Source organism: Alphaproteobacteria bacterium, assembly GCA_017308135.1.
Lineage (GTDB): Bacteria > Pseudomonadota > Alphaproteobacteria > CACIAM-22H2 > CACIAM-22H2 > Tagaea.
Map to the genome: position 1 here is coordinate 559,240 of JAFKFM010000006.1, position 54,744 is coordinate 613,983.

58 protein-coding genes and 1 tRNA gene (2 of these 59 cut by a window edge) are annotated in these 54,744 nt (G+C 65.5%); 27 read left to right on the top strand and 32 right to left on the bottom strand.

What is annotated here, in order from left to right:
* Window positions 1-182: the end of an FKBP-type peptidyl-prolyl cis-trans isomerase gene (locus J0H39_03035; protein MBN9495707.1), read on the top strand. It extends 271 nt beyond the left edge of the window; only the last 182 of its 453 coding nucleotides appear in the window; the start codon falls outside the window, past its left edge; the stop codon is at window positions 180-182.
* Here the strand turns inward: J0H39_03035 and J0H39_03040 are convergent.
* Genes J0H39_03040 through mutS form a run of 3 tightly spaced genes read right to left on the bottom strand, consistent with a single transcriptional unit; the run spans window position 179 to window position 4,394 of the window.
* A complete protein-coding gene (locus J0H39_03040; protein MBN9495708.1) occupies window positions 179-1,003 on the bottom strand; it encodes a hypothetical protein in 825 nt (274 codons plus the stop codon). The genes J0H39_03035 and J0H39_03040 overlap by 4 nt on opposite strands.
* Window positions 1,003-1,704 (bottom strand): SDR family oxidoreductase, encoded by a 702-nt coding sequence (locus tag J0H39_03045; GenBank protein ID MBN9495709.1) that lies wholly within the window; start codon window positions 1,702-1,704, stop codon window positions 1,003-1,005. Before J0H39_03045 ends, J0H39_03040 begins: the two co-directional genes overlap by 1 nt.
* Window positions 1,701-4,394: a DNA mismatch repair protein MutS gene (mutS, locus tag J0H39_03050; GenBank protein MBN9495710.1), complete on the bottom strand. Its 2,694-nt coding sequence runs from the start codon at window positions 4,392-4,394 to the stop codon at window positions 1,701-1,703. The genes J0H39_03045 and mutS overlap by 4 nt, the downstream gene beginning before the upstream one ends.
* Window positions 4,395-4,566: 172 nt before the next feature.
* Between mutS and J0H39_03055 the strand changes: the two genes are divergently transcribed.
* Together J0H39_03055 and J0H39_03060 are read left to right on the top strand one after the other, a co-directional pair.
* The gene (locus tag J0H39_03055; protein ID MBN9495711.1) at window positions 4,567-6,870 is read left to right on the top strand and encodes an NADP-dependent malic enzyme; all 2,304 of its coding nucleotides are present in this window, start codon (window positions 4,567-4,569) and stop codon (window positions 6,868-6,870) included.
* Between the two features lie 116 nt (window positions 6,871-6,986).
* Entirely contained in the window at window positions 6,987-7,274 is a 288-nt protein-coding gene (locus J0H39_03060; protein MBN9495712.1) for a hypothetical protein, read from the top strand.
* Here J0H39_03060 and J0H39_03065 read toward each other — a convergent pair.
* Genes J0H39_03065 through J0H39_03075 form a run of 3 tightly spaced genes read right to left on the bottom strand, consistent with a single transcriptional unit; the run spans window position 7,271 to window position 10,103 of the window.
* Window positions 7,271-8,155: a prephenate/arogenate dehydrogenase family protein gene (locus tag J0H39_03065; GenBank protein ID MBN9495713.1), complete on the bottom strand. Its 885-nt coding sequence runs from the start codon at window positions 8,153-8,155 to the stop codon at window positions 7,271-7,273. The genes J0H39_03060 and J0H39_03065 overlap by 4 nt on opposite strands.
* 2 nt (window positions 8,156-8,157) lie before the next feature.
* Window positions 8,158-9,246, bottom strand: coding sequence for a histidinol-phosphate transaminase (locus J0H39_03070; protein ID MBN9495714.1), 1,089 nt, complete (start codon window positions 9,244-9,246; stop codon window positions 8,158-8,160).
* Window positions 9,243-10,103 carry a chorismate mutase gene (locus tag J0H39_03075; protein ID MBN9495715.1) on the bottom strand — a complete coding sequence of 287 codons (861 nt, stop codon included), beginning with the start codon at window positions 10,101-10,103 and terminating at the stop codon, window positions 9,243-9,245. The genes J0H39_03070 and J0H39_03075 overlap by 4 nt, the downstream gene beginning before the upstream one ends.
* A 129-nt stretch (window positions 10,104-10,232) precedes the next feature.
* On the opposite strand from J0H39_03075, the gene J0H39_03080 reads away from it, so the two are divergent.
* The 4 genes from J0H39_03080 to J0H39_03095 all read left to right on the top strand — a co-directional run bounded on the left by J0H39_03080 (window position 10,233) and on the right by J0H39_03095 (window position 14,856).
* Window positions 10,233-11,375 carry a homoserine O-acetyltransferase gene (locus tag J0H39_03080; GenBank protein MBN9495716.1) on the top strand — a complete coding sequence of 381 codons (1,143 nt, stop codon included), beginning with the start codon at window positions 10,233-10,235 and terminating at the stop codon, window positions 11,373-11,375.
* Entirely contained in the window at window positions 11,372-12,028 is a 657-nt protein-coding gene (gene metW, locus J0H39_03085) for a methionine biosynthesis protein MetW (GenBank protein ID MBN9495717.1), read from the top strand. Before J0H39_03080 ends, metW begins: the two co-directional genes overlap by 4 nt.
* A 66-nt stretch (window positions 12,029-12,094) precedes the next feature.
* Window positions 12,095-13,063 (top strand): TAXI family TRAP transporter solute-binding subunit, encoded by a 969-nt coding sequence (locus J0H39_03090; GenBank protein ID MBN9495718.1) that lies wholly within the window; start codon window positions 12,095-12,097, stop codon window positions 13,061-13,063.
* The gene (locus J0H39_03095; protein MBN9495719.1) at window positions 13,060-14,856 is read left to right on the top strand and encodes a TRAP transporter fused permease subunit; all 1,797 of its coding nucleotides are present in this window, start codon (window positions 13,060-13,062) and stop codon (window positions 14,854-14,856) included. Before J0H39_03090 ends, J0H39_03095 begins: the two co-directional genes overlap by 4 nt.
* On the opposite strand, the gene J0H39_03100 is transcribed toward J0H39_03095, so the two are convergent.
* A complete protein-coding gene (locus J0H39_03100) occupies window positions 14,853-15,761 on the bottom strand; it encodes an NAD-dependent epimerase/dehydratase family protein (protein ID MBN9495720.1) in 909 nt (302 codons plus the stop codon). The two genes, J0H39_03095 and J0H39_03100, sit on opposite strands and share 4 nt — an antisense overlap.
* Before the next feature lie 48 nt (window positions 15,762-15,809).
* On the opposite strand from J0H39_03100, the gene J0H39_03105 reads away from it, so the two are divergent.
* Complete coding sequence (locus J0H39_03105) at window positions 15,810-16,709, top strand: EamA family transporter (protein ID MBN9495721.1); 900 nt, start codon at window positions 15,810-15,812, stop codon at window positions 16,707-16,709.
* A 1-nt stretch (window position 16,710) separates the two neighbouring features.
* Here the strand turns inward: J0H39_03105 and J0H39_03110 are convergent, their stop codons facing one another.
* Entirely contained in the window at window positions 16,711-18,438 is a 1,728-nt protein-coding gene (locus tag J0H39_03110; protein ID MBN9495722.1) for a tetratricopeptide repeat protein, read from the bottom strand.
* Between the two features lie 256 nt (window positions 18,439-18,694).
* On the opposite strand from J0H39_03110, the gene rimP reads away from it, so the two are divergent.
* The 5 genes from rimP (at window position 18,695) to J0H39_03135 (ending at window position 24,883) form a co-directional block, all read left to right on the top strand.
* Complete coding sequence (gene rimP, locus J0H39_03115) at window positions 18,695-19,204, top strand: ribosome maturation factor RimP (protein MBN9495723.1); 510 nt, start codon at window positions 18,695-18,697, stop codon at window positions 19,202-19,204.
* Between the two features lie 18 nt (window positions 19,205-19,222).
* On the top strand, window positions 19,223-20,740 hold the full coding sequence (nusA, locus tag J0H39_03120; GenBank protein ID MBN9495724.1) for a transcription termination/antitermination protein NusA: 1,518 nt from the start codon (window positions 19,223-19,225) through the stop codon (window positions 20,738-20,740).
* A gap of 6 nt (window positions 20,741-20,746) precedes the next feature.
* Entirely contained in the window at window positions 20,747-21,382 is a 636-nt protein-coding gene (locus J0H39_03125) for an RNA-binding protein (protein ID MBN9495725.1), read from the top strand.
* Window positions 21,382-24,132, top strand: coding sequence for a translation initiation factor IF-2 (gene infB, locus J0H39_03130; GenBank protein MBN9495726.1), 2,751 nt, complete (start codon window positions 21,382-21,384; stop codon window positions 24,130-24,132). The genes J0H39_03125 and infB overlap by 1 nt, the downstream gene beginning before the upstream one ends.
* A 130-nt stretch (window positions 24,133-24,262) precedes the next feature.
* The gene (locus tag J0H39_03135; GenBank protein MBN9495727.1) at window positions 24,263-24,883 is read left to right on the top strand and encodes a hypothetical protein; all 621 of its coding nucleotides are present in this window, start codon (window positions 24,263-24,265) and stop codon (window positions 24,881-24,883) included.
* A 1-nt stretch (window position 24,884) separates the two neighbouring features.
* On the opposite strand, the gene J0H39_03140 is transcribed toward J0H39_03135, so the two are convergent.
* Window positions 24,885-25,550, bottom strand: a complete 666-nt coding sequence (locus J0H39_03140; protein ID MBN9495728.1) for a cupin domain-containing protein — start codon at window positions 25,548-25,550, stop codon at window positions 24,885-24,887.
* Window positions 25,547-26,110, bottom strand: coding sequence for a sigma-70 family RNA polymerase sigma factor (locus tag J0H39_03145; GenBank protein MBN9495729.1), 564 nt, complete (start codon window positions 26,108-26,110; stop codon window positions 25,547-25,549). The genes J0H39_03140 and J0H39_03145 overlap by 4 nt, the downstream gene beginning before the upstream one ends.
* A gap of 149 nt (window positions 26,111-26,259) precedes the next feature.
* Between J0H39_03145 and J0H39_03150 the strand changes: the two genes are divergently transcribed.
* The 6 genes from J0H39_03150 to J0H39_03175 all read left to right on the top strand — a co-directional run bounded on the left by J0H39_03150 (window position 26,260) and on the right by J0H39_03175 (window position 30,190).
* Entirely contained in the window at window positions 26,260-26,787 is a 528-nt protein-coding gene (locus J0H39_03150) for a hypothetical protein (GenBank protein MBN9495730.1), read from the top strand.
* 32 nt (window positions 26,788-26,819) lie between these two features.
* Complete coding sequence (rlmN, locus tag J0H39_03155) at window positions 26,820-27,977, top strand: 23S rRNA (adenine(2503)-C(2))-methyltransferase RlmN (GenBank protein MBN9495731.1); 1,158 nt, start codon at window positions 26,820-26,822, stop codon at window positions 27,975-27,977.
* Window positions 27,978-28,065: 88 nt separating this feature from the next.
* Entirely contained in the window at window positions 28,066-29,277 is a 1,212-nt protein-coding gene (locus tag J0H39_03160) for an argininosuccinate synthase (GenBank protein ID MBN9495732.1), read from the top strand.
* A gap of 14 nt (window positions 29,278-29,291) precedes the next feature.
* A complete protein-coding gene (locus tag J0H39_03165; GenBank protein MBN9495733.1) occupies window positions 29,292-29,543 on the top strand; it encodes a DUF3253 domain-containing protein in 252 nt (83 codons plus the stop codon).
* Window positions 29,544-29,558: 15 nt separating this feature from the next.
* On the top strand, window positions 29,559-29,870 hold the full coding sequence (locus J0H39_03170) for a type II toxin-antitoxin system RelE/ParE family toxin (protein ID MBN9495734.1): 312 nt from the start codon (window positions 29,559-29,561) through the stop codon (window positions 29,868-29,870).
* Window positions 29,867-30,190 (top strand): putative addiction module antidote protein, encoded by a 324-nt coding sequence (locus J0H39_03175; GenBank protein ID MBN9495735.1) that lies wholly within the window; start codon window positions 29,867-29,869, stop codon window positions 30,188-30,190. Before J0H39_03170 ends, J0H39_03175 begins: the two co-directional genes overlap by 4 nt.
* Here the strand turns inward: J0H39_03175 and folD are convergent.
* On the bottom strand, window positions 30,187-31,062 hold the full coding sequence (folD, locus tag J0H39_03180; GenBank protein ID MBN9495736.1) for a bifunctional methylenetetrahydrofolate dehydrogenase/methenyltetrahydrofolate cyclohydrolase FolD: 876 nt from the start codon (window positions 31,060-31,062) through the stop codon (window positions 30,187-30,189). The genes J0H39_03175 and folD overlap by 4 nt on opposite strands.
* Window positions 31,059-31,337 carry a YggT family protein gene (locus tag J0H39_03185; GenBank protein MBN9495737.1) on the bottom strand — a complete coding sequence of 93 codons (279 nt, stop codon included), beginning with the start codon at window positions 31,335-31,337 and terminating at the stop codon, window positions 31,059-31,061. Before J0H39_03185 ends, folD begins: the two co-directional genes overlap by 4 nt.
* A gap of 133 nt (window positions 31,338-31,470) precedes the next feature.
* On the opposite strand from J0H39_03185, the gene J0H39_03190 reads away from it, so the two are divergent.
* The 3 genes from J0H39_03190 to J0H39_03200 all read left to right on the top strand — a co-directional run bounded on the left by J0H39_03190 (window position 31,471) and on the right by J0H39_03200 (window position 33,097).
* Window positions 31,471-31,546 (top strand) — tRNA-Ala (locus J0H39_03190).
* Between the two features lie 94 nt (window positions 31,547-31,640).
* Window positions 31,641-32,105 carry a hypothetical protein gene (locus J0H39_03195; protein MBN9495738.1) on the top strand — a complete coding sequence of 155 codons (465 nt, stop codon included), beginning with the start codon at window positions 31,641-31,643 and terminating at the stop codon, window positions 32,103-32,105.
* Entirely contained in the window at window positions 32,102-33,097 is a 996-nt protein-coding gene (locus J0H39_03200) for an adenylate/guanylate cyclase domain-containing protein (GenBank protein MBN9495739.1), read from the top strand. Before J0H39_03195 ends, J0H39_03200 begins: the two co-directional genes overlap by 4 nt.
* On the opposite strand, the gene ccmI is transcribed toward J0H39_03200, so the two are convergent.
* The 15 genes from ccmI to J0H39_03275 form a co-directional block, all read right to left on the bottom strand.
* Window positions 33,098-34,495: a c-type cytochrome biogenesis protein CcmI gene (gene ccmI / locus J0H39_03205; GenBank protein ID MBN9495740.1), complete on the bottom strand. Its 1,398-nt coding sequence runs from the start codon at window positions 34,493-34,495 to the stop codon at window positions 33,098-33,100.
* Window positions 34,492-34,941 (bottom strand): cytochrome c-type biogenesis protein CcmH, encoded by a 450-nt coding sequence (locus J0H39_03210; protein ID MBN9495741.1) that lies wholly within the window; start codon window positions 34,939-34,941, stop codon window positions 34,492-34,494. Before J0H39_03210 ends, ccmI begins: the two co-directional genes overlap by 4 nt.
* Window positions 34,938-35,477 (bottom strand): DsbE family thiol:disulfide interchange protein, encoded by a 540-nt coding sequence (locus J0H39_03215; protein ID MBN9495742.1) that lies wholly within the window; start codon window positions 35,475-35,477, stop codon window positions 34,938-34,940. The genes J0H39_03210 and J0H39_03215 overlap by 4 nt, the downstream gene beginning before the upstream one ends.
* Complete coding sequence (locus J0H39_03220) at window positions 35,474-37,510, bottom strand: heme lyase CcmF/NrfE family subunit (protein ID MBN9495743.1); 2,037 nt, start codon at window positions 37,508-37,510, stop codon at window positions 35,474-35,476. The genes J0H39_03215 and J0H39_03220 overlap by 4 nt, the downstream gene beginning before the upstream one ends.
* A gap of 1 nt (window position 37,511) precedes the next feature.
* The gene (gene ccmE, locus J0H39_03225; GenBank protein MBN9495744.1) at window positions 37,512-37,949 is read right to left on the bottom strand and encodes a cytochrome c maturation protein CcmE; all 438 of its coding nucleotides are present in this window, start codon (window positions 37,947-37,949) and stop codon (window positions 37,512-37,514) included.
* A 35-nt stretch (window positions 37,950-37,984) separates the two neighbouring features.
* On the bottom strand, window positions 37,985-38,143 hold the full coding sequence (ccmD, locus tag J0H39_03230; GenBank protein MBN9495745.1) for a heme exporter protein CcmD: 159 nt from the start codon (window positions 38,141-38,143) through the stop codon (window positions 37,985-37,987).
* Window positions 38,140-38,883, bottom strand: a complete 744-nt coding sequence (locus J0H39_03235; protein MBN9495746.1) for a heme ABC transporter permease — start codon at window positions 38,881-38,883, stop codon at window positions 38,140-38,142. The genes ccmD and J0H39_03235 overlap by 4 nt, the downstream gene beginning before the upstream one ends.
* 121 nt (window positions 38,884-39,004) lie before the next feature.
* Entirely contained in the window at window positions 39,005-39,670 is a 666-nt protein-coding gene (gene ccmB, locus J0H39_03240; GenBank protein ID MBN9495747.1) for a heme exporter protein CcmB, read from the bottom strand.
* Window positions 39,667-40,299: a heme ABC exporter ATP-binding protein CcmA gene (gene ccmA / locus J0H39_03245; GenBank protein ID MBN9495748.1), complete on the bottom strand. Its 633-nt coding sequence runs from the start codon at window positions 40,297-40,299 to the stop codon at window positions 39,667-39,669. Before ccmA ends, ccmB begins: the two co-directional genes overlap by 4 nt.
* A 578-nt stretch (window positions 40,300-40,877) precedes the next feature.
* On the bottom strand, window positions 40,878-42,107 hold the full coding sequence (locus J0H39_03250; protein MBN9495749.1) for an AMP-binding protein: 1,230 nt from the start codon (window positions 42,105-42,107) through the stop codon (window positions 40,878-40,880).
* On the bottom strand, window positions 42,104-42,898 hold the full coding sequence (locus J0H39_03255; GenBank protein ID MBN9495750.1) for an ABC transporter ATP-binding protein: 795 nt from the start codon (window positions 42,896-42,898) through the stop codon (window positions 42,104-42,106). Before J0H39_03255 ends, J0H39_03250 begins: the two co-directional genes overlap by 4 nt.
* 62 nt (window positions 42,899-42,960) lie before the next feature.
* Window positions 42,961-44,295: an ABC transporter substrate-binding protein gene (locus tag J0H39_03260; GenBank protein MBN9495751.1), complete on the bottom strand. Its 1,335-nt coding sequence runs from the start codon at window positions 44,293-44,295 to the stop codon at window positions 42,961-42,963.
* Between the two features lie 95 nt (window positions 44,296-44,390).
* Entirely contained in the window at window positions 44,391-45,029 is a 639-nt protein-coding gene (locus tag J0H39_03265) for an aquaporin family protein (protein ID MBN9495752.1), read from the bottom strand.
* Complete coding sequence (locus tag J0H39_03270) at window positions 45,026-45,532, bottom strand: arsenate reductase ArsC (protein ID MBN9495753.1); 507 nt, start codon at window positions 45,530-45,532, stop codon at window positions 45,026-45,028. The genes J0H39_03265 and J0H39_03270 overlap by 4 nt, the downstream gene beginning before the upstream one ends.
* Window positions 45,529-45,891: a helix-turn-helix transcriptional regulator gene (locus J0H39_03275; protein ID MBN9495754.1), complete on the bottom strand. Its 363-nt coding sequence runs from the start codon at window positions 45,889-45,891 to the stop codon at window positions 45,529-45,531. Before J0H39_03275 ends, J0H39_03270 begins: the two co-directional genes overlap by 4 nt.
* A gap of 107 nt (window positions 45,892-45,998) precedes the next feature.
* On the opposite strand from J0H39_03275, the gene J0H39_03280 reads away from it, so the two are divergent.
* Entirely contained in the window at window positions 45,999-46,316 is a 318-nt protein-coding gene (locus tag J0H39_03280; GenBank protein ID MBN9495755.1) for a helix-turn-helix transcriptional regulator, read from the top strand.
* A 43-nt stretch (window positions 46,317-46,359) separates the two neighbouring features.
* Window positions 46,360-47,766: an NAD(P)-binding domain-containing protein gene (locus J0H39_03285; protein MBN9495756.1), complete on the top strand. Its 1,407-nt coding sequence runs from the start codon at window positions 46,360-46,362 to the stop codon at window positions 47,764-47,766.
* Here the strand turns inward: J0H39_03285 and J0H39_03290 are convergent.
* From J0H39_03290 to J0H39_03310, 5 genes are all read right to left on the bottom strand, one after another.
* Complete coding sequence (locus J0H39_03290; GenBank protein MBN9495757.1) at window positions 47,738-48,109, bottom strand: cytochrome c family protein; 372 nt, start codon at window positions 48,107-48,109, stop codon at window positions 47,738-47,740. The genes J0H39_03285 and J0H39_03290 overlap by 29 nt on opposite strands.
* 97 nt (window positions 48,110-48,206) lie before the next feature.
* Window positions 48,207-49,283 (bottom strand): branched-chain amino acid ABC transporter permease, encoded by a 1,077-nt coding sequence (locus J0H39_03295; protein MBN9495758.1) that lies wholly within the window; start codon window positions 49,281-49,283, stop codon window positions 48,207-48,209.
* Window positions 49,283-50,209 carry a branched-chain amino acid ABC transporter permease gene (locus J0H39_03300; GenBank protein MBN9495759.1) on the bottom strand — a complete coding sequence of 309 codons (927 nt, stop codon included), beginning with the start codon at window positions 50,207-50,209 and terminating at the stop codon, window positions 49,283-49,285. Before J0H39_03300 ends, J0H39_03295 begins: the two co-directional genes overlap by 1 nt.
* Before the next feature lie 7 nt (window positions 50,210-50,216).
* Complete coding sequence (locus J0H39_03305; protein ID MBN9495760.1) at window positions 50,217-50,990, bottom strand: ABC transporter ATP-binding protein; 774 nt, start codon at window positions 50,988-50,990, stop codon at window positions 50,217-50,219.
* Window positions 50,987-52,915: an AMP-binding protein gene (locus J0H39_03310; protein MBN9495761.1), complete on the bottom strand. Its 1,929-nt coding sequence runs from the start codon at window positions 52,913-52,915 to the stop codon at window positions 50,987-50,989. The genes J0H39_03305 and J0H39_03310 overlap by 4 nt, the downstream gene beginning before the upstream one ends.
* Before the next feature lie 146 nt (window positions 52,916-53,061).
* Here J0H39_03310 and J0H39_03315 point away from each other — a divergent pair, with 146 nt between their 5' ends.
* From J0H39_03315 to J0H39_03325, 3 genes are all read left to right on the top strand, one after another.
* Window positions 53,062-53,844 (top strand): alpha/beta hydrolase, encoded by a 783-nt coding sequence (locus J0H39_03315; protein MBN9495762.1) that lies wholly within the window; start codon window positions 53,062-53,064, stop codon window positions 53,842-53,844.
* 69 nt (window positions 53,845-53,913) lie between these two features.
* Window positions 53,914-54,471 carry a GAF domain-containing protein gene (locus tag J0H39_03320; protein MBN9495763.1) on the top strand — a complete coding sequence of 186 codons (558 nt, stop codon included), beginning with the start codon at window positions 53,914-53,916 and terminating at the stop codon, window positions 54,469-54,471.
* 215 nt (window positions 54,472-54,686) lie between these two features.
* Window positions 54,687-54,744 carry the 5' portion of a hypothetical protein gene (locus tag J0H39_03325; GenBank protein ID MBN9495764.1) on the top strand. Its footprint extends 815 nt past the window's final position, so only the first 58 of its 873 coding nucleotides appear in the window; its start codon is at window positions 54,687-54,689; its stop codon lies beyond the right edge, outside the window.

Below are 54,744 nucleotides of genomic sequence, written 5' to 3' on the forward strand. Positions count from 1 at the left end.
TCCCGCTCGGCATGGGCCGCGTCATTCGCGGCTGGGACGAAGGTGTGGCGTCGATGAAGCCGGGCGGCCAGCGCACGCTGATCATCCCGGCCGATCTGGGCTATGGCGCGCGCGGGGCGGGCAACGTGATCCCGCCGAATGCCGTGCTGGTATTCGACGTCGAATTGCTCGGCGTTCGCTAAAAACGCCCGCCGCCGACGAAGCGCAAAATCCCGGCGGCCATTTCGGATTCCTGATCGAGGAAGCCGTGCGGCTGGCGGCCTTCGCACGCCGCCAGATCGCCCGGCTTCGCGCTCGATCCCGGCCCACCGTCCATGATCGCGGCTTGGCGGCGCGGCGACGCGGTCGCCTTGTCCGCGATGCGCGGCACGTTGGCGGGCGGCGAGCGCAAGCACGTATCCTTCGCGTGGCCGAGGACCAACAGCGGAATCGAAATTCGATCCAGCGCAAACATGAACACGTCATGCGCCACCCAGGGCAGATTGCCGCGCGCACCCGCGCTGACGGGCGAGGTGATGACCACGCCATCGGGTTTCGCGTCGCCGTCCAACCGGCTGGCGGCGTTGGCGGTGGAAATCGCACCCCGGCTCGTGCCCACGAGCCACACGGGTACAGCGAAGCGTTTGCGCATTTCGGCGACGGCCACACCCAACGCCTGCGCATGCGCAGGCTCGACGCGGAATCCCGCCAGCCCATCGCGCCCGCGCCATTCGGCGGGCGCATCGGCCAACGCGGTTGCCATGCCGCCCTTGTTGAATTCCGGAATCGCGCGGATCAGCGAATTGCCGCGCAATTCCTTGGCGCAGCCATTCGCGTCGAGTTCCGGCATGCCGTTGCCGCCCGGCAGCAGGATCAGCACGGCGTTTGGCTTCAACTCGGGTGTGGCGACCGACAGCGCGAATGTGCCGCCCGAAGGCGGATCGATCGTCACGATCTCACCGCAGCGCGTTTGCGCCGCCAGCGGCGACGCGATCAGTATCAGGGCGAGAACGACGAAGCGCATCACACGGACCTTGTAATGCCGCCGTCGACGCGCAAATTTTGGCCGGTGATGTAGCCCGCATCGTCGGACAGCAAAAACGCGGCGGTTTTCGCGATTTCCGCCGTGCTGCCGTATCGGCCCATCGGAATTTTCGGCAGCAGCGCTTCCTTCACGGGCAGCGAGTCGATGAAGCCGGGCAGAAGGTTGTTCATCCGGATGCCCGCCTTGGCGTAGCGATCGGCGTAGAGCTTGGCGAAGGCGCCCAGCCCGGCGCGCAGCGTGCAGGAAATCGGGAACACCAGATCGGGCTCGAACGCCGCGAAGGTCGAGATATTGACCCACGCCCCCTTGCCTTGCTTCTCCATGATCGGCGTGACGATACGCGCCAGGCGCACGACGTCGAGGATGACGAGGTCGAGGCCCTTCTTCCACGCATCGTCGTCGAGCGACAGAAGATCGCCCTTGGGCGGATGGCCGGTCGATGTGACCACGCCGTCGATGCGACCCCATTTGTTCATCGCCGCGTCGGTCAGGCGTTGCAGATCGGCTGTCTCGACGACCGATCCGGTAATGCCGATCCCGCCGAGTTCGGGCCCGAGTTTTTCGGCGTTGCCCGACGGCGAGAGCAGGGCGACCTTCCAGCCGCGTGCGGCGAGTTCGCGCGCACACGCCCCGCCCATGCCTTTGCCCGCACCGGTGAGAAGAGCGACTTTGTCGGTCATGGCGTTTCCTTCGCGCGGAGTTTTTTGATTTCGTAAAGCGCTTCGAGCGCTTGTTTGGGCGTGAGTTCGTCGGGCAGCAACGCGTCGATCGCGGCTTCCAGTTCGGGATTGCCCGCGTGTTTGGGCAAGCCGCCTTTGGGCGACGGGGCGGCGAACAGCGGCAGATCGTCGGCAAGCTTGGCGAGGTTCTGCGCTTCGGCGCCGCCTTCCAGCGCCTTCAAGACTTCCTCGGCGCGCGCGACGGCCGCCGCCGGCAAACCCGCCAGCTTTGCGACATGAATGCCGTAGGAGCGATCCGCCGTGCCCGCCCCGACTTCGTGCAGGAACACGACGTCGCCCTTCCATTCCTTGACGCGCATCGTGCGGCAGGAAAGGCCAGGCAGCTTGGCGGCGAGCGCCGTCAGCTCGTGATAATGCGTGGCGAACAACGCGCGGCATTTATTGGCGGCGTGAAGATGTTCCACGCACGCCCACGCGATCGACAAGCCGTCCCAAGTGGCGGTGCCGCGCCCGATCTCGTCGAGGATGACCAGCGCACGCGGCCCCGCGAGATTGAGGATCGCGGCCGTCTCCACCATTTCGACCATGAAGGTCGAACGCCCGCGCGCGAGATCGTCGGCGGCACCCACACGGCTGAACAGGCGATCGACGGCGCCGATCCGCGCGCGCTTGGCGGGCACGTAAAGCCCGGCTTGGGCGAGGACGGCGATCAACGCGTTCTGGCGCAGGAAGGTCGATTTACCGGCCATGTTCGGCCCGGTGACGAGCCACACGAACTGACCGGTCTCGGCATCGAGCGTGCAATCGTTCGCGACGAAACCCGCATCGCCGCGCGCCTTCAACGCCGCTTCGACGATCGGATGGCGCCCGCCTTCGATTTCGAACACGCGCGACGCATCGACGACGGGGCGCGACCAATCGCCATCGACGGCGAGATCCGCACTCGCGGCGGCGACATCGAGTGCGGCGAGTGCTTGCGCCGCGCGCGCGATCTCGCTGCCCTTGGCGACCACGTCGCGCACCAGCGTGGCGAAGAGTTCGAGCTCGACCGCCAGCGCCTTGTCGCGCGCCCCGGAGATGCGCGATTCGAGTTCGGACAGATCGACGGTGGTGAAGCGCACCGCGCCCGCCATCGTCTGGCGATGGATGAAATCGCCGCCCGGCTTCAAAAGCTTTTCGCCGTGTTGGGCGTTCACTTCGACGTAATAGCCGATGACGTTGTTGTGCTTGATCTTCAACGCCGAGATTTTCGTCTCGTCGGCGTATTTCTGCTGCAACCCCGCGATCAGGCGCCGTCCTTCGTCGCGCGCTTCGATCAGCGTGTCGAGCTCGGGCGCATAGCCCTTGGCGATGAATCCGCCGTCGCGCGCATCGAGCGGCAGATCGGCGGCCAGCGCGCGTGTCAGCGTATCGGCGAGTTCGCCATGCTCGCCCAAATCGTCGAGCGCTTGGACGATGCCGGCGGGCAGCGTCACGTCGCCCGCATGGCCGCGCAGTTCCGCGCGCACTTGCGGCAGCTTGCGCAAGCCCAGGCCGATGCCGGAAAGATCGCGCGGACCGCCGCGCCCCAACGCCAAACGCTGCAACGCGCGTTCGAGATCGGGGAAACCGGCCAGCGTGTTGCGCAGCGCGTCGCGCGCGCGCGACGCGGCAACGAAGAACCCGACCATGTCGAGCCGTGCCGCAATGGCGGCCGCGTCGGTCAAGGGCGCGCCCAAGCGTTGCGCCAGCAAGCGCGCCCCGGCGGGCGTTTTGGTGCGATCGATGGTCGCGAGCAGCGAGCCGCGCTTTTCGCCGCTTTGGGTTTCGGTGAGCTCCAACGATCGCCGCGTCGCGGGATCGATTTCCATCGTGCCGCTTTCGGCGTTGCGTGCGGGCGGCGTCAAACGCGGCAGGCGGCCTTTCTGCGTCAGCTCGACATAATCGACCAGCGATCCGGCGGCGGCGATTTCCGCGCGGCCGAAATTGCCGAAGCCATCGAGCGATTTGACGCCATAGAGCGTTTCAAGGCGCCGGCGCCCGTTTTCGGAATCGAACCGCGCCGATGGCAGCGGTGTCAGCAGCGCCTTGAACGGTTCAATGGCGCCCGCCAGATCGGCGGCGCCGGCCAAGCGTTCCGAGAGCAACAGCTCGCCGGGTGCGACGCGCGCCAACGCGGCCCCCAAGCCGGCGGCGGAAACGCTCTGCACGCGGAAATCGCCGGTCGACATGTCGAGCCACGCAAGGCCCATGGCGCCGGCGGCTTCGGCGAGGCAAGCGAGATAATTGTTGGATCGCGCGTCGAGCAACGTGTCTTCGACCAGCGTGCCGGGTGTCACCAAGCGCACGACATCGCGCTTCACCACGCTTTTAGCGCCGCGCTTCTTGGCTTCCTCGGGCGCTTCCATCTGTTCGCAGATCGCTACGCGGAAGCCTTGGCGGATCAGCCGGGCGAGATACGCCTCGTGCGCATGCCAGGGTACGCCGCACATCGGGATCTCCTGTCCCAGATGCAGGCCGCGCTTGGTCAATGTCAGATCGAGCGCCTTCGCAGCTGCAACAGCGTCGTCGAAGAACATCTCGTAGAAATCGCCCATCCGATAGAACAGCAAGGCGTTCGGATATTGGCGTTTCAATTCCAGGTACTGCGCCATCATCGGGGTGACGGCGGCATCTGTTTCGCGGGGTGGAGCTGTGTTGGTATCGGTCATGTCGGAAGTGAGAATAATTTAGGCAGCGCCGCGTGCAATGCAGCATTTGAATTCTGCGCCGAGTTTTTGACGGCGCGGGCTCGATACACGTACCATAGCGTTATAACGAGGTCGCGCATCTTGCGCCGGCCCGCACCGGAAACGCGTTTTCAGCATAAAGGCGAAGCCGAACATGACCTCCCATTCCGCGCCCGTCACCGAACAGGACGCGCTGCTCTTCCATCAGCAAGGCGGCAAAGCCGGCAAGATCGAAGTCGTCGCGACGAAGCCGCTGACGACCGCGCGCGATCTGTCGCTCGCCTATTCGCCCGGCGTGGCGTGGCCGTGCCTGCATATCGCGAAGAACCCCGACGCGGCCTACGACTACACGTCGAAGGGCAATCTCGTCGCCGTGATCTCCAACGGCACGGCGGTGCTGGGGCTCGGCGATTTGGGCGCTTTGGGCGGCAAGCCGGTGATGGAAGGCAAGGCCGTTCTGTTCAAACGTTTCGCCGACGTCGACTCGATCGACCTCGAAGTCGATACGAAGGACGTCGACCAATTCGTCAATTGCGTGCGCTATCTGGGCGTCACCTTCGGCGGCATCAATCTCGAAGACATCAAAGCACCCGAGTGCTTCGTCATCGAGCAGCGCCTGCGCGAACTGCTCGACATTCCGGTGTTCCACGACGACCAGCACGGCACGGCGATCGTCGCCGCCGCCGGGTTGATCAACGCGCTGGAACTCACCGGCCGCAACATCGCGACGACCAAGATGGTCATCAACGGCGCGGGTTCGGCGGGTATCGCTTGCGCCGAACTGGTCAAGGCGATGGGCATGAAGCACGAGAACGTGATCTTGTGCGACACCAAGGGCGTCATCTACCAGGGCCGCACCGATTCCATGAACCAATGGAAATCGGCGCATGCGGCCCCGACCAAGGCGCGCACGCTGAAGGAAGCGATGGAAGGGGCCGACGTGTTTTTCGGCCTGTCGGTCAAGGGCGCCGTCGACAAGGCGATGGTCCGTTCGATGGCCGCGCAGCCGATCATCTTCGCGATGGCGAACCCGGATCCCGAAATCACGCCGGAGGAGGCGAAGGAAGCGCGCGCCGACGTGATCATCGCGACCGGCCGGTCGGACTACCCGAACCAGGTCAACAACGTTCTCGGCTTCCCGTTCATCTTCCGCGGCGCGTTGGATGTGCGCGCGCGCACGATCAACGAGGAGATGAAGATCGCCGCCGCCCACGCGATCGCCGCCTTGGCGCGCGAAGACGTGCCCGACGGGCTCGACGCCGCCTATGCCGGCCGCAAGCTGCAATACGGGCCCGAATACATCATCCCCGTGCCCTTCGATCCGCGTTTGATTTCGGTCGTGCCCGCCGCCGTCGCCAAGGCGGCGATGGATTCGGGTGTGGCGCGCAAACCCATCGCGGATATGGAAGCCTATCGCCACGCGTTGCAGCTGCGCCGCGATCCCGCGGGCGCGATGCTCGACCGCATTTTCGAAACGGTGAAGGCGAACCCCAAGCGCGTCGTCTTCGCCGAGGGCGAGGAGGAAAAGACGATCCGCGCCGCGATCGCCTTCCGCAATTCGGGCTACGGCACGCCGGTTCTGATCGGCCGCGAAGATCGCGTGGCCGAGGCGATGCGCAACGCCCATATCAATCAGTCGGCGTCGCAGCTCGGGCTCGAAGTGCATAACGCGCGCCTGTCGAAGGACAACAAGCGCTACGCCGATTATCTCTATGCGCGCCTGCGCCGCCACGGCTCGCTGCATCGCGATTGCCAGCGTCTGGTCAATCAGGACCGCAACGTGTTCGCGGCGCTGATGGTCGCGACGGGCGACGCCGACGCGATGGTGACGGGCACGACGCGCTCCTACTACCAAGCGCTGGAGGACATCACCCGCGTGATCGACGCCGAGAAGGGCAAGCGCTTCATCGGCCTCACCGTGATGATGACCAAGGAACGCACCGTCTTCGTCGCGGACACGACGGTGACGGAACTGCCCAACGCGCGCGACATGGCCGAAATCGCCATCGCGGCGGCGGCGGCGGCGCGCAAGCTCGGGCACGAGCCGCGCGTGGCGCTCACCTCCTTCTCCAATTTCGGCAATCCGGTGCGCGAGAAGGCGTCCCAGGTGCGCGAAGCGGTGCAGGAATTGGAGCGCATGCACGACGGCGGGCGCGAGATCGATTTCGAATTCGACGGCGATATGAGCCCCGAAGTCGCCCTCGACTACGATCTGATGAAGAACCTCTATCCCTTCGCGCGCCTGACGGGCCCCGCCAACGTGCTGGTCATGCCGGGCCTGCATTCGGCGAATATCTCGTCGAAGCTGGTGCAGATGCTGGCGGGCGGCACGGTCGTCGGCCCGATCCTGGTGGGCTTGGCCTCGCCCGCCCAGATCGCGCAGGTCGGTGCTTCGGTCGGCGACATCGTCAACATGGCGGCGTTGGGCGCCTTCCAGGCGATCGCCAAGCAGGGTTGAGCATCGCCGTCATCCCGGCCGAGCGTTAGCGAGAGCCGGGATCTATTTGGGAGCCTAGACCCCGGATCGGCGCCGGCGCGAATGCGCCGGCTGGTCCGGGGTGACGGAGAAATAAGATGGATCTGGCCGCCTTCCGCGCGACGTTGAAAAACGACAAGCCGCCGCCGGGCCTCACCCGCCCGGTGGAGGCCTTGTGGCACGCCGGGCGCGGCGATTGGGATGCGGCGCATAAGCTCGTCCAGCAGGACGAAGGCGAGCCGAAGCACGATTGGGTGCATGCTCATCTGCATCGCGTCGAAGGTGATCTGTCGAACGCGGGCTATTGGTATCGCCGCGCCAAGCAGCCGGCGGAAACCGGTCCGCTCGACGCCGAATGGGCGAAGATCGCCGAAGCGCTGCTTTAGGCCTGCTTGGCCTGCACGATCGAGCGGCGGATTTTGCGCGCTTTGGCGAACAGGCGTTCGAGTGTGGCGCCCTCGTCGTGGCGGATCGCCTTCTGCATCGTCGCGATATCCTCGTAGAGCCGGCCCATCATTTCGAGCACGGCGTCCTTGTTGGCGAGGAACACGTCGCGCCACATCACCGGATGCGACGCGGCGACGCGCGTGAAATCACGGAAGCCGCTGGCGCTGTATTTGATGACTTCGGCGCGCAAGGTGCTTTCGAGGTCGCTGGCCGTGTTCACGATCGTGTAGGCGATCAGATGCGGCACATGGCTGGTGATCGCCAGCACGCGATCATGGTGTGCGGGCGTCATGCGCGCGGTCTTCGAGCCGATGCGCTTCCAAAACGCTTCGACCTTTTGCGCCGCGTCCTTCGGCGTGCCGCGCACCGGGGTCACGATGCACCAGCGATCTTTGAACAACTCGGCGAAGCCGGATTCCGGCCCAGAATTTTCCGTGCCCGCGATCGGATGGGCCGGAACAAGATGCACACCGCTGCGCAAGCTCGCGCCCAAACCGTCGAGCGCCGGCCGCTTGACCGAGCCGACATCCGAAAGGATGGCACCCTTCTTCATCGCCTTGCCCAGCACTTTGCCGAGCTTGGGATAGGTCGAGAGCGGCGATGCGACGATGACGAGATCGGCCTTCGCCGCCGCCTTCGCCGGATCGGCGGCGATTTCGTCGGCGAGTTTCAGTCTGGCGATGGTCCGGCGCGCAGGCGCGGAAATGTCGCACGCGACGATGCGACTGACCGCTCCCGATTTGCGCGCGGCGCGCGCGATCGACGAGCCGATCAGCCCGAAGCCGATAATCGCCAGCGTGTCGACGATCGGTTTTGCCATGATCAGGCTTTCATGAAATCGGAAAGGGCGGCGAGGACTTTGCGCATTTCGTCCTCGGTGCCCAGCGTGATGCGCAGGAAATCCGGCAGGCCGTAATTCGCCACCATGCGCGGAATGATCGCGCGCGACATCAGGAAGTCGTTCGCCGCCGAAGCCGTCTTGCCGGTTTTCGGGAATTCGATCATCACGAAATTGCCGACCGAGGGCAGCGTCGTCAGACCGAGCTTCGCGACCTCGCCCGGGAACCAGGCGAGCATCTTGTCGTTATGCGCGCGGGACGCGTCCTGGTGCGCCATGTCTTCCAGCGCCGCCACGCCTGCGGCTTGCGCGATCGCCGACACGTTGAAGGGGCCGCGCACGCGGTTCAGCACGTCGATCACGTTGGCGGGCGCGTAGGCCCAGCCCAGGCGCATGCCGCCCATCGCGAAAATCTTCGAGAAGGTGCGCAGCATCACCGTGTTCTCGCCGGCATCGACCAGCTCGGCGCCCGCACTGTAGTCGTTGCGCGCGACGAACTCGGCATAGGCCGCGTCGACGATCAGCAGCGTGTGCGGCGGCAAGCCGTCGCGCAGGCGCTTCATTTCGGCCGCCGAGATATAGGAGCCGGTCGGGTTGTTCGGGTTGGCGACGAAGCAGATCTTCGTCTTCGGGCCCGCCTTGGCGATCAGCGCGTCCACGTCGGTGCGATAGCCTTTCTCGTCCGCCGTCACCGGGGTTGCCCCGGCGGCATGGGTCGAGATCGGGTACATGACGAAGCCGTACTGGCTGTAGAGCACTTCGTCGCCGGGGCCGGCATAGGCCTTGACCAGCAGCGCGATCAGTTCGTCCGAACCCGCACCCACGACGATGCGCTCGGGATCGAGGCCGAAGCGCTTGCCGATCGCCGCCCGAATGGCCGAAGCGCCGCCATCGGGATAGCGATGCATCTCGGCGGCGGCCTTCGCGGCTGCTTCCAGCGCCTTGGGCGACGGGCCCAGCGCCCCTTCGTTGGACGACAGCTTGATCGGCTTGGCGCCGCCCGGCACCGACGATTTTCCGCCGACATAGGGCGAAATCTTCATCACACCGGGCTTGGCTTCGGGACGGCTCATCGGCGAATTCCTTTGTTGCGCGCGCGCGGCGTATTACCAGCCGCCGAGGCCAGCGCCAAGGGCAGCGCGTAGCCGCCCGCCAAGCGCACGCGCGCATCCTTGCCCGCCAGTGCCGCCAAGCGCGGATCGTTCGCCGCGATCGCCGCCGCGCAGACCGCCAGCACGCATTGGCCGGTCTTGTCGGACGTTTCGGCCAGGATGCGTTCCAGCGCGATGCCGGCATCGGCGAAACGCTTGGCGATTCGGGGCCGCGACACGGCCTCGTCGAACTCGACGACCAGCAAATGGCGGTCGTCGCCCGACGGATCGAAGGCTTGCTTGCCGACGACCAAACCGCCGGGCTGGGTTTCGGTGCCGTCGACGGGCAAGCGCGCGATGACTTGCGTCCCGTCGCGGCCGATTCGCGTCCACCACGGCGTGTCGGAATCCTCGGGCGAGGGGAACACGGCGATGCGCACCGCGCCGTCGGCGAGCATCGAGAACAGGCGCGACGCACCATCGACGCCGCGCACCGGATCGCCCAGGCCGAAATGGCGCTGCGCCAAATCGGCGAGCCAAGCGGGTTCGTTCAACGCGCCGATCGCGAACGGGCCTTGCAGGCGGGTGAAGCTCGTCACCACATCGCGCCAGATGCGCACGACCAGATCGGCGGGCAAGGGGCCGGCGATGCGCTTGGTCAAACGCCGCAGGATCTGCATCTCGCGGCCCGGCCGGCACAACACGCCGCCCGATCCGCCCTTCGCGGCCTGAACCTCGTCCATTTTGCGCGCGCGCTCGGCCAGCAGGTCGAGCAGCTTGTCGTCGATCGCGTCGAGCTGGCGGCGGATCGCGGTGAGTTTGTCTTCGCTTCCTTCCATGACGCGGGGAAAATGCCACACTCCACGCTTCGGGGCGACGCTTGAATCCAACGGCGCGCCGGGCCATGTTCCCTTTCAAATCACGGGAAAAGACCTTTGTCCGCGACGCCACGTATCGCCGCCGTCGATATGACGGCCCCGGATTCACCGGGCCAACGCTTCGAGATTCCGGCCGATCGGCCGTTGAAGCTCGATTCGGGCGTCGAATTCGGCCCGGTTACCGTCGCGTACCGCACTTACGGCGCGCCCAACGCCGATAAATCGAACGCGATCCTGGTCTGCCATGCGCTGACCGGGGATCAGTTCGTCGCCGATACGCATCCCGTCACCGGCAAACCCGGCTGGTGGGAAGCGATCGTCGGTCCGGGCAAAATCCTCGATACCGATCGTTACTGGATCATCTGCGCCAATGTGCTGGGCGGCTGCATGGGTTCCTCGGGGCCCAAATCGATCGATCCCGCGACCGGCCAGCCTTATGGGCTGAAATTCCCGGTCATCACGATCGGCGACATGGTGCAGGCGCAGGCCCGGCTTCTCGACCATCTCGGCATCGGGCAGCTGTTCTGCGTCATCGGCGGCTCGATGGGCGGGATGCAGGTGCTCGATTGGGTCTCGACCTATCCCGAGCGCGTCTTCGCCGCGATCCCCATCGCCACATCCTATCGGCACTCCGCGCAGAACATCGCGTTCCACGAAGTCGGCCGCCAAGCGATCATGGCCGATCCCGATTGGCGCGGCGGCGATTACTTAAGTGCGGGCACGCTGCCGCATCGCGGCCTGGCGGTGGCGCGCATGGCGGCGCACGTGACGTATCTGTCCGAACAGGCGCTGCACCGGAAATTCGGCCGGCGCTTGCAGAACCGTGCGGCGTTGTCCTACGGCTTCGACGCCGATTTCCAGGTCGAATCCTATCTGCGCCATCAGGGATCGACCTTCGTCGATCGCTTCGACGCGAATTCCTATCTCTACATCACCCGCGCGATGGATTATTTCGACCTTCAGGCCGAGCATGGCGGTTCGCTGCCCGCCGCCTTCGAAGGCACGAAGACGCGCTTCTGCGTCGTCAGCTTCACCTCGGATTGGCTGTTCCCGACCTCGGAAAGCCGCACGCTGGTCCATGCGCTGAACGCCGTCGCGGCGAACGTGTCCTTCGTCGAGATCGTGTCCGACAAGGGCCACGATGCGTTCCTGCTGGACGAGCCCGATCTGCACAACACGCTGCAAGGCTTCCTCAACGGCTGCGCGGAGCGGCGGGGTTTGCGCGGCAAATGACCGAACCTTCGTTCCTGTCGGCGGCCGCCCAAGCGCGCCCGCGCGCCTCGATCCGCGTCGATCTTAAGACCATCGGCGAGATGATCGAGCCGGGCAGCCGCGTGCTGGATATCGGCTGCGGCGACGGCGCGTTGTTGGATTGGCTCAGCCACGAGAAAAACGTCGACGGGCGCGGCATCGAATTGAGCCAGGCGGGCGTGAACGCCTGCGTCGCGCAAGGCCTGTCGGTCATTCAGGGCGACGCGGATACGGACCTCAAAGATTATCCGACCGGCGCCTTCGATTACGCGATCCTGTCGCAAACGCTGCAAGCGACCTGGGACCCCAAAACCGTGCTCGGCCATCTGGTGCGCATCGGCAAGCGCGCGGTCGTGTCTTTCCCGAATTTCGGCGTCTGGCATGTGCGCTTGAAGCTGCTGGTCGGCGGCAAGATGCCGGTGACCGATTCGCTCGATCAATCCTGGTACGAAACGCCGAACGTGCATCTGTGCACGATCGACGATTTCGTCGATCTTTGCCGCGTTTTGAACATCGACATCGAATACGCCCAAGTGCTCGATGCGGCGGGGCGGCCCAAAGGCCTGCGCGCGCCCGGGTTTTTCGCCAATCTGCTGGGCGAGCAAGGCTTGTTCGTGTTGAAGCGCGCGCGGTGAAATTCTAAAGTCGCGGTCCACCAAATCGCCGGGCCTCCAATCCGGCTTTCCGGGAGATCGACGCCGATGAATTATCGCCTTCTTGCCGCCGGCTTTCTCGCCGCCGGCCTGTTCGCCGTTCCCGCGGCCCACGCCCAGCAGCGCGTGACGCTCAAATCCGCCGCGTCGGGCTCGTCCTACTATGTGATGACCGTCCAGCTTTCCGAAGTTATGCGCACCGCCACGAACGGGCGCATCGCCGCGACGGTCGAGGAAAGCCAGGGCTCGGTCCAGAACGTGCGCGAAGCGCCGCGCCGTCCGGCCGGGTTCATCTACACGGCCCCGCCCTCGATGGTGCGCGACGCGCAAGGTGCGAAGGCGCCGTTCACCGACGGCGCGGACTACAACACGATCCGCACGCTGTTCGTCATGCCGCCGGTCACGATGCATTGGATCGTGCGCGCCGACGCGGGCGTCAACGACCTGAAGGATCTCGCCGGCAAGCGCTTCATCGCGGGCGGGCGCGGCACGTTCACCGAGCGTCAGGCTTCGGCCGTCTTCCGCCAGCTCGGCATCGCCGACCAGGTGCGCTTCTCGGAAGTCGAACTCAACGCCGCGTCCAACGCGATGCGCAACCGTCAGGTCGACGGCTTCGCCTCGGGCTCGTCGCATCCCACGTCGAACGTGCAGGAACTCGCCGCGACGATGCCGATCAAGCTGCTGTCGATGACGCCCGAGCAGGTCAACATGGTGACCGTGCAGGACCCGAGTGCGGGCCCCGTGACGATCGCCGCCGGCACCTATACCGGCCAGACGCAGCCCGTGCACACGGTCGGCATTCCGGTCGGCGCCTACACCACCGCCGCGACGTCCGACGATATCGCCTACGAGATCACCAAGATCTTCTGGGAACGCCGCGCCGATATGGGCAAGGTGAATCCGTGGTGGAACGCCGTCGCGCGCGACCAGATCGCGGGCATCGGCGTGAAGTTGCATCCGGGGGCGCTTAAGTACTACACGGAAGCCGGCGTGAACATTCCGGCGGGTATGCGTTGAGTCTATTCGAACAAGCGGCCGAGACGGGCAAGCGTGCGGGTCCATTCGTTCTGGCCTTCGCCGCCGTCTCGGTCGCTTATCACCTCTATCTGATTTTTTCGGGCCTCGTCCCCGCGCTCGTCGCGCGGCCGATGCACTTTGCCTTGGCGATCCCGTTCGTGTTCCTGATCGGGGTCAAAGGCCCGGCTTGGTATCGGATGTGGAGTGCGGCGATCGGGCTCCTCGGCATCGCCGCGTGCCTCTATATCGCGATCCATTGGCGCGATTTGGTCGATCAGTACGGGCGCCTCGAATCGACGCTGCAATACGCGGTGTCGATCTTCCTGATCCTGCTGACGCTGGAAATGGCGCGTCGCGCGGTCAAATGGATCATGCCGACCGTCGCGGCGATCGTGATTCTCTACGGCATGTTCGGCCAGCATATCCCCGGCGATTGGGGCCATGCGGGCCTGCCGCCGGATTTCTTCTTCGGCACGCTGCTGCTGACCGAAGGGGGGTTGTGGAGCTCGCTGACTGCGACCTCGGTCGAACTGGTCGCCCCGTTCCTGATCCTCGGCTCGTTCGTCGCGGCGGGTCAGGCGGGCACCGGCTTCATGGCGCTGGCCACGCAAATCGCCGGGCGCTATCGCGCGGGCACGGCGAAGGTCGAAGTCGTCGCGTCGGCGCTTTACGGCACGATCTCGGGCTCCGCCTCCGCCAACGTCGTCTCGACCGGCACGTTCACCATTCCGGCGATGATCCGCGCCGGCTATCCGCCCAGCCTCGCCGCCGCGGTCGAAGCCGTCGCTTCGACCGGCGGGCAGATCATGCCGCCGGTGATGGGCGCGGGCGTGTTTTTGATGGCCGCCCTCATCCAGATTCCCTACGCCGAGTTGATGATGATCGCCACGCTGCCGGCGATTTTGTTCTTTGTCGCGTGCTGGATCGGCGTCGATCTCTACGCCGTGCGCCATGGCTTGACCGGCTTGCCCGCGTCGGAAATGCCGGGCTGGGCGCATGTCGGGCGCAACATCCCGTTCTTCCTCGGGCCGCTCGGCATTTTGATCGCGGTGCTCGGCTTCACCGAATTCACGCCCCAGATGGCGGCTTTCGTCGCGGTCATCGTGGCGTTCGGCCTGCTGCTGTTCGAAGACGGCTATCGCGTATCGATTCTCGGCTTCCTGCGCCGCGCGGCCGATGGCTGCGTCAACGCGGCCGAGCAGATCGCGATGATCGCCGCCGTCATTCTGTGCGCAAGCCTGATCACCGGCGTGTTCCACATGACCGGCGTGGGCGTGAAGATCACCTCGCTGATCGTCGGCATCGCGGGCGACAATTTGTGGATCGCGCTGTTGCTCACGGCCGTGGCGTGCATCGCATTGGGCATGGAATTGCCGACGACGGCCGCTTACGTGATTTGCATCGCGGTTGCGGGTCCGGCGCTGATCAAGATGGGCTTGGCGCCGTTGCAGGCGCATATGTTCGTGTTCTGGTACGCGCTGCTCTGCACGATCACGCCGCCGGTTTGCGGCAACGTGTTCATCGCCTCGACGATCGCGAAAACGCCCTGGCTGCCGGTGTCGTTGCGCGCGATGCGCATCGGCCTCGGGCTGTTCATGGTGCCGCTCGCCTTCGTCGCCAACCCGTCGCTGCTGGCCGTGCTGACCGATCCGTGGCTTGCCATCGCCGCAACCGTGAAGATCGGCGTGGGACTGTGGTTCCTGTCCTACGCGGTGATCGCGGACACGCCGTTGTTGAAGCGCCTGGGCGCGTTCCTTGTCGGCGGCGCGATCGTCTTCGCGTTCGGGATCTAAGCCGACAGCCCCTCGGGATCGTCGCGATAGCGGCGCACCATATCCTCGACCGTTTCGTCGGGATCGAGACCCAGCGCGCTGCCCTTCGCCGACAGCACTTGGCGCGGCCAGCGCGCGGCGATCGCCGCGATCGCGGGTCTATGCGCGATCGTGATTTTGCCGGGCCGTGGGCCGAACACGCGCTCGACCGCTGCAATCGCGTCGCGTGGGCTGATCCGCACGGTGGGCAGCCCCGCGACCCGTTCGGGCCCGAACGCTGCCGCCGGCGCATCGGCGGCGATGCGTAACGCGCGCAACGACCGCGATAGGGCCGCGACCGCGAACGGCGTATCGGGATCGACCGGAATCGTGAAATCGCGCCCGTTGGCGTAAGCGACGATCAGATCGGACATGAACCCCGCCGTCGTCGGGCCTTTGCGCGACGGGCGCACCAGCGTCGTCGGCAAGCGGATGCTGCGCGCGTCGATCTTTCCCGCGCGTGCCGCATCGGCCAGCAAAATCTCGATCGCGCGCTTGGCGCTGGCATAGGCGCCGGTGCCGGTCGTGGGCGTCGAATCGTCGACGATGCCGTCGGTGGCGGGCCCATAAACCGCAATGGCCGATGCGAACACGAAGACCGGGGGCTTGGGCAAGCGCGCGGCTTCCGAAGTCAGATTGACCGTGCCGATCATGTTGGAATCGAGGGCGGCGGGCCAATCGGCTTCGGCCTCGGCGCCCGCGACCACGGCGGTATGGAAAATCCGGTCGATGCCATTGAGCGCCGCCGCGACCTGCGCGCGGTCGCACAGATCTTGGCCGTGCTCGCGGTCGAAGCCGCGGATTTCGGCGGTGCGGGGATCGCTGCGCAAATGGCGGATCAGCCTTGCGCCCAGATAGCCTTCGGAGCCGGTGACGAGAATACGCATCGCGTGCGACAGTGCCGGAACTCCCCCGTTTATCGCAAGCGTTGGGCAATGGCCGATCCGGTTTCGCTGCTGTGGATTCCCGCGACGTTGTTCGCTTCGGCGGCGCAGACCGCGCGCAACGTGATGCAACGCCATCTGACGGAAGCGCTGGGTACGCTCGGCGCCACGTCGGTGCGTTTCATCTACGGCTTCCCGTTCGGGCTGCTGATGCTGGGCATCGCCTGTCTGCTGGCGGGCAAGGCGCCACCCGTGCCCGACGCGACGGCGCTGGCCTGGATCGCGACGGGCGCCGTGATGCAAATCGCGGCCACCGCCTTTACGCTCGCCGCGATGCGCATGAAGGCTTTCGCGCTCGCCATCGCCTACACGAAATTCGAACCGGTCGAAGTCGCGATCTTCGCCTATTTCGTGCTGGGAGAAACGCTGTCGCCGATCGGTTTCGGTGCCATCGTCGTGGCGACGATCGGCGTGCTCGCGATGTCGGGCAATCCGTGGCGCAACGGCGTTGATCTCGGCGCCACGACCTACGGCCTGCTGGCGGGGGCGGGCTACGGCATGGCGGCCGTGTGCTATCGCGCGGGCATTCTGGAATTGGGCGAACCGGTCTTCTATCTCGGTGCCACCACCTCGCTCGCCTATGCGCTCGGCATTCAAGCGGCACTGCTCGTCGTGTGGTTCGCGGGCCGCGATCCCGACGTGCTGAAGCGCGTCTTCGCCGCGTGGCGCAAATCGATCTTCGCGGGCGCGATGGGCTCCTTCGCGTCGGGCGGCTGGTTCGTCGGGTTTTCGCTCGCCCCTGCCGCGCTCGTGCGCACGCTGGGTCTGGCGGAAGTGTTGTTCTCGCTGATCGTCGGGCGCAACATGCTGCGCCAAAGCCTGGCGCCGCGCGAAATGGCGGGTGTAGTGCTGATCGTCGCGGGCGTGGGCGGGCTGTTGCTGTTCGGGTGAACTAGCGCTTGGCTTGCGCGGTCGGCAAGCCGTCGCGCAGTTTCTTCTCCAGCTCGACTTTCAATTCCGGCTCCGGCTTGCTGCGCAAGGCGCGTTCCCATTGGAACGACGCTTCGCGCCGGCGGCCGACGCGCCAATACCCGTCGCCGAGGTGGTCGAGCAGCACGGGATCTTCGGGCAGCAATTCGGCCGCGCGTTCCAGCAGGGGTACCGCTTCCTCGTAACGGCCCAGGCGATAGAACGCCCAGCCGAGCGAGTCGACGATATGCCCCGAATTCGGACGCTGCTCGACCGCGCGGCGCAGCATGCGTTCGGCTTCGACGAGATTTTCGCCGCGATCGACCCAGGTATAGGCGAGGTAGTTCAGCACGTCGGGCTGTTCGGGGAACAGTTCCAGCGCGCGTTTGAAATGGCGCTCGGCCTCGGGCCAGTTCTTCGCGCGTTCGAAGGCGATGCCGCGCACGTAGAAGATCGACCAGTGGCGGCGTTCCGGATTGGCGCCGATGCGCTCCAGCGCGCGGCCGTAAGCCGCCGCCGCTTCCGCGAAGCGCTCGGCGACGCGCAGGAAATTGCCCATCGTCGACAGCGCGTCGAAACGATCGGGGTTTTCGCGCGCGAGTTTCTCCAGTGCCGCCAAAGCACCGTTCAAATCGCCGCGCTCCTGCCTATTCTCGGCAAGGCGCATTTGCGCCACGTAGGAATAGGGCGAATCCGCGGGCACGCGCGCGAAGAGTTTGTCCGCTTCGTCGCGCTGGTTCATGCCGTCGACGATTTCGGCGACCGTCATCAGGCCCAAGGCGGCGTCGGGGTCGAGATGCAGGCCCAGCCGCCCGAAGGACAACGCCGTCGCCATCGTCGCATCCTGGCGGAACAAGGCGGCGAGGTTGAACAGCGCGTCGGCGGCCCCTTTGCGCGCGTCGCGCAGCGGAAATTCGGGGGCGGGGACCGGTGGTGCCCCCACACGCGTGCGCGCGAGGCCCGCCAGCACGACCGGCGAATCGGGGGCCACTTGGCGATAGCGCAAATAAAGCTGGCGCGCTTCGGCCGTGCGGCCGCGCCGCTCCAGGAAGCCGCCGGCGATTTCGATCAGGCGCGGCGGCGCGCCGTCTTCGCCTTCCAACGCCGCGCGGTAGAAGCCCTCCGCCTCGGCGAAGCGGCCCGACCGCTCGGCGATCAGGCCGGCATAGTAATCGTGCATTTGCTTGAAGCCCTGCACGTCCAGCAGCGAACGCAGAATGTCGAACGCGGCGGGATTGCGGTCGAGGCCGACATTGATCCACGCGATCAGCAGCGGGTTGACGACGCGCGAATAGCCTTGCAGCGGCAGCCCCGCCATGCGCCGCTCGGCGGCGGCGAATTGGCCGCGCGCGATTTCGTCGGCGACCAGCGTCATTTGCGCCGCGACCTGGCCCGGCGACATCGCGACCAGGCGCGCGGCGAGCGGCAGCGCTTCGTCGATGCGGCCCGCTTCGACCAAAGCGGCATGGGTGCGGACCAGCAATTCCGCGTTCATCGGATTGGCGTCGAGCACGCGGGCGGAGAATTCCGCCGCCGCGTTCGCGTCGCGGATGCGCTGGGCGTGCAAGGCGGCCAGATAATTGCCGGAAACCGTGGCCGGGCCCGGGTCGATCGGGGCGTCGGGCGCGGCCGCGCGTTGTTCGGGCGGGGTCGCGCAGGCGCCGAGCAGGCCGAGGGCGAAAACCGTTGAAAGAAGGCGAATCCGCTTCATCCTTGGCAAGTTAGCGCAAGCCCCGCCCGCTTGACAGGACAAAGGCCGCCGGAACCGGTGGCTAGTGCGCTTATATCATTGGTGGAATCCGCCACTTGATTCGGGCGCGGAAATCCGTATATTCCGCCGCGACATAACGTCCGAGGTTAGCCTCGGGCGACAATAACAAGTGGGCCCAACGGCCCACTTTTTTATTGCCGGCCCGGGCGGACACGGGCGTTCCGAAACTCGAACCCAGGAAGCCGGTCGCCCACGCATGGACCGTGACAACGCGCTCGCCGACTTGATCGAACCCACCGTCGATGCGATGGGCTACGAACTCGTGCGCGTGATCGTCGCGGGCCGCGATCGGCCGACGCTTCAAATCATGGCCGAGCGCAAGGATCGCAAGGCGATGACCCTGGGCGATTGCGAGAATCTTTCCCGCGCCGTGTCCGCGAAGCTCGACGTCGAGGATCCGATCAAGGCGCAATACGTGCTGGAAGTCAGCTCCCCTGGCATCGACCGCCCGCTGACGCGCGGCGCCGATTTCGACCGCTTCAAAGGCCACGAAGCGCGCATCGAGACCAAATTCCCCGTCGAGGGGCGCAAGCGTTTCTCCGGCCGCCTCGGCGGCCGGCAGGGCGACGCCGTGCGCATCGAAACGCAGGAAGGGCCCGCAACCTTGCCGCTCGCCGAAATCGCGCGCGCCAAGTTGCTGCTTACCGACGAACTCATCGCCGCGACGCGCGCCGAAGAAGCCGCCGCCGCTGCTTCCGCCGTCTAACCTTCGAAGAGACGCATGATGGAACGTACGACCGCCTATAACCGCATCGAAATGCTCCAGGTCGCCGACACGGTGGCCCGCGAGAAGGGCATCGACCGCGAGCAGGTTCTCGAGGCGATGGAGCAGGCCATCCAAAAGGCCGGCCGCGCCAAATACGGGATCGAGCACGATATCCGCGCGCATATCGACCGCGACAACGGCGAAATGCAGCTGCTGCGCTATCGCCTCGTCGCCGATCCGGTGACCAACGACGCGACCGAAATCGCGCTCGAAGTCGCACAGCGCAAGAACCCGGACGCGAAGGTCGGCGACTATCTGACCGATCCGCTGCCGCCGATCGATTTCGGCCGTATCGCCGCGCAAACCGCCAAGCAGGTGATCGTCCAGCGCGTGCGCGAGGCCGAGCGTCTGCGCCAGTTCGACGAGTACAAGGACCGCATCGGCGAAATCGTCAACGGCCTGGTCAAGCGCGTCGAATTCGGCAACGTCACGGTCGATCTGGGCCGCGCCGAAGCCATTCTGCGCCGCGACGAAACGATCCCGCGCGAAGTGTTCAAGCCGCAGGAACGCGTGCGCGCCTATATCTACGACGTGCGCCAGGAACCGCGCGGTCCGCAGATCTTCCTGTCGCGCACGCATCCGCAATTCACGGCCAAGCTGTTCTCGCAGGAAGTGCCGGAAATCTACGACGGCATCATCGAGATCAAGGCGGTCGCGCGCGACCCCGGCAGCCGCGGCAAGATCGCCGTGGTCAGCCACGATTCCTCGATCGATCCGGTCGGCGCTTGCGTGGGTATGCGCGGCAGCCGCGTTCAGGCCGTCGTCGCCGAACAGCAGGGCGAAAAGATCGACATCATTCCCTGGTCGAACGATCCGGCGACCTTCGTGGTCAACGCGCTCGCCCCGGCGGAAGTCACCAAGGTCGTGCTCGACGAAGAAGCGCGCCGCATCGAAGTCGTGGTGCCGGACGAGCAGCTGTCGCTCGCCATCGGCCGCCGCGGCCAGAACGTGCGCCTCGCCTCGATGCTGACCGGCTGGGCGATCGACATTCTGACCGAGGCCGAGGAATCGGAGCGCCGTCAGGCCGAGTTCAAGGAGCGTTCGCAGCTCTTCGTCGACGCGCTCGACGTCGACGACGTGATCGCGGGCTTGCTGGTCACCGAAGGCTTCACGAAGGTCGAGGAAGTGGCCGCCGTGGACGTCGACGAACTGGCCAATATCGAAGGCTTCGACGAAGGCGTGGCGGGCGAATTGAAGAGCCGCGCGGAAGCCTTCGTCGAGAAGGAAAACACCCGTCTGGAAGGCGAGCGCAAGACGCTCGGCGTGACGGACGAGGTCGCGGAGTTCACGGGTTTCGGCCCGGCCGCCCTGGTCCAGCTCGGCGAAAAGGGCGTCAAGACGCTCGACGATTTCGCCGATCTGGCGGGCGACGAATTGATCGAAATCCTGGGCAAGGACGAACTCGACGAGGAAACCGCGAACGCGTTGATCATGAAGGCGCGTGAACATTGGTTCGCCGACGAGGAGAAGAAGTAAGCGGCGATGCTGAGCGCCACCGACATCGCGCATGTGGAAGCCTCGGAAGTCGTCGATACGTCTTCCGACGGTCCCGTGCGCCGTTGCGTCGTCACCGGCAAGACGGGACCGCGGGAATCGTTCCTGCGTTTCGTCGAAGCGCCGGACGGCACGGTGGTGCCCGATATCGAAGGCAAGCTGCCGGGCCGGGGCTTGTGGCTGACGGTGTCGCGCGCGGCGCTCGAACAGGCGGTGGCGCGCAACGCCTTCGCCAAGGCCGCGAAGAAGAACTTGAAGGCCGCGGCCGAATTGCCGGCGATGGTCGAAAAGCTGCTGCTGCGCCGCGCGGTCGAAAGCCTGTCGCTGGCCAAGCGTGCGGGCGTGATCGTCGCGGGCTTCACCAAGGCCAAGGCCGCGATCGAACGCGGCGGCGTCGGCTTGGTGGTCGAAGCGCTGGACGCCAGCCGCGCCGAACGCGCGCGCTTGGGCGGGCGCGACATTCCGACGGTCTCCGTGCTGTCGGCGGAAGAAATGGGTGCCGCCCTGGGCCGCGAAAACGCGGTCCATGTGGCGGTGCGCGACGGTGCGATGGCGCAACGTCTGCGCAACGATTTGATGCGCCTTGCGGCTTTCCGCACGGCGTCTGAAGACAAGGGCGAGTGATGACGGATACGAACGAACAGGACGGCAAGAAGAAGCTGGGTCTCGCGAGCAAGTCCGGGGGTCGCCTGGAATTGCGCGCGCCCGCTGCCGCCGGGGCCGACGGCCAAGTCCGGCAAAGCTTCTCGCATGGCCGCACCAAAACCGTGCAGGTCGAAGTGCGCAAGACCCGTTTGCCCGGCCGCCCCGGTGCCGCCCCCGCCGCCGGTCCCGCCGCGACGACGCCCGTCGCCGCGAAGCCGGCCGCCGCCGCGTCGCCCGCCGCCGCACCGGCAGCACCCAAGCCCGGCAAGCCGCAGGTTCTGCGCGAGTTGACGGAAGAGGAAAAGAGCGCCCGCCAGCGCGCGATCCAAACCGCGATCCGCGCCGACGTGGAAGCCAAGCGCCGCGACGAAGCCGAAGCCAAGCGCCTCGAAGAGGAAATGGCCCGCAAGGCCGAGGAAGACGCCAAGCGCAAGGTCGAGGAAGAGGCGCGGCGCAAGGTCGATGCCGAAACCGCGAAGAAGACCGACGCCGAGCAGAAGAAGAAGGCCGAGGACGAAACGCGCCGGATGAACGAGGAGGAAGGCCGCCGCCGCGAAGCCGCGTCGACTGCCGCCCGTCCCGCCGCCGCCGCTGCTGCCGCCCCGGCCGTTGCCGCCACCCCGGCGCCCGCACCCGCCCCGACGGGCCCCGTGCTCGTCCCCGGCACCGTCATGATGACGCCGCGCGCCGCCGCACCGGGTGCGGCCGCCGCGGCGGAAGACGACGATCGTCCGCGCCGCCCCGGCGGCATGGCCGGCCGTCCGATGCCCGGTCGTGGCGCCGTGCCGGGCCGTGCGGCCCCGCGGGCACCCGAAGGCCGCGAGGACAAGAACCGCCGCCAGCAAGGCAAGATGTCGGTTCACCAAGCGCTCGATTCGGAAGAAACGATCCGCGTGCGCTCGCTCGCCGCGATGAAGCGCGCGCGCGAAAAGGAAAAGGCGCGCCTGGCCGCGCAAGGCCCGCAGGCCAAGCAGGTCCGCGAAGTCGTCGTGCCCGAAGCGATCACGGTGCAGGAACTCGCCAACCGTATGGCCGAGCGTTCGGTCGACGTCATCAAGTCGCTCATGAAGATGGGCGTGATGGCGACGATCAACCATCCGCTCGACGCCGACACGGCTGAGCTGATCGTCGGCGAATTCGGCCACAAGGTGAAGCGCGTCTCGGAAGCCGACGTCGAAATCGGCCTGACGGGCGATACGGACACGGACGAGCAGCTCCAGCCGCGCGCGCCCGTCGTCACCATCATGGGCCATGTCGACCACGGCAAAACCTCGCTGCTCGACGCCCTGCGCGCGACCGACGTCGCCAAGCACGAAGCGGGCGGCATCACGCAGCATATCGGCGCCTATAAGGTCACGCTGAAATCGGGCGCCGCGATCACGTTCCTCGACACGCCCGGCCACGAAGCGTTCACCGCGATGCGCGCGCGCGGCGCCAAGGTCACCGACATCGTCGTGCTGGTCGTGGCCGCCGACGACGGCATCCAGCCGCAGACGGTCGAAGCCATCGCCCACGCCAAGGCGGCGCAGGTGCCGATCATCGTGGCGATCAACAAGATCGACAAAACCGGCGTCGATCCCGATCGCGTGCGCAACGAATTGCTTCAGTACGACGTGGCGCTGGAAGGTTACGGCGGCGACGTGCTCGGCGTCGAAGTCTCGGCCAAGACGGGCAAGGGTCTCGACAAGCTCGAGGAAGCCATCCTGTTGCAGACCGAACTTCTCGATCTGCGCGCCAATCCCGATCGCGCCGCGCAAGGTGCGATCGTCGAAGCCAAGCTCGAACGCGGCCGCGGCTCGGTCGCGACCGTGCTGGTGCAGAAGGGCACGATCAAGGTCGGCGATATTTTCGTGGCCGGCGAGGAATGGGGCCGCGTGCGCGCGCTCATCGACGATCACGGCCGCCAGGTCGAGAGCGCCGGCCCCTCGACGCCCGTCGAAGTGCTGGGTCTGACCGGCACGCCGCAGGCGGGCGACGACTTCCAAGTCGTCGAGAACGAAAACCGCGCGCGCGAAGTCACCGAGTTCCGTCAGCGCCGCACGCGCGAGCAGACGGCGACCGCGCGCGCGCGCGGCACGCTGGAGCAGATGTTCAACAAGATCAAGGAAGGCGAAGCCAAGGAACTCGCCGTCGTGGTCAAGACGGACGTCCAAGGCTCGCTCGAAGCGATCGCGGGCTCGCTCGCCAAGCTGCGCACCGACGAAGTCGCGGTGCGCTTGCTGCACGGCGCCGTGGGCGGCATCACCGAAGGCGACATCGCGCTGGCGAAGGCCAGCACGGGCGTGATCGTCGGGTTCAACGTCCGCGCCAATCCGCAGGCCCGCGAAATGGCCAAGCGCGACGGGATCGAGATCCGCTACTACTCGATCATCTACAACGTGATCGACGACATCAAAGCCGCGCTGTCGGGCCTGCTGCCGCCCAGCCTGCACGAGAAGTTCCTCGGCAACGCGGAAATCCGTCAGGTGTTCAACATCACCAAGGTCGGCAAGGTCGCGGGTTGCCGCGTCGTGGAAGGCATGGTCAAGCGCGGCGCCAAGGTGCGTTTGCTGCGCGACCAGACGGTCATCCACGAAGGCACGCTCAAGACGTTGCGCCGCTTCAAGGACGAAGTCCGCGAAGTGCAGGAAGGCTACGAGTGCGGCATGGCCTTCGAAAACTACGACGACATCCGCGAAGGCGACGTCATCGAGTGCTTCGAGGTCGAGGAAGTCGCGCGCACGATCTGACGCGCCAAACTTCGGAAATGACGAGGGGCGTGCGGCGAAAACCGCGCGCCCTTTTTCTTTTTTGCGCCCGAAAAAAGCCATATCCGCGGGTAGGATCGAGGTGTTCCGTTCCCCCTCGGAAAGCTATTCGATGCGTCGATTCGTTCTGCCGATTCTATTACTGGCGTCGCTCGCCGCGTGTTCGGGCGCGCGCCAATCGCAGCCCGCGCGCACCGCGACCGAGCAATTGCTGATCGCCAATGCCGCCGACAAGGCCGCCGAACGGCTGGTGCTGGCATTCGAACCGGGCGCCAAGGTCTTCGTCGATGCCGCGAATTTCGACGGCGTGGATTCCAAATACGCGATTGCCGCGATCCGCGAGCGCATGCTGAAACTCGGCGCGCATTTGGCCGCGTCGCGCGACGACGCGGATACGGTGGTGGAAATCCGCGCCGGCGCCTTGTCGATGGATGACGGCCATACGCTGGTCGGCATCCCCGCCTTCGATATTCCGATCCCGCTGGCCGGCAGCTCGGTCAAATTCCCGGAAATCGCGTTGTTCAAACGCGCGCGCCGCCAGGGTGTCGCGCAATTCGCCGCCACCGGCTACGACGCGAAGACCGGCGCCTATCGCGGCAGCACGGGCCCGCAATCGGGCGTGGCGAACGAGTTGGAATGGACGATGCTGCTGTTCATCACCTGGAGCCGCAGCGACGTCGAGGTGAAGGACGACAGCGCGCTGATCGAACGCCCCGAAATTTCGGTGCGTTGATCTAGCGCGCCTTCGCGTACCAGCGCAGGAACGGGTTGAGCAGCCGGCCGGTCATACCGGGCAGGCGCGCGGCCCCGTCGTCCACCGCCAAGCACAGGCAGTTCTGACCGCGATCGACGGTCGGGCTGTGCATCACGTCGCCGTCGCCGATCGACACGTCGCCGCGCGCGTAAACCGCGCGCTCGTCGTGGAAGCTGCCGTCGAGCACCAGCAGCAATTCCGTGCCGGTATGCGAGTGGGTGGGGACGCGCCCGCCATTGGTCGAACGCAGCAGGCTCATCGCGTGCGGCCCTTGGCGGGTCAGCATCGCTTCTTCGAAGCCGCGGCTCGCCTTGCGCCATTGCAACGCTTCGATCCCGCCTTCGGGAATATAGGGCGTCAGCGCCTTGGGCAGGCCGGCAACGCCGTGCATCGGCGGCAACGCGGCGCGGATCTCCTGCGGCGTGGAATCGAGCTTGGCGAACACCGCTTCGATCGTCGCGGGCGACAACCCGGCGGGCGGGAGCTGTTCGAGGAACGCGCCGCCCACGGCCTCGAGCCGGGCGAGCGTGGCGCGCGCCGCGGGGCACAGCTCCAGATGCGAAGCGACCAGCACCGACACGGCTTCGGGGGCCGAGCCGGCGGCGTAGTCGAGCAGATATTCGTCGTGGATCGGTCGGGGCATCATTTCTCGTCACCGAACATGGTGCGCAAACGGCCGATGGCAAGCCGCAGGCGCGATTTCACCGTCCCCAGCGGCAGGCGCAGCGATTGCGCGATGTCGCCATGGGACCGGTCCTCGTAGTAAGCGAGCTTCAGCATCTGCGCTTGTTCCTGCGGCAATTCGCGCAAGGCCTGCGACAGACGCGCTTCCCAGCGCCCGGCATCCAGCATGCGGTCGGGCAGGGCATCCGCTTCCGGCTGCAACGCCGGATCGTCGGAATCGAGCTGGGCGCGCTTTTCCCGGCGCAGCGAATCGATGCGCCGGTTGCGCGCGATGGCGAAAATCCAGGTCGAGGGACCGGCGAGCTTCGGGTCGTAGGACGGCGCTTTGCGCCACACCGTCAGCATCACTTCCTGGGTCAAATCCTCGGCCTGCGCTTGGTCGGCACCCAAACGCAGCAAATAGGATTTCACGCGCGGACCGAAATGCCCGAACAACCGTGCGAACGCCGCGCGATCCTGATTGCGGGCGATCGCCAGCAAATCGCGCACGTAGATATCGAGCGCTTCGTCCTGCCCGTCCATGCGGCCTTGTAGCGATGCCGAGCCCCCGGCCGCAAGCGTGGCCGATGCGGCCATATCGTCGCGGAATCGAAGGGCAGGGCGGTTGACGTGAAGCATCGTGAATGCGATACGGCGCCGTTATGACTTCGGATCATCGATTCGCGATTCGGTTGGGATTTCTGGCCGCGGTTTGCGCTTTGTTCGCGCCGGGCCTTGCCCACGCCCAGCAGGCGCCCAAGCAGCTCGGCAAGTTCGACACCTGGTTCGCCTACGAGGCGGGCCCGAACAACGCCAAGATTTGCTACGCCATCGTGCGGCCGTCGAAATCCGACAGCCGCCCGGCGGGCGCCAATCGCGGCGATATCGTGCTGATGATCGCGCATCACCAGAATCCGCGTCGGAACGACGAATTCACTTGGACGGCCGGTTATTCCCCCAAAGACGGCGGGGAAATCGAGATCGGCCGCGTGAAGATCGCACTCTCCACGCTGGGTCAGCAGAACGCGGCGGGCGCTTGGGCCAAGGAAGCCGATGGCGACCGCCAGATCGTGGCGGCGCTGCGTGGCGCCCCCGCCACGGCCAACGCGCTGGTCAAGGCGACGTCGTCGCGCGGTACCGAAACGGTCGATACGTTCCCGATGGCCGGGTTCCAGAAGGCCCTGGCCGAGATCGACAAGGCCTGCGGCGTCCGCCGGTAGACTCCTCGGCCCCGGACGCCTATTAAGGCGCCATGCTCGAAGCCCAAGTTCCGCCGCCGGCCCTCGCCCCGTTCAAGGAGGCGCTGCCCGCCCCGTCGCACGCCGACGGGCGCACGAATCTCGTCGGCCTGTCGCGCGAGGAATTGGGCGATCTGTTCAAATCGATGGGCGAGCCCGCCTTCCGCGCCAAACAGCTTTGGGGCTGGATCTACGGCAAGGGTGCCCGCGATTTCGCCGACATGACCGACATGTCGAAGAAGCTGCGCGCGAAGCTCGAAGAAGGCTACGCCGTGCGCCGGCCGCATGTGTCGCGTTTGCAGGATTCGATCGACGGCACCAAGAAATGGCTGCTGCGCATGCCCGACGGGCAGGAGATCGAAACCGTCCATATCCCCGAGGACGATCGCGGCGCCTTGTGCGTGTCGAGCCAAGTCGGCTGCACGCTGACCTGCAAATTCTGCCACACCGGCACGCAGCGCCTCGTGCGCAACCTGACGCCGGAGGAAATCGTCGGCCAGGTCATGCTGTGCAAAGACACGTTCGACGAATGGCCGGGGCCGGAGACGAACCGCAAGCTCACCAACATCGTGATGATGGGCATGGGCGAGCCGCTGTTCAATTACGAGAACGTCGCGAAGGCGTTGCGCATCATCATGGATGCGGAAGGGATCGCGATCTCCAAGCGCCGCATCACGCTGTCGACCTCCGGCGTGGCACCCTTGATCCCGCGCGCGGGCGAGGAGCTCGGCGTGATGCTCGCGATCTCGCTGCATGCGGTGCGCGACGATCTGCGCGATGTGCTCGTGCCCCTCAACAAGAAATATCCGATCGCCGAATTGCTCGCGGCGTGCCGCAAGTACCCGACGCTGTCGAACGCGCGGCGCATCACCTTCGAATACGTGATGCTGAAGGGCGTGAACGACAGCCAGGCCGATGCGCGCGAACTCGTGCGCCTGATCGCGGGCATTCCGGCCAAGATCAATCTGATCCCGTTCAATCCTTGGCCGGGCGCCCCCTTCGAGCGTTCGACGCCCGAAGCGATTTGGGAATTCGCCGATATCGTCAGCCGTGCGGGGTATTCCGCCCCGATCCGCACGCCGCGCGGCGAGGATATTTTCGCCGCCTGCGGGCAGCTCAAAAGCGCTTCCGAGAAGCTCAAACGCAGCGAGCGCGACGCGCTCGGGGCCTGAACGGATCGGGATTCTTGGGGCTTGCCCGCCCGGGCCCGATCCCATAATTTCCGCGCGAATTTCCCTTCCGCCAACGGGACTTACCCAGATGGAAAAGCCGGTCAAGAAAGTGGTGCTCGCCTATTCGGGCGGCCTCGACACCTCGATCATCCTGAAATGGCTTCAGGACACGTATCGCTGCGAGGTGGTGACGTTCACGGCCGATCTGGGCCAGGGCGAGGAATTGGAGCCCGCGCGCAAAAAAGCGCAGATGATGGGCATCAAGGAAATCTTCATCGACGATCTGCGCGAGGAATTTGTGCGCGATTTCGTCATGCCGATGTTCCGCGCCAACGCGCTCTACGAAGGCCAGTATCTGCTGGGCACGTCGATCGCGCGCCCGCTGATCGCCAAGCGCCAGATCGAAATCGCGCGTCAAGTGGGGGCCGACGCCGTGTGCCACGGCGCCACCGGCAAGGGCAACGACCAGGTGCGCTTCGAACTCGGCTATTACGCGCTCGAACCCAATATCCGCGTGATCGCGCCGTGGCGCGAATGGAAGCTCGATAGCCGCACCAAGCTGCTCGAATACGCCGAGCAGCATCAGATCCCCATCGCCAAGGACAAGCGCGGCGAGGCCCCATTCTCGGTCGACGCCAATCTTCTGCACATCTCCGCCGAAGGCAAAGTGCTGGAAGATCCCTGGCAGGAGCCGGAGGAATTCGTCTATTCGCGGACCGTCGCGCCCGAGAAGGCGCCCGACAAGCCCGAATATGTCGAGATCGAATTCGAGAAAGGCGACCCCGTCGCCGTCAACGGCAAGAAGCTGTCGCCGGCCGCACTGCTGACCGAACTCAACGTCATCGGCGGGCGCAACGGCATCGGCCGCCTCGATCTGGTCGAAAACCGCTTCGTCGGCATGAAAAGCCGCGGCGTCTACGAAACGCCCGGCGGCACGATCTGGCAGGCGGCGCATCGCGGCATCGAATCGATCACGCTCGATCGCGGGGCCATGCACCTCAAGGACGAGCTGATGCCGCGCTACGCGGAACTCGTCTATTACGGCTTCTGGTTCGCGCCCGAGCGCGAAATGCTCCAGGCCGCGATCGACAAGAGCCAGGCCAACGTGTCCGGCACGGTGCGGGTCAAGTGCTACAAGGGCAGCGTGAGCGTCGTCGGCCGCAAGAGCCCGAACAGCCTCTACTCGCTCAAGCACGTGACCTTCGAAGAAGACGCCGGTGCGTATAACCAGCGCGACGCCGAAGGCTTCATCAAGCTGAACGCGCTGCGCCTGCGTCTGGCCGCGTCCAAGCGCAAGTGACCGGCGACGGCGAGATCGATCCCCTCGACGCCACGATCCTGCGTTTGACGCAGGAGGCGGGTGCGGGCAAGTCGATCTCGCCCTCCGACGTCGCTATGGCGTTGGAACCGCAAGACGGCGAATGGCAGAAGCTGCTGCCGCGCATTCGCGCGCGGGCGGTGGAACTCGTCCATGCCGGCAAGATCGAAATCCTGCGCAAGGGCAAGCCCGTGCCCAATCCCGAAGGGGCGAAAGGCGTGATTCGCTTGCGGATCGTATCCAAATAGATACAATGGCCGGGTATGTACCGGCTCGACAAGACCGACATATTCGCGCGTTGGCTCGACAAGCTGCGCGATCCGATTGGGAAAGCGCGGATTCTGGCGCGGCTTCGTTCGTTGTCGCTTGGCCATTTTGGCGACTGCGGGCCGGTCGGTGGCGGCATTTCGGAGATGCGGGTGCATGCCGGGCCCGGTTATCGGGTCTATTTCATGCGGAAGGGACAGATCGTGATTCTGTTGCTTTGTGCCGGTGACAAGTCGAGCCAGAACAGGGATATCGCGCAAGCGCGCCGCTTGGCCGAAGGTTTGACGTGGGATGGAGACGAAAGATGAAGAAGGTTCGTACGAGTGTGTTCGATGTGTCGGCTTATCTCGACGATCCGGTTGTGGTCGCCGAGTATCTTGCCGCCGCTGCCGCCGATCCGAATCCTGACGTATTTTTAGCCGCCTTGGGCGATGTCGCGAAAGCGCGCGGCATGGCGGAGATTGCCGCGCGCAGCGGTTTGGGGCGCGAAAGCCTCTATAAATCGTTGAGCGCGGGCGCCAAGCCTCGCCATGAGACGATCCAGACGGTGCTGGGTGCGTTGGGCTTAAAGTTCTCGGTCGTTGCCGAGCGTAAGCATCCCGCCAAAACGACGCGTAAAGTCGCCTAAAGTTTGATCGCGCGGCGCAGCTTCGCCGCGCGCAGCGTGTTTTCCAGCAAACACGCGATGGTCATCGGCCCCACGCCGCCGGGCACGGGCGTGATCGCGCCGGCCTTTTCGGTGGCCGAGGCATAATGCACGTCGCCGACGAGCTTGGTTTTGCCTTCCGCCGCGGGCACGCGATTGATGCCCACATCGATCACGATGGCGCCCGACTTGACCCAATCGCCGGTCACCATCTCCGGCCTTCCGACGGCGGCGATCAGAATATCGGCCTGGCGCGCCATCGCGGGCAGATCGGCGGTCTTGGAATGCGCGATCGTCACCGTGCAATCGGCGGCGAGCAGCAATTGGGCCATCGGTTTGCCGACGATGTTCGAGCGGCCGATGACGACGGCATGCTTGCCCGCGAGCTTCGGTTCGACCGAACGGATCAGCCGCATCGAGCCCGACGGTGTGCAGGGCACAAGCCCCGGCCGGCCGATCGCGAGACGCCCCGCATTGATCGGGTGGAAACCGTCGACGTCTTTGTCGGGATGGATCGCGTCGAGCACCGCGTTGGCGTCGATATGCTTGGGCAGCGGCAACTGCACCAGAATGCCGTCGACCGAATCGTCGGCGTTCATGCGCTGGACGATTTCCAGCAATTCGGCCTGGGTCGTCGTCGCGGGCAGCTTGTGCTCGAAACTTTTCATGCCCGCTTCGAGCGTCGCCTTGCCCTTGTTGCGGACATAGACCTGACTCGCCGGATCTTCGCCCACCAGCACGACCGCCAGACCCGGCGTCACGCGATGGGCTTCCTCCAGCTCGTCCACGCCCAGGGCGATGGCCGCCCGCAGATCGGCGGCGATTTGCTTGCCGTCGATCTGCCGTGCGGTCACAGCCAATACTCGTAGACCAGATTGCGCGCGAAGATCAGCAGCAGGATCAACACGACGGGCGAGATATCGATCCCGCCGATGAACGGCACGAAGCGGCGGATCGGCCGCAAGGCGGGTTCGGTGATCCGGTAAAGGAAATCGCCGATCGTGCCGACGACCTGGTTGCGCGGGTTCAACACGTTGAACGCCAGCAGCCAGGACAGGATCGCCGAGGCGATCAAAATCCAGATATAGATGGAGATCGCGGTCGCGATCAGAATACCCAGGGATTGCATCGTTTCCCCTCCGCCTGCGAAATCGGAGTCGCAACCTATCGGACCGGCCAAGTCCATGCAAGGCCACGATAATCCGTCGCTTGACTTACGCTGGCCCCCCCGACATTATCCCGCGCCATTCATTCGGGCGGCCGGGGCCGTAGCTCAGCTGGGAGAGCGCCTCGTTCGCAATGAGGAGGTCGTCGGTTCGATCCCGATCGGCTCCACCAACCCGCCCCCGAATGAATGCCCATCTCCAAAGATGGAATGGCCAGGGCGGCGGCCCCGGCGCAAATCTCCGAATCGCCGTATAATTTGCGCTCCATGAGCGCCGAACTTCTCGCTTCCATCGAACATGTGGGCCTGCGCGGCCTGTTCCGTTACTGGCTGCGCCATTGCCCGGCCAGCGGCAGCATTCCGCGCGCCAAGACCTTCGGCGTCGAAGGCCTGTCCGATTGGGCGCGCAATCTGATCGTCATCGAAGTGCGCGCCGCGCAGAATTTCCGCTACGGTTTTTACGGCACGTCGTTCCGCAAGGCGTTCGGCATCGACATGACGGGCGCCAATGTGGATGATCTCCCGACCGAGCAGGCGAGCCTGCTGCGCGCCGAATATCGCCTCGTGCGGCGCACGCAACGCCCTTATTGGCGCGTCTATGCCGCGTGGTTCGGCAAGAACGACGAGCCGCAAACTTGGGAGCGTCTTTCCTTGCCGCTGACCAACGACAAAGGCGACGTGAAATTCATCCTCGCCGCTGCCTATCGCGTCGATCGCGCGAGCCGAGCATGAGCAAGCGCGCGCGCCTCGTCGCGATTTTGACGGCGCTGGCGACGGTGCTGAGCGCGATCTACGGCGCGTTCATGGGCGGGCCCGAAGGTTCGCAAGGCGGGGCGATCCGCGGCGTGATCGCGGGCCTGCCGATCAGCTTGGCGATCGGCTTGTTCGAATCTTACGTCGTCGATGGGCCCGCCGGGCGGCGCTTGCGCGCGGCACCCTTCGCGATTTCGCTGCTCGCGCGCTTCGTCGCGTGGTGGGCGGCGATCCTTGCCGGCCTCGTGCTGATGCGCTGGTCGATGCCCTATCCCAACGCCAGCCGCGTGCCGGAATTCCTGGCCGATATCGCGTTCAGCTTCGCGCTGCTGGCGGCCGCGTCGTCCTATCTGTCGATCGACCGCTTGCTCGGCAAAGGCAATTTGTGGCGGCTGATGATCGGTCGCTATCATCGCCCGCGCGAGGAATCGCGGCTCTTCCTGTTTCTCGACATGGAAGGCTCGACCGCCGCTGCGGAGAAACTCGGCGCCCCCCGTTTCCTCGAACTCTTGGGCGGCGCGATACTCGACGCGACGCCGCCGATCCTCGAATCGCGCGGCGAAATCCATCGCTATATCGGCGACGAGATCGTCGTGACTTGGCCCATCGCGCGCGCCGACGACGCGGTCAAAGGCGCCATCGCGACGATCGCCGCCCTCGATGCGCTCGCCCCCGATTACGTCGCGCGTTTCGGTATCGCGCCGCGCTTTCGCGGCGGCTTGCATGGCGGCGCGGTGGCGGTGGGCGAAATCGGCGACGTGCGGCGCGAGATCGTCTATCTCGGCGATGCGGTCAACGTCGCCAAGCGGTTGGAAACCGAAGCGGGCGCCCGGCGCGCGCGCTTGCTGGTTTCGGGCGATGTGGTCGCGGGGCTGCGTGATGCGGGGCTTCGCGCGCGGCTGACCGACCTTGGCGAGATTCCCATCGCCGGCCGCGCGGCACCGTTGCGGACGTATATCGCCGCGGTCTGACTATTCGGCGCGTTTCAGCTTTTCGATGCGCTCGGTCAAATCGGCGCGCGCGGGCGAATCCGCCGGGATCGTGTCGAGCAAACGTTGCCACAACGCCGTCGCCGCCAGCTTGTTGCCCGCGTTCGCGGCGTCGAGGCCGTTGAGCCACAGCGCCGCCGGGTTCGCGGGCTCAAGCTCCAACAAGCGCGCCATCGCGACGCGCCCCGGCTCGGGCAAGCGCTCGGCCTCGGGCACCAGATCGAGCAGCGCATCGGCGTAGTCCTGCAGCACGCCGACATTGTTGGGCACGATCGCGGCCGTGCGCGCGAAAGCGGTAAGCGCCTTGTCCTTCTCGCCCAGCACGCGCCAGCTGCGCGCCAAACGCCGCCAGCCATCCAGATCGTCGGGTTGCGCCTCGAGACGCGTCGCGAGCGATTCGACCATCGTGCGGATGGCGGCGAGGCGATCGGCGTCGGGCAAGGCGGCGATGCCCGCGCCGCCGGGCGGCACGATCGACGGCGGGCCCAGCGTGATCTGGGCCGGCGGATTATTGGCCGTGGCGCGAAGGCCGCGCAGATTGATGCGCGATTCCTTGGCCGCTTCCTCCATGCGCGCACGCACGGTTTCGACCCAGGGCGCGTCCTTGGGCGAGGCGGCGATCAGATCGAACCAAATCCGCACGGCGTCGCGCGCTTGCCCCGCTTGCAGCCGCGCCAAGCCGGTGAAGAAACGCGCGCGCGGATCGCCGGGGGCCACTTCCAGCACGCGCGCGAAGGCCGCTTCGGCTTCCGGCGTCACGTTGCCGTCATTGGCGGCGACCGCCGCTTCGCCCAGCAGCCCGGCGATCTCCGGCGGTTTGCCGGCGATCTCGTCGGCCTTGCGCCACGCGGTCAAGGCTTCGGCGGTTTGGCCGATGGCGCTCGTCGCTTGCGCCAAACGTATCCAGGCTTCCAGATCGTTGGGGTCTTGCGCCGTGCGCTCGCGCATCGTTTGCGCGAAACGCACGATCTGCTGGCGATCGCTTTCGCCTTCATCGGGGCCTTGCATCCGCCGCTCGGCCAAAGGCTGGCCGGGCAGGCCGGGCGCGCCGCGATCGGCGTAAAGCGCCACACCCGCCAGCGGCAAAGCCAGCACCAGCAGCGCCGCGAGTTTACGCAAAGCGGGCTGCGCCACGCTGCCTTCGGCCGTTTCGTTCGCGACCGCCAGCAAGCGCCGGCCGATTTCCGCGCGCGCGGCTTTGGCTTCCGCTTCGCCGATGGCGCCGCGCGCCATGTCGCGATCGATCTCGGCCAATTGGTCGCGATAGATTTCCTTGTCGAACTCGGCGCGCGATTGCGCGTTCGCCTTGGGCCGCAGCAGCGGCCACAACACGGCGCCGATACTCGAGACCGCCAGAAGAATCGCCAGCGCCCAGATCATTCGCGGCGCTCCACGATCGCCTTCAAACGCGCTTCTTCTTCCGCGCTGAGCGGCGCTTCGGCGGCGGGTTTGCGCCGGCGCAGATAGACGAAGGCGCCCGCCGCGCCCAATAACAGGATCGCCAACGGGCCAAACCACAGCACCGCCGTATCCTCGCGCATCGGCGGACGCAGCAGCACGTAATCGCCGTAGCGGCGCACGACATAGTCGAGCACGCCCGCGTCGCTGTCGCCCGCGACCAACCGCTCGCGCACCAAACGGCGCAGATCGGCGGCCAAGGGCGCGTTGGAATCGTCGATCGATTGGTTCTGGCAAACCTGACAGCGCAGTTCCAAGCTCAAGGCGCGCGCGCGCGCTTCGAGTGCGGGGTCCGCGAGCCGTTCGCTGGGCAGCACGGCCAAAGCCGGGCCCGCCATCAGCATCAACAGGAAAGCGAGCCGCTTCATGGTTTGCGCTTCAATTCTTCGATCAGCGGCAGGATTTGGTTGTTCAGCATGTCGGGCGTGACCGCGCCGACATGCTTGAAACGGATCGTGCCGGTCTTGTCGACGACGAACGTCTCCGGCACGCCGTAGACGCCCCAATCGATGGCGACGCGGCCGTCGAAATCCCAGCCGATCGCCTTATAGGGGTTGCCGAGCTCGCGCAGCCATTTGGCCGAATCCTCGGCCTTGTCCTTGTAGGAAATGCCGTAGATCGGCACGGCGTTGTCGCGCGCGAGGCGCATGAAAATCGGATGCTCGATCCGGCACGGCGCGCACCACGATGCGAAGACGTTGACCAGCGCCACTTCACCTTTCAGGCCGGCACTGGTCAGCGCGGGTTTGCCCGTGCCCGCGATTTCGGGCAGCGCGAATTCGGGGATCGGCTTGTCGATCAGCGCCGACGGGATCTTGCTGGGATCGCGCGTCAGGCCGAAACCGAAATAGACCGCCACGCCCGCGAAGACGAGCAGCGGCAGAATGAACAGGAGACGCTTCATTCGGCCGCCGTCGGCAGTGCGGCGTGCGGCAAACGCTGTGGGGCGCCCACGCGATGGCGCCGGTCGGTGAGCGATACGCCCGCGCCGATCATCATCACCAGCGCGCCCAGCCACACCCAGGGGACCAGCGGGTTGTGATAGATGCGCGCGGTCCACGCGACGTCCTGGCCCGCCATGGTCAGGAAGGCGGGCGGACCCGAAGCGCCGGGCTGGCCCGCGCCCTCGGGATCGCCGATCGTGGCGTAAAGATCGGCCAGCAGATTCGTGCGGATCGAGGCTTCGGTCGTCGTCGAACCCGCCGCCGGGAACAGGCGTTTCTCCGGCGTCATCACCGCGTAAAGGCGTTCGTTCTTGTAAACCTCGAACACCGCGCGCGTGGCGATGTAGTTCGGTCCTTCCTGGCGCTGCGTGCCTTTGAACACGAAGCTATAGCCCGCGACGTCGAACGCGTCGCCCGCGCGTACCAATCGGATCACTTCGGTCTGCCACGCGGTCGAGCCGGTGATGCCGAGCACCATCAGGCCCAGCCCCGCATGCGCGATGGTCATGCCCCAGGCGGCGCGCGGCAGATTGACCGCGCGCGACCACACGGTGGCGAGCGGGGCGCGAAACAGCTTCACGCGTTCCGCCCATTCGACCAACGCGCCGAAGATCAGCCATGCGGCGAGGCCCATCGCCAACGCGGCGAGGACATGGCGGGTATTGTCGACGGCGAGCGTCAGCAGGATCACGCCGAGGCTGAGTGCGAGTGCCACCCACAGGCGCTGGAACACCGCCCCCAGTTCCGCGCGCTTCCAGCCCATCATCGGCCCGAACGACACGGCGATCAGCAGCGGCACCATCAACGGCACGAAGGTCGCGTTGAAGAAGGGCGGGCCGACCGAAACCTTGGCGCCGCCGATCGCTTCCAGGAACAAGGGATACAGCGTGCCGATGAACACGGTCGCGGTCGCCGTGCCCAGCAGCAGATTGTTCAGCACCAGCCCGCCTTCGCGGCTGATCGGCTGGAACAAGCCGCCGCCTTTCAGCATCGGGGCACGCCATGCGTACAGCGCCAGCGAGCCGCCGACGGCGATCACCAGAATCGCCAGGATGAACACGCCGCGCTTGGGATCGACCGCGAAAGCGTGGACGGAGGTGAGAATGCCCGATCGCACGAGGAACGTGCCGACCAGCGACAGCGCGAAAGCGAGAATGGCGAGCAGGATCGTCCAGGTCTTCAGCGCGTCGCGCTTTTCCGCGACGATCGCCGAATGCAGCAACGCGGCACCGACCAGCCAGGGCATGAAGCTGGCGTTCTCGACCGGGTCCCAGAACCACCAGCCGCCCCAGCCCAATTCGTAATAGGCCCACCAGGAGCCGAGCGCGATGCCGCCGGTCAGCGCCGACCACGCGGCCAGCGTCCAGGGCCGCACCCAGCGCGCCCAGGCGGCATCCACGCGGCCTTCGATCAACGCCGCCATCGCGAAGGCGAACACGATCGAGAAGCCGACATAGCCGAGATAAAGCAGCGGCGGATGGAAGGCGAGACCGGGATCCTGCAACAACGGATTGAGGTCCTGCCCGTCCGGCGGCGGCGGGAACACGCGATTGAACGGGTTCGACGTGAACACGATGAAGGCGAGGAAGGCCACACCGATCATCGCCTGGATCGACAAGGTGCGCGCCTTCAAACCCGGCGGCAGATTGCGCCCGAACGCGGCGACGGCCGCCCCGAACAGCGCCAGGATCAGCGCCCACAGCACCATCGAGCCTTCGTGATTTCCCCACGAACCGCTGACCTTGTAGAGCATGGGCTTCGCGGAGTGCGAGTTGCGCACCACGTTTTCGACCGTGAAGTCGGAAACGACGAAGGAATAGATCAGGCAGCCGAACGCCAAGGCGACCAGGAAGAACTGCGCATAGGCCGCGGGCTTGGCCGTCGCCATCAAGGCGGGGTCGCGCGCTTGCGCGCCCGCCAGCGGTAGCACCGATTGGATCAGCGCCACGCAAAGTGCCAGGATCAACGCGATATGGCCAAGCTCGGGCGCCATGTCAGTTCTTCGCCCCCGGCGGTTCGGTATGCTGCCAGCGCCCCGAACGCTTCAGCGCTTCGGCGACTTCGGGCGGCATGTAGTTTTCGTCGTGGCGCGCCAGCACTTCGCTGGCGGTGAACACGCCGTCGGCCGCGAGCTTGCCGTTGGCGACCACACCTTGGCCTTCGCGGAACAGATCGGGCAACACGCCGCGATAGACGACGGGCACGGCGTGCTCCAGATCGGTCACGCGGAATTTGACTTCGGTGCTGCCCGTGACGCGTTCCAGCGAGCCTTCTTCGACCAAGCCGCCGATGCGCATCTGGCGGTCGAGCGGCGCCTTATGCGTCGCCACGTCGGTCGGCGTACGGAAGAACACGAGATGATCGTCGAACGCCGTCAGCGTCAACGCGGCGGCGGTCCCGAGACCGATCATCGCCAGCAGCAGCACGGCCATGCGGCGGCGTTTGGCGGCGCGCGCTTTGGGAAGTTTCATGGCGCGTCCTCGCGCTCGAACGCGGCGAGATCGGCTTCCAGCCCGCGCAAACGGCGCCAGCTCGACACGCCCAGGCCGATCACCACCACGGCCGTCAGCGCGTAGCTCGTCCACACATAGATCGCGTAGCCGCCCATGGCGAAATACTCGCTCATAGCGCGGGGCTCCCCGACAAGCGCGCCTGGACGAGGGCGCCCAAGCGCCGCTCGATCAATTCGGCTTGGATGCGCACCAGCGCCAACACAACAAAGAGCAGCGTGTAGCCGACCGCCATCGCCAGCAACGGCCACAGCATCGACGGATGGATCGCCGGCCCGTCGAGCCGCATCACCGAGGCGGGCTGATGCAGCGTGTTCCACCAATCGACCGAGAATTTGATGATCGGCAGATTGACGGCACCGACGAGGGCGAGCACGGCGGAAGCGCGGCTCCCTCGCGTCGCGTCGTCGAACGCGTTGTTGAGCGCCATATAGGCGAGATAGACGAAGAACAGGATCAGCACCGAGGTCAGGCGCGCATCCCATTCCCACCACGTGCCCCACATCGGCTTGCCCCACAGCGAGCCGGTGGCGAGGCACAGGAAGGTGAACGCCGCCCCGATGGGTGCGATGGCGCGGCCCGCGACTTCCGCCAACGGATGGCGCCAAACGAGCGTCGCCGCCCCCGCCAATGCGAGATTCGCGTAGACGAACATCGCCATCCAAGCGGCGGGCACGTGGATATACATGATCCGTACGCTCTGCCCTTGCTGGTAGTCGGGCGGCGAAACGAACAGCGCTTGATACAAGCCGTAGCCCAGGCACAACGCCGCGCCGCCGGCCGCCCAGGGAAAGATCCGGGCGGACAACCGCTTGAAATTGGCGGGGCTGGCGAAACGATGCCAATTCACGGGCAAACCTGCGGTTTTTCCTGCGTCGCGATGGGGGGACTATGGCGCGCGGGAATGTGAAAATCCAACCCAATGAAGGCGACAAGATGGCGCGGTGCCCGGGAAGTTGAACACCGCATCGCGGGGGTTATTCCGCCGCCTGGCGCAACGATGCCGCCATGGCGAAGGGGGCGATCGTCAGGGCGAAGACCGACAAGCCCGCCAGCAGGAAAAGATGGGGGCGCGGGCTCAGCCCCGCGATCGCCGCATCGACCGCCGCGACCGCGAAAATCAGGATGGGTACCGTCAGCGGCAGTACGATCAGGGCGAGCAGCGCGCCGCCGCGCCGCGCATTGACCGACAAAGCGGCGCCGATCCCGCCGAACAGCGACAGGCCGGGCGTGCCCAGCACCAGGGTCAGCAGCAGCGTCGCGTAACCTTCCGCCGGCAGATGCAGCATCGTCGCGACGATGGGCGAAATCGCGATCAACGGCAGCGCCGTGGTGATCCATTGCGCCGCGACTTTGGCCAAAGCGAGAAGTTCGAGCGGTGCAGGCGCTGTGACCAGCAAATCGAGCGAGCCGTCCTCCGCCTCCGCCTGGAACAAGCGGTCGAGCGACATGAGGCACGCGAGCAAGGCGGTCACCCACACGATGCCGATGGCGACGCGCGCCAGGATTTGCGGCTCGGGCCCGATGCCGAACGGAAAAAGCGACGCGGCGATGACGAAGAAGGCGAGGATCGTCGCGATCTCGTTCGGGTGGCGCCAAGCCATCCGCACATCGCGCGCGATCAGGGCGAAAGCGGCGCTCATGCGGCTTTCCGTTCGCCCAGCGTCAACGTGACGGCTTCGGCGCCCGCGAAATCCAAATGCGTCGCGGCGACGACGATGCCGCCGCTTTCGCGATGTGCCGCGATGGCGGTTTCCAAACGCGCGGTCGACTCCGCGTCGAGCCCGTTGGTCGGCTCGTCGAGCAGCCACAAGGGCGCGGGGGCGGCGATCAACCGCGCGAGCGCCACGCGCTTGCGCTGGCCTTGGCTCAACAACCTTGCCGGCAGATCGGCAAGTTTGGTCAGCGCGAACGCGTCGAGTGCCGCGCCGATCTTGTCGGCCGCTTGGCCGCGCAAGCGTGCGTGAAAAACCAGATGCTCGGCGATGGTGAGGGCGGGTTTCAGCGCGTCGCTATGCCCCGCATAGGAAACGCGCGCGCGGTGCGCGTCGGGATCGTCGGCGATGTCTTCGCCGTTCCACAGCAGCGCGCCATGCGCGGGCCCGATCAAGCCCGCCATCATCCGCAGCAGACTGGATTTGCCCGCGCCGTTGGGGCCGCGCAGCACCAGCAAGCCGCCGGCCTCGGCGCGGAAATCCAATTGCCGGAACACGATCCGCCCGCCGCGCAGACAGGCGAGATCATGGGCTTCGAACGCGGCGCGACCGATCATGGGGGCGCAATCTATCGAAGATGCGAGGAGAAGGAAAAAGCAGGGGAAAAAAATCGGCGGGCGGGGCGATACATCCACGCCCCAACCCGCCTTCGCGCAAGTTCCCGAGGGGACTGGAGTCCGGGGAGTCCGTCTCGGGCGAGAGGTCGGCGGAACCTTTGTGTGCGCGATCACCGTCGTTCCGTCGATGCGCATATAACGGGCCGGATCGGGCGCTATTCGGGCGCGTTTATGGCCAAATCGTGATTTTTGCCAAGCTATTGTAACCGCTTGTAAATTCGTGACTGAAACGGATCAGTTGCGCGTTGTGTGCATCCAATTCGTCTCGATACATGCGCAAAGCGCATGCCTTGCCTCGCGGCTTATCGCAAGTCATTCGCCAAAAGGTGGCGCATCTTCCCCTGCGTTCGCGCCGGGACATGACCCGGCCGTCATGGAGAGAAAAATGTTGGCGTTCGTGTCGATGGTTTCGATGGTGGCAGCTCTGGGTGCGCTGGCTTGGGCGCTCGGCCGCTCGTCGGAGTCGCTGATCGCGACCCACCCGGCCGTCATGGCCGCGGCGGCGCACCGCTAACCTCTCAATCGTATTTCCGCAGATCCTCGATCACCTTGCCGTCATTCGGCAGGGTGCCCGGCTTCGCAAATTCGATCGCCCCTTTGAGCTTGGTGAGCGCCGTGAGGTCGCTCGCCAGCTTGGCGGCAAGCGAATCGCTTGGCGGCGCTTCGACGCGCAGGGTCATCAAATCGTTGTCGCCGTCGCGCGTCACGACCAAGCGGAATTTCGCGAGGCCGGATCGTTTCGCCGCCTCGGCCACTTGGCCGGGATGGACGAACATGCCCTTCACCTTCGTCGTCTGATCGGCGCGGCCCATCCAGCCGCGCAGTCGCGCATTCGTGCGTCCGCAAGCGGAAACACCGGGCACGAACGTCGATAGGTCCCCGGTGGCGAAGCGGATCAACGGATATTCGGGCGTGAGCGTCGTCACGACGACTTCGCCGACCTCGCCTTGCGCCAAGGGCTCGCCGGTTCCCGGCCGCACGATCTCGACCAGAACCGATTCGTCGAGGATCAAGCCTTCGTCGGCCGCACTCTCGTAGCCGATCAAACCCAGATCGGCGGTCGCGTAGCATTGCAGCACGGCGATGCCGCGCGCCGTGAACTCGGCGCGCAAGGCTTTGGGCAAAGCTTCGCCCGACACGACCGCGCGTTTGATCGACGAAATATCGCTGCCGGTCTCCGCCGCTTTCTCCAACAGGATTTTCAGGAACGACGGCGTACCGACATAGGCGTCGGGCTTTATGTCGGCGATGGCGCGTAGTTGCAGCTCGGTGTTGCCAACCCCGGCGGGGACGACCGCGCAGCCGATCGCTTGGGCGGCCATTTCCAGCATCGAACCGGCCGGGGTCAAATGATAGCTGAAGGCGTTGTGCACGATCATCCCGCGCCGGAAACCCGCCGCCCATAACGCGCGCGCCATGCGCCAGTAATCGCCGCGCTTGCCTTCGGGATCGTAGATCGGGCCCGGCGACATGAAGATGCGGCCCAGCGCGCCGCTCGCCACGGCGGTCAAACCGCCGAAGGGGGCCGAGTTCTTCTGCAACTCGATCAGATCGGATTTACGCAATACCGGCAACGCGGCCAGCGCCGCGCGATCGACGATTGATGCAGGATCGACGCCCGCCAGCGTGCGAGTGAAATAAGGCGCGTTCGCCTTGGCATGCGCGATCTGCTGGCGCAGACCCACGAATAGCTCCGCTTCGCGCGCGGCGGCATCGCGGGTTTCGCGTGCATCGTAGAATGCGCTCACGCCAGCCACCGTTTGCGGCGTTTGTAGTGTTTGACGTCGCGGAAGGATTTGCGGCCCGCGCCCGAAACGCCGAGATAGAACTCCTTCACGTCCGCGTTGCCGCGTAACGCTTCGGCCGTACCGTCGAGCACGACGCGCCCGTTTTCCAAGATATAGCCGTAATGCGCGTGGCGCAGCGCGATCGACGTGTTCTGCTCGGCCAGCAGGAACGACACGCCCTGTTCGCGATTGAGCCGCGCGACGATCTCGAAAATCTCCTCGACCAGCAGCGGGGCGAGGCCCATCGAAGGTTCGTCGAGCAGGATCGTTTCCGGGGCGGCCATCAGCGCGCGGCCGATCGCCGTCATTTGCTGTTCGCCGCCCGAGGTGTAGCCCGCTAGCGATTTGCGCCGTTCTTTCAAGCGCGGGAAATAGGCGTAGACCTTTTCGAGATCGCGCGCGATCGCCGTGCGCCCGTCGCCGCGGGTATAGGCGCCGGTCAGCAGATTCTCCTCGACCGTCAGATGGCCGAAGCAATGGCGGCCTTCCATCACTTGGATCACACCGCGCTTGACCAGATCGTTGGGGGTCAGCCCGTCGATGCGCTGACCCTTGTATTCGATCGTGCCTTTGGTCACGTCGCCGCGCTCGGCGCGCAGCAGATTGGAAATCGATTTGAGCGTCGTCGATTTGCCCGCACCGTTGGCGCCCAGCAACGCCACGATGCCGCCCTTGGGCACGTCCAGGCTCACGCCCTTCAGCACCAGGATCACGTGGTCGTAGATGACTTCGATATTGCGGACGGCGAGCAAGCAAGACCCGTGCGAAAGAAAAGGGGCGGATCGTCGCCGATCCGCCCCTTCGTTGCGTGACGTCAGCTCTGGTTGGCGCAGTTGCGCAGAGTCACGTTCTTCTCGCGCGCGTACTGCCCGGAGCTCGCCTCGTACATTTCGCGGACCATCTTGCGGTTGGGCTCGATCCAGTCGGACGCCCAATTCCACTTCTTGCCGTCCCATTGCTGGATACGGACGATGCCCCCGCCTTCGTGATCGCCACAGGAAAGCTTCAAGGGCGGCATGAAGCCTTCGAAGCCCATCGACGCGAGGCGCGTGGTGTCGAGGTTCAGCGCCTCGAACCCGTCGCGCACTTGCGCCCCCGTCATGGCCTTGCCCTTGCCGTGCTTTTCCTGCGCGGTGCGCACGGCCTCGACGATCATCGCCGCGTTCACCGCACCGCGATTATAGAGAACCGTGCCGATATGCTTGCCGTCGCCGGTGGCTTGGCCCGCTTTATGGACATGGTTCTCGATGTCGCGGATGACTTTGTAGTCCTTGCCCGAGCCGTGGAAATTCGCCGCGAGATAGCCCTTGGCGAGATCGCCGGGCGGGGTCACGTCCTGTTCGGAACCCGCCCACCACACGCCGATGAACTTGTCGCGCGGGAAGCCGACGGACGCCGCTTCCTGAATCGCGGTCGGGTTCATGATGCCCCAGCCCCACATGATCACGTAGTTGGGGCGGATCTGCCGGCCGATGCGCAGCCAGATCGCTTTCTGCTCCACGCCGGGATTGGGAACGGGGAATTCGGAAAGCTCGAATCCCTGTTCCTTCGCCAGGCGCTGGATCACCGGCAGCGGTTCCTTGCCGAAGGCGCTGTCGTGATAGATGTAGCTGATCTTCTTGCCGCGCAGATTGCCGCCTTCCTTGCTTTTGATGAACGACACGATGGCGTCCATCTGCGAGAAATAGGTGGCCGGCAACGTGAAGGTCCACGGGAAGACCCGCCCGTCGGAGGAATCCGAGCGCCCATAGCCGGAGGTGAGCAGCGGGATCTTATCCGCCGCCGTGCGCTCGATCAGCGCGTAGGTGATGCCCGTCGACAGCGGCACGATCGCCGTGGCGCCCAACGACCCGCGGCCCTTCAGGCGTTCGTAGCATTCGACGCCGCGATCGGTGTTGTAGGCGGTCTCGCATTCCTCCCAAGTCAATTTCACGCCGTTCACGCCGCCGTCACGCGCGTTGATCATCTTGAAGTAATCGACGAAGCCGTCGGCGAAGGGCGTGCCGTTCGGGCCGAAAGGTCCGGTGCGGTAGACGAGGGCGGGGATGAATTGTTCCTGGGCTTGGGCCAGGACCGGTGTCGGGGCCGACAGCGCACCGGCGGCGACAGCCGCGGCGGCGAAGACGAGCCCGAGTTTCGCGAACTTCATGGGCGTTCTCCCTGTATCGTATCGATGACGCGGCGCATTTTTTTATGCCGTCGTGATCGAACGATAGCCCGAATTCCACGGACCGGTAAGGGTGTTTATCGGGCCCGCCGCAGCGCGAAATACGCAATGCCCAGTCCGATCAATTGCGCGGCGACGAAGGCGGGCACGTCCGCAGAGCGGATACCGGCGAAACTGTCCGTCAGCGCGCGCGCCAGCGTCACCGCCGGATTCGCGAAACTGGTCGACGCCGTGAACCAATAGGCGCCGGCGATGTAGCAAGCGACGGCGGAAGGCGCTTGGGCCGCCGAAACGCGCAGCACGATCATCAGCAGGCCGCAGCTCGCGACGATTTCCGCCAGGAACTGGCTCGCTCCGCTGCGTATTTTTACGCCTTCCATCAGCGGCGGCAGGCCGAACATCAAATGCGCGATCACGACGCCCAGCACCGCACCCGCGATCTGCGCGGCGATGTAAGGGGCAAGATCGGCTTTGGGCAGATCGCCGCGGCCGACCATCGCCAATGACACCAGCGGATTGAAATGGGCCCCCGAGACGGGGCCGAACGTGGCGATCAGCGCATAGAGCACGCCCGCCGTCGCGAACGCGTTGGCGAGCAGCGCCAGCGCCACGTTTCCGTCCGCGAGACGTTCGGCCATGATGCCCGAACCGACGACGGCGGCGAGCAGAAACGCCGTACCCGCGAACTCGGCAAGCAGCCTTTCGCCGCGCGTCACGCCGGTTCCTTGTTCTTGCCCATCTCGTCGATCTTGCGCTGGATCTCCAGCTTCGACAGCGTCGCCAGCGGCAGATTGGCGAAAATTTGAATGCGCCGCTCGATCATGCGGAACACGTCGGCGGTGAAGGCCGCTTTTTCCGCGTCGCTGCCCTGGACGCCCGACGGATCGGGGAAGCCCCAATGCGCGGTCATCGGCTGGCCGGGCCAAATCGGGCAGGCTTCACCCGCCGCCTGATCGCAGACCGTGAACACGAAATGCATCACCGGCGCGCCCGGCTTGGCGAATTCGTCCCAGCTTTTCGATCGGAAGCCGGACGTGTCGAAGCCCATGCGTTGCAGCAGCGCTTCGACGAACGGGTTGATCCGCCCCGACGGGAAAGACCCCGCGCTATAGGCCTTGAAGCGGCCCTTCCCGTGCTTGTTCAGCAGCGCTTCGGCCATCACCGAACGCGCGGAGTTGTGGGTGCACAAGAACAGGACGTTTTTGACATCGTCGGTCATCGCACGGCGCTCTTGGTTCGAGGGGCAGGGGATTTGACGGGCGGGCAGACTTTCGCCGGCGCGCAAAGGGCGGGATTGCCGCCGCAGCAATTGTCGGTCAGGAAGCCGACCAAAGCGGTCATCGCTTCGAAATCCGCCGTGTAGCGGATCGAACGTCCTTCGCGCGTCGAGGCGATCAGGCCGGCGTTTTCCAGATCGCGCAGATGGAACGAAAGCGTGGGCGGCGGCACGTCCAGCGCGCGGGCCAGATCGCCGGCCGCAAGTCCATCCGGCCCGGCGGCGACGAGGGCGCGGAAGGCCCCCAGCCGTGTCGCTTGCGCCAAGGCGCCGAGCGCGTCGATGACATGCGTATCTTTCATATTTTTAAAAATATCAAAATGAGTTTTCGGCCTCAAGTCCGAATTTATATTTCGAATATTCCAGAAATACAGTTGACTCGATGACCGCGCGATGACATATTCGCGTCATGAAGACCGAAACCGCCGCCGCACATCTCGAAGCCTTGGGCAATTCCACGCGCCTGGCGATTTTCCGTCTGCTCGTGCGCGCGGGCGAGGAAGGCTTGCCCGTGGGCCGCATCCAGCAGCGTTTGGACTTGCCCGGCTCCACGCTGTCGCACCATCTGAAGGCGCTGTGCGCGGCCGGTCTCGTCCGGCAAACGCGCGAGCGTACGACGCTGATCTGCACCGCCGACTTCAAGCTGATGCGCGGGCTGGTCGATTTCCTCGTGGCCGAGTGCTGCGTCGAATCGAGCTGCGCCGCGCGCGACGGCAAAGCCGCGTGAATTTATCCATAATTTCCAACCTTCCAGAAATACGGAGATTCAAATGCACCCTGTGAAGCGTATCGCCATCGTCGGCGCCGGGCCCGTCGGCCTCGCCGCCGCCGCCCACGCCTTGGAGTACGGGATCGAGCCCATCGTTCTCGAACGGGGAGCGGCGGCGGGCCACGCCATCGCCCAATGGGCGCATGTGCCGATGTTCTCGACCTGGTCGTTGAACATCGATGCGGCGGGTGCGCGCCTGCTGGCGAAGACCGGCTGGACGCGGCCCGACGATAACGCCCACCCGACCGGCGGCGAATTGCTGACGCATTATGTGGCGCCGCTCGCCGCGACCGACGCGATGCGCAAGGCCGTGCGCTATCGCCACACGGTTCGTTCGATCGGGCGTGCGGGCATCGACAAGGTCAAGAACGCGGGCCGCGCGCAAGCGCCCTACGAGCTGATCGTCGATACGCCCGACGGTCCTTCGCGGTTCCGCGCCGATGCGGTGATCGACGCCTCGGGCACCTGGTTCGCGCCCAACCCGGCGGGCGCCGATGGCCGGGCCGCACCGGGCGAAGCGGCGAACGGGGCCCATATTTCCTATGGCATGCCCGATATCGCGGGGGCGGCGCGCGCGCGCTATGCGGGCAAGCGCATCGCCGTGCTGGGCGGCGGGCATTCGGCGATCGGCACGTTGATCGAACTCGCAGCCCTGGCTGAAACCGCGCCGGGCACGCGGATCGTCTGGCTCTATCGCGGCATGCGGCTGGAACGCGCTTTCGGCGGCGGTTCGGCCGATGCGTTGGCCGCGCGCGGGGCGCTCGGCAGCGAAATCGCGGAGCTTGTCGCGGCGGGCCGGATCGAGGTCGAGAAGGGCTTCCATCTCGACGCGATCGAGCCGGGCTTGGTGTTGCGCGCGGGCGACCGCCGGGTCGATGCCGACGAGCTAATCGTCGCGACCGGCTTCCGGCCCGATCTCGACATGCTGCGCGAAGTGCGGCTGTCGCTCGATCCCGCGTTGGAATGCCCGGCCGCGTTGGGGCCGCTGATCGATCCCAATCTGCATTCCTGCGGCACGGTGCGCCCGCATGGCGCGGCCGAATTGGCGCATCCCGATCCGGGCTTCTATCTCGCCGGCATGAAGGCCTATGGCCGCGCGCCGACCTTCCTGCTCGCCACCGGCTACGAACAGGTGCGCTCGATCGTGGCGGAACTGGCGGGCGACGTGATCGCCGCGCGGCGCGTGGAACTGGTGCTGCCCGAAACGGGCGTGTGCGCGGGGCCGGTCAAAACGACCGTGCGCGTCAAAGCCGCCAGCGTGCCGGCGGCGGCGGCGGGGTGTTGCGGGGGGCCCGCGACGGTCGCCGACGCGTGCTGCGTCGACGACCAGGAAGCGAAAGCGGCGGGCGAAGCGGGATGCGGCTGCGCCGCACCGGCGCTTATTTCAGCGTCGCAAGATACGCGATGACGTTGGCGCGCTCGGTCTCGTTGCGGATACCGGCGAAGGCCATCGTCGTGCCGGGCACGATCTCGCGCGGATTGATCAAGTATTTGTCCAGCACTTCCGGCGTCCAGACGAGATCGGCCTTCTGGTTGGCGGCCGAGTAGCGGAAACCTTCGACCTTGCCCGAGTGGCGGCCGACGACGCCGAACAGCGTCGGCCCCACGCCGCGGCGGCCTTCGGCCGTCACGATATGGCAGGCGGAGCACAGGCGCTTGAACGCGGCTTCGCCCGCGGCCGCGTCGGCGGCTTGGGCGGGGGTGGCGTAAGCGGCGAACGCAAGAAACGCGGCGGCGAGGGGGAGCTTCATCTGTCGAGCCTCGATGCTGTGGGTTTGGGCAAAGAGTTATGCCAGACCAAGCCCGAATTCAACATCGGGCGCGCCGTTTTGTCGCGGGGGGTCGCGCTCAATGCGGGAAGGGCCACAAACGCAGCTTTTCCTTGGCCAATTGCCAGAGGCGCGCGAGGCCGTGCGGCTCGACGATCAGGAAGAACACGATCAGCGCGCCGAAGATCATGTATTCGAAATGCGCGATCGTGGCGGTGGAGAGCGGCACGCCCAGCGACGTCGGTACGACGTTGAGGAAGATCGGCAGCAGCACGATGAACGCGGCCCCCAGGAACGAGCCGAGGATCGAACCCAAACCGCCGATGATGATCATGAACAGGATCTGGAAGGATCGGTTGATGTCGAAGGCGAGCGCTTCGACCGAGCTCGTATAGATGAACGCCCATAGCGCCCCCGCCACGCCGCAATAGAAAGACGACACCGCGAAGGCGAGCAGCTTGGTGCGTAGCGGGCGAATACCAATGATCTCCGCCGCGATATCCATGTCGCGGATCGCCATCCAGGCGCGGCCGATCCGCCCGCGCACGAGGTTTTTCGCGACCAGCGCCAGGACGGCGACGAGCGTCAGGCAGAAAATGTATTTCGCTTCCGCCGTCGCTTCGATGCCCGTGACGTAAAAGCCGAACACCGATCGCGGCGGGGCGGAGATGACGCCCGAGCTCGAATAGTTCGTGAACCAGGGCAGCTTGGTGAACAGCCAGATCAAAAAGAACTGCGCGGCCAGCGTGGCGACCGCCAGATAGAAGCCCTTGATGCGCAAACTCGGCACGCCGAACACCACGCCCACGGCGGCGGCCACCCCGCCCGACAGCAGAAAGACGAACACAATATTCAACTCGGGGAAGGCGGTCGCGAGTTTGTAGGCGGCAAAGGCGCCGCACGCCATGAAGCCGCCCGTCCCCAGCGACAATTGCCCGCAATAGCCGGTCAATATGTTCAGGCCGATTGCGGCCAGCGCGAAGATCAGGAACGGGATCAGGATCGTCGACAGGAAATAATGATCGGCGATCAGCGGAACCACGACGAAGGCGGCGAACAATATCGCGGCCATGCCGATGCGGTCTTGGCGGATCGGGAAGATCGCCTGATCGGCGGCGTAGTCGGATTTGAATTGGCCTGATTCGCGATACAGCATCACACGCGCTCGATGATTTTTTCGCCGAACAGGCCTTGCGGCCGGAACATCAGGAAGACGAGGGCGAGGATATAGGCGAACCAATCCTCGATCCCGCCGCCGATGCCCGGCGCCCAATAGACCTCCGCCACTTTCTCGCCCATGCCGATGATGAGGCCGCCGACGATGGCGCCGGGGATCGACGTGAACCCACCCAGGATCAACACCGGCAGCGCCTTCAGCGCGATCAGGGCGAGCGAGAATTGCACGCCGAGTTTCGAGCCCCACATGGTCCCGGCGACGAGGGCGACGAGGCCCGCGACCGCCCACACGATGACCCAGATCGTTTGCAGCGGAATGCCGACCGACTGTGCCGCTTGATGGTCGTCGGCGACGGCGCGCAACGCCCGGCCGATACGCGTCGATTGGAAGAAGAAGGCGAGCCCGGCGACCAGTGCCCCCGCGATCAGCGCCGCGACGATATCGAAACTATTGACCTGCACGCCGGCGAACTCGATCGGATCTTTGGGAATGCCGACGTCCAGGCGCTTCACGTCCGATCCCCAGATCGTCTGAAACAGCCCGTCGATGAAGAAGGTCACGCCGATCGTCGCCATGAACAGGATGATCGGCGCTTGATTGACCAGCGGGCGCAGCACCAGCCGCTCGATCGCCAGCGCCATCAGCAGCATCACGCCCAATGTCAGGATCAACGCGAGCCAGAACGGCGCGCCCAACTCCTCGAAGCCGACGAAGGTCAGCGCCGCGCACAGCACCATCGCCCCTTGCGCGAAATTGAACACGCCCGACGCTTTGAAGATCAGCACGAAGCCCAAAGCGACCAGGCTGTACATCACGCCCGACAACAAGCCGCCGATCACGACCTCGGCGAAGAACGCGGGGAATTCCCAGATCTCCTTCAGCGGGCCGAACAGAATGTCGATCATCGGCCCCTCATTCGTGCGCGACGCCCAGATACGCGTCGATGACGCGCTTGTCGGCTTTCACCGCATCGGGCGTGCCGTCGGCGATTTTGCGGCCGTATTCCAGCACGACCACGCGGTCGGAGATGTCCATGACCACGCCCATATCGTGCTCGATCAACGCGATCGTCGTGCCGAACTCCTCGTTCACGTCGAGGATGAAGCGGCACATATCCTCTTTCTCCTCGAGATTCATGCCGGCCATCGGCTCGTCGAGCAGCAGCAATTCGGGCTCGGCGGCGAGCGCGCGGCCCAGCTCCACGCGTTTCTGCAAACCATAGGGCAGGCGCCCGACGGGCGTTTTGCGGATCGCTTGGATCTCCAGAAAATCGATGATCCGCTCGACGAATTCGCGATGCGCGATTTCCTCCGCGCGCGCCGGGCCCCAATGCAGGCATTGCCAGAAGAAGCCGCGTTTCATCTTCAGCAAGCGCCCGGTCATGATGTTGTCGAGCGTCGACATGCCCTTGAACAGCGCGATGTTCTGGAAGGTGCGCGCGATCCCGCCCGCGGCCGCCGCATGGGGGCGCATCGCGCTGCGTTCCACGCCCTTGTAGACGATGCGCCCCGCACTGGGCTGATAGAAGCCGTTGATGCAGTTCAGCATCGACGATTTGCCCGCGCCGTTGGGCCCGATGATCGCGCGGATTTCGCCCTTCACGATGTCGAACGACACTTCGCTCAACGCCTTTACGCCGCCGAAGCCCAGCGACACGTTCTCGACCTTGAGCAGAATCTCGCTCATGCCGCCACCTTCACGTCGCGAATCATCAAATCCGCGTCGAGCCGGCCTTTGCGTCCGTCTTCGTAGGTGATCGCGGTCGAGATATGCGCGCGGTCGGTGTTCGAATAAAGCGCTTCGACCAGCTTTGCGTAGCGCTCGGCGATGAAGCCGCGCCGCACTTTGCGCGTGCGGGTCAATTCGCCGTCGTCGGCATCGAGCTCCTTATGCAGCACCAGGAAGCGCCTTATTTGCGAACCCGCGAGCTGCGGATCGCTCGCGAGATCGCGATTGACCTGTTCGACGCAAGTGCCGATCAGATCGTAGACCTCCTTCTTCGCGGCGAGTTCCTGGTAGCTCGCATAGGCGATGCCGTTGCGCTCGGCCCAATTGCCGACGGCGTCGAGGTCGATATTCACGAACACGGCGACGCGGTCGCGCCCGTCGCCGAACGCGACCGCTTCCTTCACGTAAGCGAAGAATTTCAGCTTGTTCTCGACGTATTTCGGCGCGAACAGCGTGCCGTCGGTCAGGCGGCCGACATCCTTGGCGCGGTCGATGATCTTCAAATGACCGTCGCGGTCGAAGAAGCCGGCGTCGCCGGTGCGGTAGTAGCCATCCGGCGTTTTGGCGCCGCCGGTTGCGTCGGGATTCTTGTAATAGGCCGCGAACACGCCGGGCGATTTCACCAGCACTTCGCCGTTCTCGGCGATCTTGATCTCGACCTCGGGGGCCGCGACGCCAACCGTGTCGGATTTGATCTGCCCGTCGGGCTGCATGCAGATGAAGACCGACGTCTCGGTGGCGCCGTAGAGCTGTTTGAGATTGAGACCGAGCGAGCGGTAGAAATCGAAAATATCCGGGCCGATCGCTTCGCCGGCGGTGTAGCCCAGGCGCATGCGCGAAAGCCCGAGCACGTTTTTGATCGGCCCGTAGACGAGGATTTCGCCCAGCGCGTAATGCAGCCGGTCGAAAGCGGAGACTTGCTTGCCGTCCATCAGCGCGATGCCGGTGCGCTTCGCCACGGCCATAAAATGCCGGTAAAGCCAGCGCTTGAGCGCGCTCGCATCCTCGATGCGGATCGACACCTGCGTCAGGATATTTTCGAAAATGCGCGGGGGCGCGAAGAAGAAGCTCGGCCCGATTTCCTTCAAATCGGTCATCACCGTGGCGCCGGATTCGGGGCAATTGACGCAGAACCCGGCGACGTAAGCCTCGGCATACGAGAAAATATGATCGCCGACCCAGGCCATCGGCAGATAGGCGAGGATCTCGTCGGCCTCGCTTAGCTTGTCGAACGCGATCGCGTTCTCGGCCGTGCGGATCACGTTATCGAAACTCAGCAGCACGCCTTTGGGCTGACCGGTGGTGCCGGAGGTGTAAAGCATCACCGATGCGTCCGAACCCTTGCCCTTGGCGATTTCGGCGTCGAGCCAAGCGTCTTCGATCGTGGCGCCCGCTTCGATCAGCGCGTCGTAGCCCATCAAGGCGGGATCGGCGTAGTTGCGCATGCCGCGCGCGTCGGTGAAGACGATGCGGGTCAGTGCCGGCGTCTTCGCGGCGATGGCCAGCAGCTTGTCGACCTGTTCTTGATCTTCGGCGATGGCGATATGCGTTTCGGCATGGCCGATCACGAACGCCATCTCGTCGGCGACCGCGTCTTGATAGACGGGTACGGGGATGGCCCCCAAGCATTGCGCGGCGCAGATCGCCCAATAGAGTTTGGGCCGGTTGTCGCCGACCAGCGCGATCGTCTGGCCGCGCTTCAGGCCGATGGCGGCCAGGCCCTTCGCCAGATTCCGGATCTCGGCTTCCATCGCCGCCCAGGTCCAGCTCTGCCAGATGCCGAATTCCTTCTCGCGCATCGCCACGCGCATCGCGCGCAAATCCGCGTTGCGCCGAAGCAGTTTGGGAAACGTATCCTGCGCGCGATCGGCCGGAATCGGCATCGTATCGACGTCCCGTTCTTCCCCGTTCCGTCGGAACACTATCCGCCGCGTCCGGCTGGGCTATAGTCCGCCGTTCGACGCCGGTCCCGTTCGGCGATACATCAAGTTAAGCCTGGAAGTTTCCGATAGGTCAAGAAAGCGCCGCGATGGACGACCGCCTGGAGTTATCGCAAGGCCGCGTCGCCTTTCGCCGGATTTGGCCCGACGCCGCTTCCGGCACGCCGATCGTCTTTCTGCACGAAGGCCTGGGTTCGATCGCGCAATGGCGTGATTTTCCCGATGCGCTGTGCGCGGCCACCAAGCGGCCGGGCTTCGTCTATGAACGGTTCGGCCATGGCGTGTCCGATCCGATCTTGCGGAAGCGCCGCAGCGACTATCTGCATCGCGAGGCGCGGGTGCTGGGCGAGGTGTTGGACGCGGCCGGGATCGCGTCGGCCGATCTGCTGGGTCATTCCGATGGCGGGTCGATCGCGTTGCTGGCGGGTGCGCTCGATCCCACGCGCTACCACCGTATCGCCACGATGGCGGCGCATGTTTTCGTCGAGAAAGTGACGCGCGCGGGCATCGAAAAGGCCGTCGCAGCCTGGCGCACGACCGATTTGAAGCAACGTCTGGCGCGCTATCACGGGACGGGCACCGAGGCGTTGTTTTTCGCCTGGGCGGATATCTGGCTGTCGGCGCCGTTCGCGTTCTGGAATATCGAGGCCGATATTCGACCTGTTGGGGCCCAGGTTTTGGCGTTGCAAGGCGCGGACGACGAATATGGCTCCCCCGATCAATTGGCGCGGATCGCGCGCGCCGTGACGGGGCCCTGCGAAACGCGGTTGATCCCCGATTGCGCGCATCAGCCGCAATTCCAGGCGCGCGACGCGGTGCTGGGCTTGCTGGCGCGATTTTTCGCGTCGGGTCCGATCCAGCGCGATCCATAGAATTTTCGCGTCCTGGCGGCCGTGCCGATCTGCTATTGATCGACGGCTTCCGGGAGCCATATTCGCGTCATGACCCAAATGCCGCCCGCCGGCGAGACCGGCAATCCGACCGCCTCGGAAGCGCTGAACGAGATGTTGCGCCTTTACGCGCTGCGCGATTGCGGGCTGCTGGACACGCCCGACGATCCCGCCCTCGATAGGCTCACGGCCTGGGCGCGCGACTATTTCGCCGTGCCCGCGGCTGCCGTGTCGCTGATCAGCGCCGACAAGCAGGTCCTGAAATCGGTCGCGGGGCCGGCGAAGCGCGAAACCACGCGCGACGAATCCTTCTGCCAATATGTCGTGCGTGATCGCAAGCCGCTGACGATCGAAAACGCCAGCACCGATCCTTTGGTGCGCGATCATCCCGCCGTATTGGGCGAGCCGCATGTGCGCGCCTATGCCGGGGCGCCGTTGCGCACCGCCGATGGTTTCGTGCTGGGCGCGTTTTGCGTGTTCGACATCAAGCCGCGCATCTTCGCGCCCAAGCAGCTCGCCGTGCTTGCCGGGCTGGCACGCGTCGCCTCGGGCTATGTCGATCTGCACGAGGCGACCGGCAAGGCCGGCTGGTCCGGCGCGCTGCCTTGATCCGACGATTTCTCGAAAATTATCTGAGTATTTGTTGTTTACTTCTATGTAAGAGCGATTAATAAATCGTTATCTGGTATGACTTTTCGTCTCTTGATTCCCGCCGCATCGATTCTCAAAATCAAAAGTAAGTTGTAAACGATGCCGAGTCCGGCTCGCGATTCGCCCCTCGGTTCGAAGTTGTGCGGACGGGGGTGAAGATGCCGGGCGATTCGTTGACCCATTTTTCCTTCGAGCATCGGGTGTTCAACGTGCCCGGCGCCCATTTCCGGC

What these genes read in the sequence shown, in the direction of transcription:
- J0H39_03040 (MBN9495708.1), bottom strand. Translation starts at nt 1,003, where the DNA reads ATGCGCTTCGTCGTTCTCGCCCTGATACTGATCGCGTCGCCGCTGGCG.
- J0H39_03045 (MBN9495709.1), bottom strand. Translation starts at nt 1,704, where the DNA reads ATGACCGACAAAGTCGCTCTTCTCACCGGTGCGGGCAAAGGCATGGGC.
- mutS (MBN9495710.1), bottom strand. Translation starts at nt 4,394, where the DNA reads ATGACCGATACCAACACAGCTCCACCCCGCGAAACAGATGCCGCCGTC.
- J0H39_03055 (MBN9495711.1), top strand. Translation starts at nt 4,567, where the DNA reads ATGACCTCCCATTCCGCGCCCGTCACCGAACAGGACGCGCTGCTCTTC.
- J0H39_03060 (MBN9495712.1), top strand. Translation starts at nt 6,987, where the DNA reads ATGGATCTGGCCGCCTTCCGCGCGACGTTGAAAAACGACAAGCCGCCG.
- J0H39_03065 (MBN9495713.1), bottom strand. Translation starts at nt 8,155, where the DNA reads ATGGCAAAACCGATCGTCGACACGCTGGCGATTATCGGCTTCGGGCTG.
- J0H39_03070 (MBN9495714.1), bottom strand. Translation starts at nt 9,246, where the DNA reads ATGAGCCGTCCCGAAGCCAAGCCCGGTGTGATGAAGATTTCGCCCTAT.
- J0H39_03075 (MBN9495715.1), bottom strand. Translation starts at nt 10,103, where the DNA reads ATGGAAGGAAGCGAAGACAAACTCACCGCGATCCGCCGCCAGCTCGAC.
- J0H39_03080 (MBN9495716.1), top strand. Translation starts at nt 10,233, where the DNA reads ATGACGGCCCCGGATTCACCGGGCCAACGCTTCGAGATTCCGGCCGAT.
- metW (MBN9495717.1), top strand. Translation starts at nt 11,372, where the DNA reads ATGACCGAACCTTCGTTCCTGTCGGCGGCCGCCCAAGCGCGCCCGCGC.
- J0H39_03090 (MBN9495718.1), top strand. Translation starts at nt 12,095, where the DNA reads ATGAATTATCGCCTTCTTGCCGCCGGCTTTCTCGCCGCCGGCCTGTTC.
- J0H39_03100 (MBN9495720.1), bottom strand. Translation starts at nt 15,761, where the DNA reads ATGCGTATTCTCGTCACCGGCTCCGAAGGCTATCTGGGCGCAAGGCTG.
- J0H39_03105 (MBN9495721.1), top strand. Translation starts at nt 15,810, where the DNA reads ATGGCCGATCCGGTTTCGCTGCTGTGGATTCCCGCGACGTTGTTCGCT.
- J0H39_03110 (MBN9495722.1), bottom strand. Translation starts at nt 18,438, where the DNA reads ATGAAGCGGATTCGCCTTCTTTCAACGGTTTTCGCCCTCGGCCTGCTC.
- rimP (MBN9495723.1), top strand. Translation starts at nt 18,695, where the DNA reads ATGGACCGTGACAACGCGCTCGCCGACTTGATCGAACCCACCGTCGAT.
- nusA (MBN9495724.1), top strand. Translation starts at nt 19,223, where the DNA reads ATGGAACGTACGACCGCCTATAACCGCATCGAAATGCTCCAGGTCGCC.
- J0H39_03125 (MBN9495725.1), top strand. Translation starts at nt 20,747, where the DNA reads ATGCTGAGCGCCACCGACATCGCGCATGTGGAAGCCTCGGAAGTCGTC.
- infB (MBN9495726.1), top strand. Translation starts at nt 21,382, where the DNA reads ATGACGGATACGAACGAACAGGACGGCAAGAAGAAGCTGGGTCTCGCG.
- J0H39_03135 (MBN9495727.1), top strand. Translation starts at nt 24,263, where the DNA reads ATGCGTCGATTCGTTCTGCCGATTCTATTACTGGCGTCGCTCGCCGCG.
- J0H39_03140 (MBN9495728.1), bottom strand. Translation starts at nt 25,550, where the DNA reads ATGATGCCCCGACCGATCCACGACGAATATCTGCTCGACTACGCCGCC.
- J0H39_03145 (MBN9495729.1), bottom strand. Translation starts at nt 26,110, where the DNA reads ATGGACGGGCAGGACGAAGCGCTCGATATCTACGTGCGCGATTTGCTG.
- rlmN (MBN9495731.1), top strand. Translation starts at nt 26,820, where the DNA reads ATGCTCGAAGCCCAAGTTCCGCCGCCGGCCCTCGCCCCGTTCAAGGAG.
- J0H39_03160 (MBN9495732.1), top strand. Translation starts at nt 28,066, where the DNA reads ATGGAAAAGCCGGTCAAGAAAGTGGTGCTCGCCTATTCGGGCGGCCTC.
- J0H39_03170 (MBN9495734.1), top strand. Translation starts at nt 29,559, where the DNA reads ATGTACCGGCTCGACAAGACCGACATATTCGCGCGTTGGCTCGACAAG.
- J0H39_03175 (MBN9495735.1), top strand. Translation starts at nt 29,867, where the DNA reads ATGAAGAAGGTTCGTACGAGTGTGTTCGATGTGTCGGCTTATCTCGAC.
- J0H39_03185 (MBN9495737.1), bottom strand. Translation starts at nt 31,337, where the DNA reads ATGCAATCCCTGGGTATTCTGATCGCGACCGCGATCTCCATCTATATC.
- J0H39_03195 (MBN9495738.1), top strand. Translation starts at nt 31,641, where the DNA reads ATGAGCGCCGAACTTCTCGCTTCCATCGAACATGTGGGCCTGCGCGGC.
- J0H39_03200 (MBN9495739.1), top strand. Translation starts at nt 32,102, where the DNA reads ATGAGCAAGCGCGCGCGCCTCGTCGCGATTTTGACGGCGCTGGCGACG.
- ccmI (MBN9495740.1), bottom strand. Translation starts at nt 34,495, where the DNA reads ATGATCTGGGCGCTGGCGATTCTTCTGGCGGTCTCGAGTATCGGCGCC.
- J0H39_03210 (MBN9495741.1), bottom strand. Translation starts at nt 34,941, where the DNA reads ATGAAGCGGCTCGCTTTCCTGTTGATGCTGATGGCGGGCCCGGCTTTG.
- J0H39_03215 (MBN9495742.1), bottom strand. Translation starts at nt 35,477, where the DNA reads ATGAAGCGTCTCCTGTTCATTCTGCCGCTGCTCGTCTTCGCGGGCGTG.
- J0H39_03220 (MBN9495743.1), bottom strand. Translation starts at nt 37,510, where the DNA reads ATGGCGCCCGAGCTTGGCCATATCGCGTTGATCCTGGCACTTTGCGTG.
- ccmE (MBN9495744.1), bottom strand. Translation starts at nt 37,949, where the DNA reads ATGGCCGTGCTGCTGCTGGCGATGATCGGTCTCGGGACCGCCGCCGCG.
- ccmD (MBN9495745.1), bottom strand. Translation starts at nt 38,143, where the DNA reads ATGAGCGAGTATTTCGCCATGGGCGGCTACGCGATCTATGTGTGGACG.
- ccmB (MBN9495747.1), bottom strand. Translation starts at nt 39,670, where the DNA reads ATGAGCGCCGCTTTCGCCCTGATCGCGCGCGATGTGCGGATGGCTTGG.
- ccmA (MBN9495748.1), bottom strand. Translation starts at nt 40,299, where the DNA reads ATGATCGGTCGCGCCGCGTTCGAAGCCCATGATCTCGCCTGTCTGCGC.
- J0H39_03260 (MBN9495751.1), bottom strand. Translation starts at nt 44,295, where the DNA reads ATGAAGTTCGCGAAACTCGGGCTCGTCTTCGCCGCCGCGGCTGTCGCC.
- J0H39_03270 (MBN9495753.1), bottom strand. Translation starts at nt 45,532, where the DNA reads ATGACCGACGATGTCAAAAACGTCCTGTTCTTGTGCACCCACAACTCC.
- J0H39_03275 (MBN9495754.1), bottom strand. Translation starts at nt 45,891, where the DNA reads ATGAAAGATACGCATGTCATCGACGCGCTCGGCGCCTTGGCGCAAGCG.
- J0H39_03280 (MBN9495755.1), top strand. Translation starts at nt 45,999, where the DNA reads ATGAAGACCGAAACCGCCGCCGCACATCTCGAAGCCTTGGGCAATTCC.
- J0H39_03285 (MBN9495756.1), top strand. Translation starts at nt 46,360, where the DNA reads ATGCACCCTGTGAAGCGTATCGCCATCGTCGGCGCCGGGCCCGTCGGC.
- J0H39_03290 (MBN9495757.1), bottom strand. Translation starts at nt 48,109, where the DNA reads ATGAAGCTCCCCCTCGCCGCCGCGTTTCTTGCGTTCGCCGCTTACGCC.
- J0H39_03295 (MBN9495758.1), bottom strand. Translation starts at nt 49,283, where the DNA reads ATGCTGTATCGCGAATCAGGCCAATTCAAATCCGACTACGCCGCCGAT.
- J0H39_03300 (MBN9495759.1), bottom strand. Translation starts at nt 50,209, where the DNA reads ATGATCGACATTCTGTTCGGCCCGCTGAAGGAGATCTGGGAATTCCCC.
- J0H39_03305 (MBN9495760.1), bottom strand. Translation starts at nt 50,990, where the DNA reads ATGAGCGAGATTCTGCTCAAGGTCGAGAACGTGTCGCTGGGCTTCGGC.
- J0H39_03310 (MBN9495761.1), bottom strand. Translation starts at nt 52,915, where the DNA reads ATGCCGATTCCGGCCGATCGCGCGCAGGATACGTTTCCCAAACTGCTT.
- J0H39_03315 (MBN9495762.1), top strand. Translation starts at nt 53,062, where the DNA reads ATGGACGACCGCCTGGAGTTATCGCAAGGCCGCGTCGCCTTTCGCCGG.
- J0H39_03320 (MBN9495763.1), top strand. Translation starts at nt 53,914, where the DNA reads ATGACCCAAATGCCGCCCGCCGGCGAGACCGGCAATCCGACCGCCTCG.